The 53,784-nt window shown below is 73.5% G+C and carries 57 protein-coding genes and 2 pseudogenes (1 of these 59 only partly in view); 30 read left to right on the top strand and 29 right to left on the bottom strand.

The features are described 5' to 3' along the window. A protein-coding gene (locus ABD944_RS34280; protein ID WP_345183946.1) for a LutC/YkgG family protein crosses the window boundary here: on the top strand, nt 1-494 show its 3' portion. The gene continues 148 nt to the left of window position 1, outside the view; the window shows 494 of its 642 coding nt (coding positions 149-642); the start codon falls outside the window, past its left edge; it ends in the stop codon at nt 492-494. 6 nt (nt 495-500) lie between these two features. Here the strand turns inward: ABD944_RS34280 and ABD944_RS34275 are convergent, their stop codons facing one another. Beyond that, complete coding sequence (locus ABD944_RS34275; RefSeq protein WP_345183944.1) at nt 501-1,091, bottom strand: TetR/AcrR family transcriptional regulator C-terminal domain-containing protein; 591 nt, start codon at nt 1,089-1,091, stop codon at nt 501-503. Between the two features lie 117 nt (nt 1,092-1,208). Here ABD944_RS34275 and ABD944_RS34270 point away from each other — a divergent pair, with 117 nt between their 5' ends. Together ABD944_RS34270 and ABD944_RS34265 are read left to right on the top strand one after the other, a co-directional pair. Next, nucleotides 1,209-1,625, top strand: coding sequence for a plectin (locus ABD944_RS34270; protein WP_345183942.1), 417 nt, complete (start codon nt 1,209-1,211; stop codon nt 1,623-1,625). A 165-nt stretch (nt 1,626-1,790) separates the two neighbouring features. Then, nucleotides 1,791-2,516 (top strand): maleylpyruvate isomerase N-terminal domain-containing protein, encoded by a 726-nt coding sequence (locus tag ABD944_RS34265; RefSeq protein ID WP_345183940.1) that lies wholly within the window; start codon nt 1,791-1,793, stop codon nt 2,514-2,516. Here ABD944_RS34265 and ABD944_RS34260 read toward each other — a convergent pair. Then, nucleotides 2,464-3,837, bottom strand: a complete 1,374-nt coding sequence (locus ABD944_RS34260) for a nitrate/nitrite transporter (protein ID WP_345183938.1) — start codon at nt 3,835-3,837, stop codon at nt 2,464-2,466. The genes ABD944_RS34265 and ABD944_RS34260 overlap by 53 nt on opposite strands. Before the next feature lie 190 nt (nt 3,838-4,027). Here ABD944_RS34260 and ABD944_RS34255 point away from each other — a divergent pair, with 190 nt between their 5' ends. Further along, nucleotides 4,028-4,276, top strand: a complete 249-nt coding sequence (locus ABD944_RS34255; RefSeq protein WP_345183963.1) for a hypothetical protein — start codon at nt 4,028-4,030, stop codon at nt 4,274-4,276. A 98-nt stretch (nt 4,277-4,374) separates the two neighbouring features. Here the strand turns inward: ABD944_RS34255 and ABD944_RS34250 are convergent, their stop codons facing one another. Next, nucleotides 4,375-4,869 carry an NUDIX domain-containing protein gene (locus ABD944_RS34250; protein ID WP_345183936.1) on the bottom strand — a complete coding sequence of 165 codons (495 nt, stop codon included), beginning with the start codon at nt 4,867-4,869 and terminating at the stop codon, nt 4,375-4,377. Between the two features lie 290 nt (nt 4,870-5,159). Between ABD944_RS34250 and ABD944_RS34245 the strand changes: the two genes are divergently transcribed. The 4 genes from ABD944_RS34245 to ABD944_RS34230 all read left to right on the top strand — a co-directional run bounded on the left by ABD944_RS34245 (nt 5,160) and on the right by ABD944_RS34230 (nt 9,684). Beyond that, complete coding sequence (locus ABD944_RS34245) at nt 5,160-7,268, top strand: molybdopterin oxidoreductase family protein (RefSeq protein WP_345183934.1); 2,109 nt, start codon at nt 5,160-5,162, stop codon at nt 7,266-7,268. A gap of 101 nt (nt 7,269-7,369) precedes the next feature. Further along, on the top strand, nt 7,370-7,762 hold the full coding sequence (gene nirD, locus ABD944_RS34240) for a nitrite reductase small subunit NirD (RefSeq protein WP_345183932.1): 393 nt from the start codon (nt 7,370-7,372) through the stop codon (nt 7,760-7,762). Beyond that, a complete protein-coding gene (locus ABD944_RS34235; protein ID WP_345183930.1) occupies nt 7,746-8,960 on the top strand; it encodes a uroporphyrinogen-III synthase in 1,215 nt (404 codons plus the stop codon). Before nirD ends, ABD944_RS34235 begins: the two co-directional genes overlap by 17 nt. Next, entirely contained in the window at nt 8,953-9,684 is a 732-nt protein-coding gene (locus tag ABD944_RS34230; RefSeq protein ID WP_345183928.1) for a sirohydrochlorin chelatase, read from the top strand. The genes ABD944_RS34235 and ABD944_RS34230 overlap by 8 nt, the downstream gene beginning before the upstream one ends. Here the strand turns inward: ABD944_RS34230 and ABD944_RS34225 are convergent. Next, nucleotides 9,636-10,163, bottom strand: a complete 528-nt coding sequence (locus ABD944_RS34225) for a MarR family winged helix-turn-helix transcriptional regulator (RefSeq protein WP_345183925.1) — start codon at nt 10,161-10,163, stop codon at nt 9,636-9,638. The genes ABD944_RS34230 and ABD944_RS34225 overlap by 49 nt on opposite strands. 116 nt (nt 10,164-10,279) lie before the next feature. On the opposite strand from ABD944_RS34225, the gene ABD944_RS34220 reads away from it, so the two are divergent. The 3 genes from ABD944_RS34220 (at nt 10,280) to ABD944_RS34210 (ending at nt 13,433) form a co-directional block, all read left to right on the top strand. Then, nucleotides 10,280-11,263: an ATP-binding cassette domain-containing protein gene (locus tag ABD944_RS34220; protein WP_345183923.1), complete on the top strand. Its 984-nt coding sequence runs from the start codon at nt 10,280-10,282 to the stop codon at nt 11,261-11,263. 2 nt (nt 11,264-11,265) lie between these two features. Next, the gene (locus tag ABD944_RS34215; protein WP_345183920.1) at nt 11,266-12,153 is read left to right on the top strand and encodes an ABC transporter permease; all 888 of its coding nucleotides are present in this window, start codon (nt 11,266-11,268) and stop codon (nt 12,151-12,153) included. Nucleotides 12,154-12,245: 92 nt separating this feature from the next. Next, the gene (locus ABD944_RS34210) at nt 12,246-13,433 is read left to right on the top strand and encodes an esterase-like activity of phytase family protein (protein WP_345183918.1); all 1,188 of its coding nucleotides are present in this window, start codon (nt 12,246-12,248) and stop codon (nt 13,431-13,433) included. Between the two features lie 79 nt (nt 13,434-13,512). Here ABD944_RS34210 and ABD944_RS34205 read toward each other — a convergent pair whose 3' ends face one another. The 3 genes from ABD944_RS34205 to ABD944_RS34195 form a co-directional block, all read right to left on the bottom strand. Then, nucleotides 13,513-14,868 (bottom strand): RNA polymerase sigma factor, encoded by a 1,356-nt coding sequence (locus ABD944_RS34205; protein WP_345183916.1) that lies wholly within the window; start codon nt 14,866-14,868, stop codon nt 13,513-13,515. Nucleotides 14,869-15,122: 254 nt separating this feature from the next. Continuing rightward, complete coding sequence (locus ABD944_RS34200) at nt 15,123-16,160, bottom strand: cation diffusion facilitator family transporter (RefSeq protein ID WP_345183913.1); 1,038 nt, start codon at nt 16,158-16,160, stop codon at nt 15,123-15,125. A 52-nt stretch (nt 16,161-16,212) separates the two neighbouring features. Beyond that, nucleotides 16,213-17,376, bottom strand: coding sequence for an AMP-binding protein (locus ABD944_RS34195; RefSeq protein WP_345183911.1), 1,164 nt, complete (start codon nt 17,374-17,376; stop codon nt 16,213-16,215). A 112-nt stretch (nt 17,377-17,488) separates the two neighbouring features. On the opposite strand from ABD944_RS34195, the gene ABD944_RS34190 reads away from it, so the two are divergent. Then, entirely contained in the window at nt 17,489-18,388 is a 900-nt protein-coding gene (locus ABD944_RS34190; protein WP_185024445.1) for a 1,4-dihydroxy-2-naphthoyl-CoA synthase, read from the top strand. Here the strand turns inward: ABD944_RS34190 and ABD944_RS34185 are convergent. Beyond that, nucleotides 18,385-19,329 (bottom strand): tyrosine-type recombinase/integrase, encoded by a 945-nt coding sequence (locus tag ABD944_RS34185; protein ID WP_345183906.1) that lies wholly within the window; start codon nt 19,327-19,329, stop codon nt 18,385-18,387. The two genes, ABD944_RS34190 and ABD944_RS34185, sit on opposite strands and share 4 nt — an antisense overlap. A 367-nt stretch (nt 19,330-19,696) precedes the next feature. On the opposite strand from ABD944_RS34185, the gene ABD944_RS34180 reads away from it, so the two are divergent. From ABD944_RS34180 to ABD944_RS34170, 3 genes are all read left to right on the top strand, one after another. Further along, nucleotides 19,697-20,278, top strand: coding sequence for an HD domain-containing protein (locus ABD944_RS34180; protein ID WP_345183904.1), 582 nt, complete (start codon nt 19,697-19,699; stop codon nt 20,276-20,278). Between the two features lie 11 nt (nt 20,279-20,289). After that, entirely contained in the window at nt 20,290-20,739 is a 450-nt protein-coding gene (locus tag ABD944_RS34175) for an NUDIX hydrolase (RefSeq protein ID WP_345183902.1), read from the top strand. Nucleotides 20,740-20,936: 197 nt separating this feature from the next. Beyond that, complete coding sequence (locus ABD944_RS34170) at nt 20,937-21,284, top strand: hypothetical protein (RefSeq protein WP_345183900.1); 348 nt, start codon at nt 20,937-20,939, stop codon at nt 21,282-21,284. Between the two features lie 113 nt (nt 21,285-21,397). Here ABD944_RS34170 and ABD944_RS34165 read toward each other — a convergent pair whose 3' ends face one another. Together ABD944_RS34165 and ABD944_RS34160 are read right to left on the bottom strand one after the other, a co-directional pair. Beyond that, nucleotides 21,398-21,793: a hypothetical protein gene (locus ABD944_RS34165; protein WP_345183898.1), complete on the bottom strand. Its 396-nt coding sequence runs from the start codon at nt 21,791-21,793 to the stop codon at nt 21,398-21,400. A 140-nt stretch (nt 21,794-21,933) separates the two neighbouring features. Next, nucleotides 21,934-22,158, bottom strand: a complete 225-nt coding sequence (locus tag ABD944_RS34160) for a hypothetical protein (RefSeq protein WP_345183896.1) — start codon at nt 22,156-22,158, stop codon at nt 21,934-21,936. A 217-nt stretch (nt 22,159-22,375) separates the two neighbouring features. Here ABD944_RS34160 and ABD944_RS34155 point away from each other — a divergent pair, with 217 nt between their 5' ends. After that, a complete protein-coding gene (locus ABD944_RS34155; RefSeq protein ID WP_345183894.1) occupies nt 22,376-22,693 on the top strand; it encodes a hypothetical protein in 318 nt (105 codons plus the stop codon). Nucleotides 22,694-22,695: 2 nt separating this feature from the next. Next, nucleotides 22,696-23,136: a hypothetical protein gene (locus tag ABD944_RS34150; protein ID WP_345183892.1), complete on the top strand. Its 441-nt coding sequence runs from the start codon at nt 22,696-22,698 to the stop codon at nt 23,134-23,136. A gap of 105 nt (nt 23,137-23,241) precedes the next feature. Here the strand turns inward: ABD944_RS34150 and ABD944_RS34145 are convergent, their stop codons facing one another. The 3 genes from ABD944_RS34145 to ABD944_RS34135 are packed head-to-tail and all read right to left on the bottom strand — an operon-like array spanning nt 23,242 to nt 24,489. After that, nucleotides 23,242-23,637: a hypothetical protein gene (locus tag ABD944_RS34145; RefSeq protein ID WP_345183890.1), complete on the bottom strand. Its 396-nt coding sequence runs from the start codon at nt 23,635-23,637 to the stop codon at nt 23,242-23,244. Beyond that, complete coding sequence (locus tag ABD944_RS34140) at nt 23,619-24,011, bottom strand: hypothetical protein (RefSeq protein ID WP_345183888.1); 393 nt, start codon at nt 24,009-24,011, stop codon at nt 23,619-23,621. The genes ABD944_RS34145 and ABD944_RS34140 overlap by 19 nt, the downstream gene beginning before the upstream one ends. Beyond that, nucleotides 24,001-24,489 (bottom strand): hypothetical protein, encoded by a 489-nt coding sequence (locus tag ABD944_RS34135; protein ID WP_345183886.1) that lies wholly within the window; start codon nt 24,487-24,489, stop codon nt 24,001-24,003. Before ABD944_RS34135 ends, ABD944_RS34140 begins: the two co-directional genes overlap by 11 nt. Nucleotides 24,490-24,827: 338 nt before the next feature. Between ABD944_RS34135 and ABD944_RS34130 the strand changes: the two genes are divergently transcribed. Both ABD944_RS34130 and menD read left to right on the top strand, forming a co-directional pair. Further along, on the top strand, nt 24,828-25,778 hold the full coding sequence (locus ABD944_RS34130; protein WP_345183884.1) for an o-succinylbenzoate synthase: 951 nt from the start codon (nt 24,828-24,830) through the stop codon (nt 25,776-25,778). Continuing rightward, entirely contained in the window at nt 25,775-27,442 is a 1,668-nt protein-coding gene (gene menD, locus ABD944_RS34125) for a 2-succinyl-5-enolpyruvyl-6-hydroxy-3-cyclohexene-1-carboxylic-acid synthase (RefSeq protein ID WP_345183882.1), read from the top strand. Before ABD944_RS34130 ends, menD begins: the two co-directional genes overlap by 4 nt. Before the next feature lie 318 nt (nt 27,443-27,760). Here menD and ABD944_RS34120 read toward each other — a convergent pair whose 3' ends face one another. Continuing rightward, nucleotides 27,761-28,309 (bottom strand): cupin domain-containing protein, encoded by a 549-nt coding sequence (locus tag ABD944_RS34120; protein ID WP_345183880.1) that lies wholly within the window; start codon nt 28,307-28,309, stop codon nt 27,761-27,763. A 107-nt stretch (nt 28,310-28,416) separates the two neighbouring features. Here ABD944_RS34120 and ABD944_RS34115 point away from each other — a divergent pair, with 107 nt between their 5' ends. Continuing rightward, entirely contained in the window at nt 28,417-28,974 is a 558-nt protein-coding gene (locus ABD944_RS34115) for a TetR/AcrR family transcriptional regulator (protein WP_345183878.1), read from the top strand. 60 nt (nt 28,975-29,034) lie between these two features. Here the strand turns inward: ABD944_RS34115 and ABD944_RS34110 are convergent, their stop codons facing one another. Continuing rightward, nucleotides 29,035-29,823, bottom strand: a complete 789-nt coding sequence (locus ABD944_RS34110) for a tyrosine-protein phosphatase (protein ID WP_345183876.1) — start codon at nt 29,821-29,823, stop codon at nt 29,035-29,037. Nucleotides 29,824-30,050: 227 nt separating this feature from the next. Here ABD944_RS34110 and ABD944_RS34105 point away from each other — a divergent pair, with 227 nt between their 5' ends. The 3 genes from ABD944_RS34105 (at nt 30,051) to ABD944_RS34095 (ending at nt 33,169) form a co-directional block, all read left to right on the top strand. Continuing rightward, nucleotides 30,051-31,082 (top strand): fatty acid desaturase family protein, encoded by a 1,032-nt coding sequence (locus ABD944_RS34105; RefSeq protein ID WP_345183874.1) that lies wholly within the window; start codon nt 30,051-30,053, stop codon nt 31,080-31,082. Between the two features lie 21 nt (nt 31,083-31,103). Next, nucleotides 31,104-31,919 carry an Fpg/Nei family DNA glycosylase gene (locus tag ABD944_RS34100; protein ID WP_345183872.1) on the top strand — a complete coding sequence of 272 codons (816 nt, stop codon included), beginning with the start codon at nt 31,104-31,106 and terminating at the stop codon, nt 31,917-31,919. Between the two features lie 74 nt (nt 31,920-31,993). After that, a complete protein-coding gene (locus ABD944_RS34095) occupies nt 31,994-33,169 on the top strand; it encodes a serine hydrolase domain-containing protein (protein WP_345183870.1) in 1,176 nt (391 codons plus the stop codon). Nucleotides 33,170-33,272: 103 nt separating this feature from the next. On the opposite strand, the gene ABD944_RS34090 is transcribed toward ABD944_RS34095, so the two are convergent. From ABD944_RS34090 to ABD944_RS34065, 6 genes are all read right to left on the bottom strand, one after another. Further along, nucleotides 33,273-34,148, bottom strand: coding sequence for a sigma-70 family RNA polymerase sigma factor (locus ABD944_RS34090; RefSeq protein ID WP_345183868.1), 876 nt, complete (start codon nt 34,146-34,148; stop codon nt 33,273-33,275). Further along, a complete protein-coding gene (locus ABD944_RS34085) occupies nt 34,145-34,537 on the bottom strand; it encodes a VOC family protein (RefSeq protein WP_345183866.1) in 393 nt (130 codons plus the stop codon). The genes ABD944_RS34090 and ABD944_RS34085 overlap by 4 nt, the downstream gene beginning before the upstream one ends. A gap of 158 nt (nt 34,538-34,695) precedes the next feature. Beyond that, entirely contained in the window at nt 34,696-35,739 is a 1,044-nt protein-coding gene (locus tag ABD944_RS34080; RefSeq protein WP_345183864.1) for a helix-turn-helix transcriptional regulator, read from the bottom strand. 45 nt (nt 35,740-35,784) lie between these two features. Next, nucleotides 35,785-37,071, bottom strand: a complete 1,287-nt coding sequence (locus ABD944_RS34075; RefSeq protein WP_345183862.1) for an isochorismate synthase — start codon at nt 37,069-37,071, stop codon at nt 35,785-35,787. A 152-nt stretch (nt 37,072-37,223) separates the two neighbouring features. After that, nucleotides 37,224-37,811, bottom strand: a complete 588-nt coding sequence (locus ABD944_RS34070) for a biotin transporter BioY (RefSeq protein ID WP_345183860.1) — start codon at nt 37,809-37,811, stop codon at nt 37,224-37,226. Nucleotides 37,812-37,880: 69 nt separating this feature from the next. Beyond that, nucleotides 37,881-38,630 carry a spermidine synthase family protein gene (locus ABD944_RS34065; RefSeq protein WP_345183855.1) on the bottom strand — a complete coding sequence of 250 codons (750 nt, stop codon included), beginning with the start codon at nt 38,628-38,630 and terminating at the stop codon, nt 37,881-37,883. A gap of 105 nt (nt 38,631-38,735) precedes the next feature. Here ABD944_RS34065 and ABD944_RS34060 point away from each other — a divergent pair, with 105 nt between their 5' ends. Continuing rightward, nucleotides 38,736-39,536, top strand: coding sequence for an SDR family NAD(P)-dependent oxidoreductase (locus tag ABD944_RS34060; protein WP_345183853.1), 801 nt, complete (start codon nt 38,736-38,738; stop codon nt 39,534-39,536). A 128-nt stretch (nt 39,537-39,664) separates the two neighbouring features. Continuing rightward, entirely contained in the window at nt 39,665-40,654 is a 990-nt protein-coding gene (locus ABD944_RS34055; RefSeq protein ID WP_345183851.1) for a S1C family serine protease, read from the top strand. Between the two features lie 262 nt (nt 40,655-40,916). Here the strand turns inward: ABD944_RS34055 and ABD944_RS34050 are convergent, their stop codons facing one another. Both ABD944_RS34050 and ABD944_RS34045 read right to left on the bottom strand, forming a co-directional pair. Continuing rightward, nucleotides 40,917-42,833 carry a hypothetical protein gene (locus ABD944_RS34050; protein ID WP_345183849.1) on the bottom strand — a complete coding sequence of 639 codons (1,917 nt, stop codon included), beginning with the start codon at nt 42,831-42,833 and terminating at the stop codon, nt 40,917-40,919. A gap of 37 nt (nt 42,834-42,870) precedes the next feature. Further along, entirely contained in the window at nt 42,871-43,686 is an 816-nt protein-coding gene (locus tag ABD944_RS34045) for a helix-turn-helix transcriptional regulator (protein ID WP_345183847.1), read from the bottom strand. Nucleotides 43,687-43,757: 71 nt separating this feature from the next. Here ABD944_RS34045 and ABD944_RS34040 point away from each other — a divergent pair, with 71 nt between their 5' ends. Next, entirely contained in the window at nt 43,758-44,474 is a 717-nt protein-coding gene (locus ABD944_RS34040; RefSeq protein WP_345183845.1) for an SDR family oxidoreductase, read from the top strand. A 4-nt stretch (nt 44,475-44,478) separates the two neighbouring features. Here the strand turns inward: ABD944_RS34040 and ABD944_RS34035 are convergent. Then, nucleotides 44,479-44,906, bottom strand: a pseudogene (locus ABD944_RS34035) (hypothetical protein). A 194-nt stretch (nt 44,907-45,100) separates the two neighbouring features. Here ABD944_RS34035 and ABD944_RS34030 point away from each other — a divergent pair. Then, nucleotides 45,101-45,301 (top strand): hypothetical protein, encoded by a 201-nt coding sequence (locus tag ABD944_RS34030; RefSeq protein ID WP_345183843.1) that lies wholly within the window; start codon nt 45,101-45,103, stop codon nt 45,299-45,301. Nucleotides 45,302-45,307: 6 nt separating this feature from the next. Here the strand turns inward: ABD944_RS34030 and ABD944_RS34025 are convergent, their stop codons facing one another. Next, nucleotides 45,308-46,333 (bottom strand): Rv2578c family radical SAM protein, encoded by a 1,026-nt coding sequence (locus tag ABD944_RS34025; RefSeq protein ID WP_345183841.1) that lies wholly within the window; start codon nt 46,331-46,333, stop codon nt 45,308-45,310. A 190-nt stretch (nt 46,334-46,523) separates the two neighbouring features. Here ABD944_RS34025 and ABD944_RS34020 point away from each other — a divergent pair, with 190 nt between their 5' ends. Both ABD944_RS34020 and ABD944_RS34015 read left to right on the top strand, forming a co-directional pair. Then, nucleotides 46,524-48,110 carry a glycoside hydrolase family 10-like protein gene (locus tag ABD944_RS34020; protein WP_345183839.1) on the top strand — a complete coding sequence of 529 codons (1,587 nt, stop codon included), beginning with the start codon at nt 46,524-46,526 and terminating at the stop codon, nt 48,108-48,110. 57 nt (nt 48,111-48,167) lie between these two features. Continuing rightward, complete coding sequence (locus ABD944_RS34015) at nt 48,168-48,368, top strand: DUF3040 domain-containing protein (RefSeq protein WP_345183837.1); 201 nt, start codon at nt 48,168-48,170, stop codon at nt 48,366-48,368. A gap of 123 nt (nt 48,369-48,491) precedes the next feature. On the opposite strand, the gene ABD944_RS34010 is transcribed toward ABD944_RS34015, so the two are convergent. Both ABD944_RS34010 and ABD944_RS34005 read right to left on the bottom strand, forming a co-directional pair. Beyond that, complete coding sequence (locus ABD944_RS34010; protein ID WP_345183835.1) at nt 48,492-49,091, bottom strand: dihydrofolate reductase family protein; 600 nt, start codon at nt 49,089-49,091, stop codon at nt 48,492-48,494. Beyond that, entirely contained in the window at nt 49,088-49,972 is an 885-nt protein-coding gene (locus ABD944_RS34005; protein ID WP_345183833.1) for a metalloregulator ArsR/SmtB family transcription factor, read from the bottom strand. The genes ABD944_RS34010 and ABD944_RS34005 overlap by 4 nt, the downstream gene beginning before the upstream one ends. Nucleotides 49,973-50,504: 532 nt before the next feature. Here ABD944_RS34005 and ABD944_RS34000 point away from each other — a divergent pair. After that, complete coding sequence (locus ABD944_RS34000) at nt 50,505-51,065, top strand: ATP-binding protein (RefSeq protein ID WP_345183831.1); 561 nt, start codon at nt 50,505-50,507, stop codon at nt 51,063-51,065. 33 nt (nt 51,066-51,098) lie between these two features. Here the strand turns inward: ABD944_RS34000 and ABD944_RS33995 are convergent, their stop codons facing one another. Continuing rightward, entirely contained in the window at nt 51,099-52,217 is a 1,119-nt protein-coding gene (locus ABD944_RS33995) for a helix-turn-helix transcriptional regulator (protein WP_345183829.1), read from the bottom strand. Between the two features lie 151 nt (nt 52,218-52,368). After that, nucleotides 52,369-53,784 (bottom strand): annotated as a pseudogene (locus tag ABD944_RS33990) (hypothetical protein); the annotation flags it as partial.

The raw sequence follows: 53,784 nt of genomic DNA, 5'->3' as shown, positions 1-53,784 counted from the left end.
AGCGGGTCGCCGACAACCGCGCGGCGGTCCGGCACGTCGGCGCGGACGAGGCGGGCACGGCCGTGGCGGCCGCGCTGTGGGGGCGTGAGGTCAAGCAGATCGTCGTCCCCGCCGACCTGCCCTTCGGGTGGCTCGCCGAGCTGGACGGCGTGCGGGCCCTGGCCGACGCCCCGGCGGTCGACCTCGAGACCCTCGCCGCGTCGGACGGCGTCGTCACCGGGTGCGCGGTGGCCGTCGCGCAGACGGGCACGGTCGTCCTGGACGGCGGCCGGGCGCAGGGCAGGCGGGCGCTCACCCTCGTCCCCGGCTACCACCTGTGCGTGGTGCACGCCGACCAGATCGTCGGCACGGTCCCGGAGGCGGTCGGGCGGCTCGACCCGGCGCGCCCGCTGACGTGGATCAGCGGGCCGTCCGCCACCTACGGCATCGAGGCGGCGCGGGTCGAGGGCGCCCACGGCCCCCGGCACCTGGAGGTCATCCTCATCGAGGACTGACCGGTTCTAGCGCACGCCGCCGAGGACGACGCCGAGGCCCGCGCGGAAGCGGGCGTCCCAGTCGACCGCGCCGTCCTCGCCGGAGGCGATCCGGGCGGCGGCGCCGTCCTCGGCGGTGCCGCGCACCTCGAGGGCCGCGTGGCCGATCACGTAGCCGAGCAGGGTGTGCGCGGCGACGGCCGCGGCGTCCTCGGCGACGCCGCCGCGGCGCAGCACCTCCCGCAGCGACGCGAGGGTGGCGGCGAGCGCGGCCGGGTTGCGGCGGGTGACGACCAGGGGGAGGACGCCCGCGTGGGCCAGCAGGCGCTCGCGGTAGCCGTCCGCCCACGCCCGCAGCACGTCCTGCCAGCGCCCGGAGGCGGACGTGTCGGCCGGGGCGGCCGCGACGTGCGCGACCAGGCCGTCCAGGAGCTGCTCCTTGCCCCGGGGGAGGTGGTGGTAGATCGCCATCGCCTCGACCTCCAGCGCGTCGCCGAGGCGGCGCATGGTGAGGCGGCCGAGTCCCTGGCCGTCCACGATGCGCAGGGCCGCCTCGATGATCCGCTCGGTGGACAGGGGGGCGCGGTTCTGGGCGTTGATGCTGGGCTGCCTGACCATGAGGACAGACCTTACTGCGTAAAGGACCGAAGCCGGGTGTCCGCCGCCGCAACACGCCGGGACCCCGCGTACGCTTACCTCGATCGAACACTGCACGACCGTCGAGGGAGTACCGCCATGCCGCTGGGCCGCCGGGTGAGCAAGGACGTCGCCGAGCCGTACGAGGCCGACCAGCGGCTGGCCGCCGAGTACGACGACAGGCTCGCGGCGGCGGGCGACGCGGAGCGGGCGCTGCGGGACGCGCAGGCGTCCGGCGCCGCCGAGCCGGAGCTGGGGGAGCTGACGGTCGCGTTCGACCGGGCGATGACGGCCGTGCTCGCCGCCGCCGAGGCGGCCGAGCGGGTCGCGATGGGGCCGAAGGTGTACTCGACGCCGGCGCAGGACGCCAAGACGCGCCGCGCCGCCGAGATCGCCTACCGCAAGGCCAAGGCGCGCCCGGCGGTGCGCCCGTGGACCGACGAGGTCGACCGCCTGCGCACGGCACGCGAGGCGCACCGGCTGAGCTTCAGGACGCGGCCCGCCGCCCGCGTGTGAGCCGCCGCGGGCACGCGGCGACACGGCGTCACCGGGTGGCACGGGCCACCGAACTTTGAGAGTCTGCCCTCTCCGGGGAACGCCGGGGGTGCTCGCGCCGCACGTTCGCGCCTGCGCGTCCCGGCGGGGAGGGCACAGGGTGCTCTGGACGTTGGGGGATGTCACGTGGAGCGCACGCCGCCGGACCGGTGCCGCGTACTGGAGTCCTACCAGGACGGCGTGAAGGCGATCATCGCCCTGGCGGAGACCGTCGCCGACTGGGACGTGCCGACTCCCTGCGCCGACTGGCAGCTGATCGACCTCGCGGGGCACCTGCGGTGCGTCGCGGAGAACTTCCTGGAGTACCTCCAGGACGCGCCCGACAGCCGGCTGGCGAAGCTGTTCGCGCAGGACGCGGCCACGGCGGTGCTGATCAGGCAGCAGGCGCGGCAGAACGCGGCCGAGCTGGCGGTGCTGCCGCCCGAGCCCGGCCCGGAGCGGATCCTGGCGTTCGGGGTGTCGGCGGGGGCGTACGCCGACCTGATGCCCGACATGTGGGACCGGACGCACCTGATCTACCGGGGCACCAAGTACACGGTCGGCGACCACGCGGGCGCGGCGTGCGTGGAGTGGCACCTGCACGCCTGGGACATGGCCCGCGCGATCGGGGCCGACTACCGGCCGCGCGACCCTGACCTGCTGGTGCCGGCGTGGCACTGGGGCGTCCCGCACCTGCCGCTGGAGCCGGGGGACGCGTGGGAGGCGGTGCTGCGCTCCTCGGGCCGCTCGCCGCGGTGGCCGGACCCCGGGGAGGGGCCCGGCCGGGCGCGGCGGCGGCGCTCGGGCCGGCAGTCCGCCGTCAGACGCCCGCCGGCCTCCCCGGGCGGGCCCGCAGGTAGACCAGCCAGGTGAGCGCGCAGCACACGGCGTAGAAGGCGATGAACGCGATGTACGCGCCGTCGCCGGTCCCGTAGGTCAGGAACGACTGCCGGAACGCGATGTTGACCAGGACGCCGCCGAACGCGCCGACGGCGCCCGCGATGCCGATCAGCGCGCCGGACAGGCGGCGGGCCTCGTGCTCGGCGGCGCCCGGGTCCCCGCCGTCCGCGACGCCGGCGTGCGCCTTCGCCCTGAAGATCGCCGGGATCATCTTGTAGGTGGAGCCGTTGCCGAGGCCGCTGAAGGCGAACAGCAGCACGAAGCCGGTGAGGAACAGCCCGAGCGACCCGAGCCGCGAGGCGGTGAGCACGAGGGCCGCCGAGACGGCCATCGCCACGAAGGTCGCGAAGGTGACCTTGGCGCCGCCGAGCCGGTCGGCGAGCCACCCGCCGCCGGGGCGGATCAGCGACCCGAGCGCGGGGCCGAGGAACGTCAGGTAGGCGGCCTTGATCGGCGTGTCGAACTCGGCCGCGAACTGCACCTGCAGGACCTGCCCGAACGCGAAGCCGAACCCGATGAACGACCCGAAGGTGCCGATGTAGAGCACCGACATGATCCAGGTGTGGCCGTCCCGGCAGACGTCGCGCATGGCCCGCCCGTCGTTGCGGGCGTGCGCGAGGTTGTCCATGGCGAGGGCGGCGCCGAGGGCGGCGAGGACGATGAACGGGATGTAGACGCCCGCGACGAGGCCGGGGTGGTCCTTGCCGGCGGTGGCGAGGACGGCCAGCCCGACGAGCTGGACCACGGCGACGCCGAGGTTGCCGCCGCCCGCGTTGATCCCGAGGGCCCAGCCCTTGAGGCGCTGCGGGTAGAACGCGTTGATGTTGGCCATCGAGGACGCGAAGTTGCCGCCGCCGACGCCCGCGACGGCCGCCAGCACCAGCAGCGTGGTGAACGAGACGCCCGGCTCGATGAGGACGGCGGCCAGCACCGCGGGGACGAGCAGGAGCGCGGCGCTGAAGATCGTCCAGTTGCGGCCGCCGAAGCGGGCGACGGCGAGGGTGTAGGGGATGCGCAGCGCCGCCCCGATGAGCGCCGGGACGGCGGTGAGGGTGAACTTGCCGGCCGGGTCGACGCCGTAGGCGGGGCCGAGGAACAGCACCAGCACCGACCACAGCGTCCACACCGAGAACCCGATGTGCTCGGAGAAGATCGAGAACACGAGGTTGCGGCGGGCCGTCCGGGAGCCTCCGGCGGCCCAGAAGGCGGGGTCCTCGGGGCGCCAGTCGTCGATCCACCGGCCCTTCGGCGGACGGGTGCGCTCGGCGCGCGCGGCTTCGGTCGTGGCGGTCATCAGGGGGTCTCCTTGGGTCGCTCGGACGGCCCGACCGTAGGAATCCGGGGTTTCGCCCGTGTGTGACCGGTCATACGGCAGTGATAACTCCGCTGCACAGCGTGTCCCGCCCGCTGTGAGGTGCGGGGTAGACCCGGGCGCGCCCGGGTAGGCACCCAGGGGGAGGCGGCGGGGGAACGGAGACGTGACGATGGGAACCTGCGAGGTCTGCGGGAACGAGTACGCGATGGCGTTCGAGGTGCACGCGCAGGGCCAGGTGCACACGTTCGACTCGTTCGAGTGCGCGGTCACCAAGATGGCGCCGATCTGCGAGCACTGCCAGTGCCGCATCATGGGGCACGGCGTGGACGTGGGCGGGCACTTCTACTGCTGCGCCCACTGCGCCCATGCCGCGGAGCCGGAGCGCGCCCGCACGATCCAGGACGCCGTGTCGGTGTAGAGCGCTACGGAGATAGGCGCGGTGCGGCTCCAGCCGCGATACGGGTGGGGCCGTGTCGCGGTGCGGGCGAGGCACCGGAGCGACCGCCCGGCCCGGGTTCAGGCGCGGGCGGTCCTGAACGCCTGCTCGCGGCCGTCCTCCAGGTAGACGGCGCTGCCGGCGGCCATGGCCCGCAGGCTGGGCTCCATCCGGCGCGACACGTGCGGCGGCGCGAGTTCGGGGACCTTCTCCGGTGCCACGAGGATGTGGTCCGACAGCTCCTCGGCCGGCAGCCGGATCGCCGCGATCTCCTCGCCGGTGATGGTGCCGCCGAACACGAAGACGTTGACCGCGTCGACGCCGTCGTCGCGCGGCGATCCCCAGTCGACGCAGGCCAGGCCGTGCAGCCGGGGGACCAGGCCGAGCTCCTCCTCGCATTCGCGCACGCACGCCGACAGCGGGGACTCGTCGGCCTCGATCACCCCGCCGGGCAGGAACCAGCCCTCGCTGTAGGTGGGCTTGACCAGCAGCACCCGCCCCAGGTCGTCCAGCAGCAGGGCGGCCGCGGCGCCGCGGGCCCGCGGCAGGGAGGCGTAGTAGGCAAGGTCGGGCATGCTCCGAGGTTAAGCGTGATCACCCCGGACCGGTTCCGGCCGTCCCGGGACGGCGGCCGCATCCGTCCGCGAGATCGCCGGAGCACCGCGAATCCGTTCGGCAACCGGGCAAAAGGCAACGAATAGGCCATGACAGGGATCGACAACGCTTGACACGCGTTCGTCAAGGCGTGTCGCGGTTCCGCGGGCCCGACTCCTTGACATCGCCGGGCGCACGGGGTGAACGGCATTTAACGCCGGGGTCACGCGCGGGACTCGCCGGTGAAACCGGGCGCGCCGACTCTCGGCGGATGGCCGAGACCCCCACGCACTGCCCGTACTGCGCCCTGCAGTGCGGCATGACGCTGCACGACGGCGGTCCGGAGCCCCTGCGGGTGACGCCGCGCGACGACGTGCCGGCCAACGGCGGGGGGCTCTGCCAGAAGGGGTGGACGGCGGCCGAGGTGCTCACCGTCCCCGACCGGCTGACCGCGCCGCTGATGCGCCGGGACCGGGACGCGCCGCTGGAGCCGTGCGGCTGGGACGAGGCGCTCGACCGCGTCACCGCGGAGGTCGGGCGGCTGCGCGAGCGGCACGGGCCGGACGCCGTCGCGGTGTTCGGCGGCGGCGGGCTGACCAACGAGAAGGCGTACCAGCTCGGCAAGTTCGCGCGGATCGCGCTCGGCACCTCCCAGATCGACTACAACGGGCGGTTCTGCATGTCGTCGGCGGCCGCCGCGTCCGGGCGGGCGTTCGGCCTGGACCGCGGCCTGCCGGGCCCGGTCACCGACCTCGCGGCGTCCGGCGCGGTCCTGCTCGCGGGCGGCAACCCGGCCGAGACGATGCCGCCGTTCATGCGGCACCTGGCGCGGATGCGCGAGGGCGGCGGCGCCCTCGTCGTCGTGGACCCGCGCCGCACCGCCACCGCCCGCCAGGCCGACCTGCACCTGCAGCCGACGCCCGGCACCGACATCGCGCTCGCCAACGGGCTGCTGCACCTGGCGCTCGCCGAGGGCCTGGCCGACGAGGAGTACATCGCGGCCCGCACCACCGGGTTCGACGCCGTCCGGACGGTCGCCAACGCCTACTGGCCCGACCGCGCCGAGCGCATCACCGGCGTGCCCGTGCCGCTGATGCGCGAGGCCGTCCGGCTGCTGGCCCGGGCCTCCCGCGCCCACGTCCTCACGGCGCGGGGGTCCGAGCAGCACGCGCGCGGCACCGACACCGTCAGTTCCTTCATCAACCTGGCCCTCGCGCTCGGGCTGCCGGGCCGGGAGGGCTCCGGGTACGGGTGCCTGACGGGGCAGGGCAACGGGCAGGGCGGGCGCGAGCACGGCCAGAAGGCCGACCAGCTGCCCGGCTACCGCAGGATCGACGACCCGCAGGCCCGCGCGCACGTCGCCGGGGTCTGGGGCGTCGACCCCGGCGCCCTGCCGGGGCCGGGACGGTCGGCCTACGAGCTGCTGTCGGCGCTCGGCACCGCGGACGGCCCGAAGGCGCTGCTGCTGTTCGGGTCCAACCCCGTCGTGTCGGCGCCCAGCGCCGCGGCCGTGCAGGAGCGGCTCGGCGCGCTCGACCTGCTCGTGGTGGCGGACTTCGTGCCGTCGGAGACCGCGCGGCGCGCCGACGTCGTCCTGCCGACCGCGCAGTGGGCCGAGGAGTCGGGGACGATGACGAACCTGGAGGGCCGGGTGCTGCGGCGGCGCCGCGCCGTCCGCCCGCCGGGCGGCGTGCGCACCGACCTGGAGATCCTCGCCGCGCTCGCCGAGCGGCTCAGGGCGCCGGGGGAGTGGAGCACCGACCCGCGGGCGGTGTTCGGGGAGCTGCGCCGCGCGAGCGCGGGCGGCCCCGCCGACTACTCCGGCATCACCTACGAGCGGATCGAGGCCGAGGGCGGGGTGTTCTGGCCCTGCCCGTCGCCGGACCACCCCGGAACGCCGAGGCCCTACCTGGACCGCTTCCCCACCCCCGACGGGCGGGCGCGGTTCGTCCCCGTCGAGCACCGCGGCGCCGCCGAGGACGTCGACGCCGACTACCCGGTGTACCTGACCACCGGGCGCGTCCTCGCGCAGTACCAGTCGGGCGCGCAGACCCGGCGCGTCCGGCGGCTGGCCGAGGCGGCGCCGGGGCCGTTCGTCGAGCTGCACCCCGACCTGGCCGGGCGCCTCGGCATCGAGGACGGCGCCGGCGTGCGGGTGGAGAGCCGCCGGGGCGCGGCCACCGTGACCGCGCGGCTGACCGGCGCGATCCGCTCCGACACCGTCTTCATCCCGTTCCACTGGGCGGGGGAGGGCCGCGCGAACCTGCTCACCAACCCCGCGCTGGACCCGGTCTCGCGGATGCCGGAGTTCAAGGTGTGCGCCGTCCGGCTGCGGCCCCTGCCCGCCGAGGGGGACGGCGCCGCACCCGGCGCGAGGTGAGCCCCTTTTAACACGGCGGTGACAAAGGGGACCCAACCGCGAAACCGCCCCTTCCGAGTATCGGACCATCGGACAGTTCCCCGCCAGGAGGTTGCCGCGCGATGACCACGACACCCGAAGCGACGATCGTCAGGGAGCGGGCGGGCCGGCCCGCGGCCCGCTGGTTCGACATCTGCTCCTACGTCGGCCTGACCCCCGAGCGGGGCGCCTGCGCGATGGTGGACGGGACGCAGGTGGCGATCTTCCGGACCTTCGACGGCGGCCTGTACGCGCTGTCGAACCTCGACCCGTTCAGCGGCGCCTACGTGATGTCGCGGGGGATCCTCGGCACCAGGGACGAGGCGCCGACCGTCGCGTCCCCCATGTACAAGCAGGTGTTCGACCTGCGGACCGGGGCGTGCCTGGACGACCCGCGGGTGGCGCTGCCGACCTTCCCGGTCCGCCGCTCCGGGGACCGGGTGGAGGTGGCGCTCACCGATGAGCACCGGCAGTGAGCCGCTGGCCGGGTTCGCCGTCGGCGTGACCGCGGCCCGGCGCCACGAGGAGCTCGCGACGCTGCTGGAGCGGCGCGGGGCGAGGGTCGTGCTGGCGCCCGCCATCCGCCTGGTCCCGCTCGCCGACGACGCCGAGCTGCTGGAGGCCACCCGGGCGTGCCTGTCCGGGCCCCTGGACCACGTCGTGGTCACGACCGGGATCGGTTTCCGGGCGTGGCTGGAGGCGGCCGACGGGCACGGCATGCGCGAGGCGCTCATCGGGCGCCTGGCCGAGACCGACATCCTGGCGCGGGGCCCGAAGGCGCGCGGCGCGATCCGGTCCGCGGGCCTGCAGGAGCGCTGGTCGCCGGACTCGGAGGAGTGCGCCGAGGTGATCCGGCACCTGCTGGACCGGGAGCCGGCCGGGGCGCGCGTGGCCGTGCAGCTGTACGGGGAGCGCCAGCCGGAGCTGATCGCGGCCCTGCGCGCTGCCGGCGCCGAGGTGATCGAGATCCCGGTGTACCGCTGGTCGCGGTCCGAGGACTCCACGCAGCTGCGCCGGCTCGTCGGGCAGGCGGTCGCGGGCACCATCGACGCGATCACCTTCACCAGCGCTCCGGCGGTCGCCGCGACGCTCGCGGTCGCCGCCGAGGACGACCTGGAGGAGGCCCTGCTGGAGGCCCTGCGCACCCATGTCGTGGCGGCGTGCGTCGGCCCGGTCACCGCGCAGGCGCTCACCGAGCGCGGCGTCCCGACCGTCCAGCCGGAACGCGCCCGGCTCGGCGCGCTGGTGCGGGCGCTGGTCGCCGACCTGCCGCGGCGGCGGTCGCGGCGGCTGTCGGTGCGGGGCTTCTCGCTGGAGCTGCGCGGGCACGCCGTCGTCCTGGACGGCCAGTTGAGGCCCATCGCGCCCGCGCCCATGGCGATCCTGCGGGCTCTCGCGCGGCGCCCCGGGCACGTGGTGTCGCGGGCGGAGCTGTGCGGGGTGCTGCCGGGCCGGCTGGCCGTCGCGCCCGGCATCAGGGAGGCCTGGGCGCGGGAGGCGCGGCCGCGGGACGCCCGCCCGCAGGCCGACGAGCACGCGGTGGAGATGGCGGTGGCGCGGCTGCGGCGCGGTCTCGGCCGGCCCGGCATCGTCGAGACCGTCGTCAAGCGCGGGTACCGGCTGGCGTGCGACCCGCGGATCGCCGACCGGCTCCCGGCGGGCGCCGGTGGCTGAGGCCGGAGGCGCGCCGCCCGCGCTGCTCGCGGTGGCACACGGCACGAGGGACCCGGCGGGGCCCGCGGTGGTGCGGGCGCTGCTGGACCGGGTCCGGGCGATGCGTCCGGGCCTGCGGGTGGCCGAGGCGTACGGCGAGCTGTCCGAGCCGTCGCTGGAGGAGGCGGCGGAGGGGCTGCGCGGCGTCCCGGTGGTCGTGGTCCCGCTGCTGCTGGCGCGCGGGTACCACGCCCTGGTCGACGTCCCCGGCCGGGCGGGCCGCCTGCTGCCGGGGGCGGTGACGTCCCGGCCGCTCGGCCCGGACGCGCTGCTGGCCGGGGCGCTGGCCGCCCGGCTGGCCGAGGAGGACCGGATCTCGCCGGACCGCCGGGACGCGGTCGTCCTCGGCGCGGCGGGGGACGCCGGCCCGGCGGGCGCCGCCGACGTGCGCGCGGCCGCCCGGCTGCTGGCGCGGCAGCTCGGGCGGCCCGTCCCGCACGGCTTCGTCGCGGCGGGCGGACCGCTGCTGGACGAGGTCGTCGCGGGGCTGCGCAGGCGCGGCGCCCGCCGGACCGCGGTGGCGTCCTACCTGCTGGAGGCCGACCGCTTCCACGACCGGATGCGGGCCTGCGGCGCCGACGCGGTCGCCGCGCCGCTCGGCGCGCACGGCGCGGCCGCCCGGCTGGTCCTGCGCCGCTACGACGAGGCCGTGCTGCCGCTCGCGATCCCGGCGGCGGCCCGCTGACCCGTCCCGTCCCGGCGGGCCGGCTCCTCGTCCGGGGCGGCGAACCGCTCGTCGTGGTGGGCGAGGACCCGCAGCAGCAGCTCCTTGAGCAGGTCGGTCTCGTCGGGCGACAGCGCCTCGAACAGCGCCTCGTCCAGGCGGGCGCGGTCGTCCTGGCACGCGCCGAGGAACAGCCGCCCGTCCTCGGTGGCGTCGAGCGCGTACCGGCGCCGGTCGCCGGGGTCGCGGCGGCGCCGGACGTGGCCGGCCGTCTCCAGCGCGTCGACGATGCCCACGAGGTCGCCGGCGTCCATGCGCAGCCGTTCGGCGACCTGGCGCTGCGACAGCGGCCCGTGCCGCGCCACGCACCCGAGCACCAGCAGGTGGGGCAGCCTCGACCCGTCGGGGAGCATCCGGGCGGCGGTGCGGCGCACCAGCCGCCCCGTCTCGAACAGCAGGTAGGTGGGCGACGCGGACAGGGGATCGGGCCGGTCCTCCACGACTGCTCCCTGGGGGTTCTTGGCCGGTCCTATTTCTCTTGACCTGAGAAATAGGTTATCCCTACCGTTGGGTGGCCCAAAATATGGGTGTTCGCTCCATGCGGAGGGAGGCCCCCATGCCGGACGGGGGACCGGCCGTCGAGGTCGACGGCCTGACCAAGAGGTTCGGTGACGTGGAGGCCGTGCGGGGAATCGACTTCACCGTGCGGCCAGGGGAGATCTTCGGTTTCCTCGGCCCGAACGGCGCGGGCAAGTCCACGACGATCAACATGCTGTGCACGCTGCTGCGCCCGAGCGGCGGCGGCGCGCGGGTCGCCGGGTACGACGTGGTGCGCGAGCGCGACGACGTCCGCCGCAACATCGGGCTGGTGTTCCAGGACCCGACGCTCGACGGCTACCTGTCGGGCGAGCAGAACCTGCGCTTCCACGCCGAGCTGTACGGGGTGCCGCGCTCGGTGACGGCCGACCGCATCCGGCAGGTGCTGGAGATGGTCAACCTGTGGGACCGGCGCGGCGACCTGGTGCAGACCTACTCGGGCGGGATGAAGCGCCGCCTGGAGATCGCGCGCGGCCTGCTGCACTCCCCGCGGGTGCTGTTCCTGGACGAGCCGACCGTCGGCCTGGACCCCCAGACCCGGGCGTCGATCTGGGAGTACATCCGGCACCTGCAGGCCGCCGAGGAGATCACGATCTTCATGACGACGCACTACATGGACGAGGCCGAGTACTGCGGGCGCATCGCGATCATGGACTCGGGGCGGATCGTGGCGCTGGACACCCCCGAGGCGCTCAAGGCCGGCGTCGGCGAGGACCGGGTCCGCATCCAGACCGCCGACGACGAGGCCGCGATCGCCGCGCTGAAGGACCGGTTCGGGCTGGAGGCCGTCATGTCGGAGGGCGCGGTGGCGTTCTCGGTGGCCTCCGGCGAGGCGTTCGTCCCGCGGCTGTTCGCCGAGCTGGGCGTGCCGATCAGGTCGGTGAACGTGGCGCGGCCGTCCCTGGACGACGTGTTCATGTCGTTCACCGGCACCACCATCCGCGACGCCGAGGCCTCGGCGACCGACGGGATGCGCGTCGCGATGCGCGCGATGAGGAGGTGACGATGGCGAGCACGGCCGAGAGGGCGGCGGGCGCCGAGGTCGTCCGGGTCAGGGTGCCCGAGCGCGGCCTGCGGCAGGACCTGCGCGCCGTGAAGATCGTCCTGCACCGGGAGCTGATCCGGTTCTGGCGCGACAAGCTGCGGATGGTGTCCGGGCTCGTCCAGCCGGTGCTGTGGCTGCTGGTCATGGGCACCGGGCTGTCCAACCTCATGGCCCGAAGCGGCGGCCCCGCGGGGTCGGTCGACCTGAAGACGTTCATCTTCCCCGGCGTGTGCGCGATGTCGGTGATGTTCACCGCGATGTTCTCCGCCGGGTCGATCGTGTGGGACCGCGAGTTCGGGTTCCTGCGCGAGATGCTCGTCGCACCGGTCAGCCGCGCCGCGATCGTCGTCGGCAAGTGCGTCGGCGGCGCCCTGGTGGCGACCGTGCAGGGCGCGGTGATCGTGTCGCTGGCGGGCCTCGCCGGGGTCCCCTACGACCCGGGCCTGCTGCTGGAGCTGCTCGGGCTGATGTTCGTCGGGGCGTTCGCGCTCACCGGGTTCGGCGTCATGATGGCCGCGCGGATCAACAGCATGCAGTCGTTCTTCGGCCTCATGCAGATGGCGATGATGCCGATGATGTTCCTGTCCGGGGCCCTGTACCCGCTGAACGGGCTCCCGGCGTGGCTGACCGTGCTGACCCGGTTCAACCCGCTCACCTACGCCGTCGACCCGCTGCGGCACGCGGTGTTCTCCCACCTGGACGTCTCGCCGCAGCTGCTGCGGACGTTCGACCCGGGCGTCACCTGGGGCGGCTGGGTGGTCCCGATCTGGCTGGAGATCGTCCTCGTCCTCGGCATGGGCCTGGGGCTGATGGGCGTGGCCATCCTGGAGTTCCGCCGCGCCGACTGAGGAAACGCCGCCGTCACCCGCCGTGATGAAGGATACTGGCCGCGTGCGCGACGCAGCGCACTCGGTCGGACGCGAAGGGTGACGGCGGCAACGTGAACGGGTACAGGACGATATGGCGCGGGGCGGCGGCGACGGCCGCGGTACTGGCGGCGGTGGCGGGCGCCGCGACCGTGGACGGACCGGTCCGCGCGCAGGCCGCGGACGGGGCCCGGCCCGCGGCCGCGGCGCAGGAGTTGCGGATCACGCGTTTCCTGGGGGAGCGGCGGCTTCCCCACATGGCGAAGTTCAAGGGCACCACGGTCGGCGGGCTGTCGGGCATCGACCGCGACCCGCGCACCGGGACCTGGTACCTGGTCTCCGACGACCGGTGGCGCTACGACCCGGCCCGGTTCTACACCGGCCGCCTGGACATCGACCCCGCCACCGGCGCGTTCACCGGGGTCCGGCTCACCGGGGTGTCCACGCTGCGGGGCCCGGACGGCCGCCCCTACCCCGGATTCGGCAAGCCGGGGTCGGTCGACCCGGAGACGATCCGCTTCGACCCGCGGTCCCGGCGCGTCCTGTGGGGCAACGAGGGCGACCGTCCGGACGAGGCGCACGAGGGCATCCCCCTGGCACCGATGTCGCTGCGGTGGGCCGGACGCGACGGCCGGTACGCCGGTGAGCTGGCCCTTCCGCGGTCGCTGCGGCTGACCGCCGAGCACCGGGGCCCGCGCCGCAACGCCGGCTTCGAGGCGCTGACGTTCACCCCGCACGGCGTCGCGGCGATGGCCGAGGGCCCCCGGTACGAGGACGGGGAGCCGCCGACCGTGCGGCACGGCGCCATGTCCCGCCTCACCCTGTGGGACCGGGCCGGGCGAGTGACGGCCCAGTACGCCTACCCCGTCGACCGCCTCCCGGTCGCGCCGAGGCCGCCCACCGGCGCCGCCGACAGCGGCGTCTCGGAGATCCTCGCCGCCGGGGACCGCCGGTTCCTGGCGCTGGAGCGCTCCTGGCTGGAAGGCGTCGGATACAAGGTCCGGCTGTACGAGTTCGACGTGCGGGGCGCCACGGACGTGCTGCGCCGCGACCGGCTCGACCAGGGCGGGCGGTTCCGTCCGGCGCGCAAGCGCCTCGTCGCCGACCTCGGCCGCTACGCCGATCCCGCGCAGAACCTGGAGGCGCTGGCGTGGGGGCCGCGCCTGAGGTCGGGGGAGTGCACGCTGGTGGCCGGCTCCGACGACAACTTCGACCAGCGCGAGGCCACGCAGTTCCTGGCGTTCGCCGTCCGGGGCTGCTGACCGCCGCCGCGCGACGCGCGAGGGCCCGCGGGACCGTGACGGTCCCGCGGGCCCTTCGCGTGCCGTGCCCGGCGGGTGGTCAGACGGCGAAGTCCAGCAGCGGGCGGGCGTTGCTGGGGTGCCGCAGCTTGGACAGCGACTCCTTCTCCAGCTGCCGGATCCGCTCGCGGGTCAGGCCGAGGGCCTTGCCGATCTCGTCCAGGGTGCGCGGCGTCCCGTCGTACAGCCCGAACCGCATCGCCATGATCTTGGCTTCGCGGGGGGACAGGATGTCGAGGGTGCGGCGCAGCTGGTCGGCCATGAGCTGGCGGTCCACCAGCTCAGACGCCTCGGGGCTGTCGGTGTCCTCGATGAGGTCGCCGATGCGGGTCTCGCCGTCCTCGCCGATGGTGGAGTCCAGGCTGATCGGCTGCCGGCTGGTGCGCAGCAGCTCGCGGACCTGCTCGGGGCTCTTGTCCAGCTCGGCGGCCAGCTCCTCGGGGGTGGGCTCGCGGCCGAGGCGCTGGTGCATGTCGCGCTCGACGCGGCTCAGCTTGCTGAGCATCTCCAGGACGTGGACGGGCAGCCGGATCGTGCGGGCCGAGTCGGCGAAGCCGCGCTGGATCGCCTGGCGGATCCACCACATCGCGTAGGTGGAGAACTTGTAGCCCTTGGAGTAGTCGAACTTCTCCACGGCGCGGATCAGGCCGAGGTTGCCCTCCTGGACGACGTCCAGCAGCGACAGGCCGCGGTCGGAGTACTTCTTGGCGACCGACACCACGAGCCGGAGGTTGGCCTCCAGCATGTGGGCCTTGGCGCGGCGGCCGTCGGCGGCGACCCATTCCAGGTCGGCGCGCATGGCGGGGGAGAGGTCCTCGGCCTCCAGCTTGTGCTCGGCGTACAGGCCGGCCTCGATGCGCTTGGCGAGGTCGACCTCCTGCTCGGCGGTGAGGAGCTGGCGGCGGCCGATGGCCTTGAGGTAGGTGTGGACGGAGTCGCCCATCGTGGTCGACTGGTCGTCCAGGTCCGCGGAGGTCTCCTCGGCCTCGACCTCGGTGACGTCGAACCCCTCGTCGACGGAGGCGTCGCGCTGGCCGCCGGGCCGCGGCGCCGCGCCGGCGGCCTTCGCGGTGGTCTTGGCGGCGCCCCTGCGGGCGGTGCGCTTCCTGGCGGCGCCCGCGGCGCCGGAGGTGTCCTGGGCGGTCTCCCCGCCGGCGTGGTCGGCGGCCGCGGCCCTCTTGCGGACGGCGTCGGGCTCGCCCGCCAGGCTGATGCCGGCCTCGGACAGCTCGCGCAGGATGGAGCGGCCCTGGGCCGGGCTGATCCCGGCGGTCTCGAAGGCCCCCCTCACCTCGTCGAGCGAGAGGCGCCCGTGGGCGCGGCCACGCTTGAGGAGGTCGTTGAGCGCGGGGCTCGGCGACTCCGTGAGCGGGGTCTCGACGGCGCTTCGCGGCATGGGGACACCCCCCTCCCTTCGGTGTGTGAGTGCGGCGCGGATTGTGTTCGCTCGTGGCGCACGCACTTAACGGAACGTCGCAGGACGGGCCTGTTGTTCCCGGCTTCGTCGCCGGGCGGCGCTCCGCGGGGGATCGTGGAGGAGCGATCCAGACGGTCGTGGTGCCCACGGCCAGCGGTTTCACACCGCCCGAACCGATCCGGTTCTACCTTACTTCGTAAAGGCCCCAGGTCGTGGCGACGTGAGATAGGCCACTACGCTCCCGAATCCTTGGGCCGCAATGTCCGACCATAACGCGCGATGACCCGTTCGCGCAGCTCAGGGTCGTCGCGGGGGACCGGTTCGAGGAACACCTCGTCGATCTCCTCGTGCGCGCCGCGCAGCTCGCGGGCCATCCGGACGCAGGCGCGCTCGACCTCGGCGGCGGTGAGGGAGTCGCGGAAGTCGAGGCGGGCGCAGACCAGCACGCGGTCGGCGCCGAAGGTCACGGTGACGATGTCCACGACCCACTCCACCTCGTACGCCCGGCCGAGGCGCGCGCGGACGTCGGCGACGATCCGGGGGTCGGCCTGCGAGCCGATCAGCAGGTTCAGGTTGATCCGGCCGAGCACGAGCGCGACGGCGGTCAGCAGGACGCCGATGAGCAGGGAGCCCACACCGTCCCAGGTCGCCGACCCGGTGAGCTGGTGCAGGCCCAGGCCGCCGAACGCGATGAGCAGCCCGATGAGGGCCGCCGAGTCCTCCAGCAGGACGCTGATCGAGGTGGGCTCGTCGGTGCGGCGGATGTAGGCGCGCAGCGGCAGGTCCTCCGCCCGCGCCGCGGCCCGGACCTGCCGGACCGCCTGCTGCCACGAGACCGCCTCCAGCACGAACGCCACCGCGAGCACGGCGTACCCGACGATCGTGCCGGACTCGCCGGCCGCCCGGTGCCCGATGAGCGTCTCGATCCCCTGGTAGTAGGAGAACAGCGCGCCCATCCCGAAGATCGCGACGGCGACGAGCAGGGTCCAGATGTAGCGCTCCTTGCCGTAGCCGAGCGGGTGGCGGCGGTCGGCGGGGCGCCCGCTGCGGCGAAGCCCCACCAGCAGCAGCACCTCGTTGAAGGTGTCGGCGATCGAGTGGGCGGCCTCCGCCGCCATCGACGCCGACCCGGTGATCAGTGCGGCGACGATCTTGGCGACGGCGATGCCGAGGTTGGCGGCGAACGCGAGGACGACGGTCAGGAGGCTCTCGTCCTGGGCGCCGCCGTCGTTCCGGCCCTCGGTCCGCTGCTGCCCGCTCTGTGCCGCCATGATCCGTCCTCTGCCCCGGCGGTCACCGTGCCATGCGCGGCGCGGCCCTCCGTCAGGGCGCGCAGGCGCGGAGCCGGGCCCGGTCGGGCTTCCCGGACGCCAGCAGCGGGATCGCCTCCACCAGCTCCAGCTCGCGCGGCGCCGCGTACGCGGGCATCGTCTCGCGCACGAGCGCGCGCAGCTCGGTCAGCTCCGGAAGGCCGGGCCCGGCGGGGACGACGACGGCGGTGACCCGCTCGCCCCACTCGGGATCGGGGCGGCCGACCACGACGACGTCGCGGATCTTCGGGTGCCGCGACAGCACGGTGGCGATCTCGCCCGCGACGACCTTCTCCCCGCCGGTGTTGATCACGTCGTCGACGCGGCCGCGGACGCGCAGCCGGCCGTCCTCGATCGCGCCGAGGTCCTGGGTGAGGAACCAGTCGCCGTCCCTGGCCGCGGCGGTCAGCTCGGGCCGCAGCCGGTAGCCGGTGAACAGCGAGGGGCCGGCGAGGCGGATCCGGCCGTCGTCGCCGAGCGCGACGCGCATGCCGTCCAGGGGCGTGCCGTCGTAGACGCAGCCGCCGCAGGTCTCGCTCATCCCGTAGGTGGTGAACACGCGCCCGCCCCGGCCGCGGGCCTCGGCCAGCAGGCCGGGCGAGGCGGCGGCGCCACCGAGCACGATGGCGCCGAGCCGCGACAGGTCGGCGCCGGCGTCCAGGAGCCGGCGCAGCTGCGTGGGGACGAGCGAGACGTGGAGACCCTCGGCCGCCGCGACGGCGGCGGCGTCGAAGCGGGGGGCGATGACGGGGTCGGTGCCGGCGACGAGGGAGCGGACGAGGACCTGGACGCCGGAGATGTGGCTGGTGGGCAGGCAGCACAGCCACCGGTCGCCGGGCCCGGCCTCGATGCGGGCGAGGGTGCCGGCGGCGGAATGGCGCAGCGCGCCGGCCGTCAGCTCGACGAACTTGGGGGCGCCGGTGGAGCCGGACGTGGCGATGAGCACCGCCGTGCCGGCATCGACGGGCGGGTGCCCGCCGCCGGGGGAGTGCGGGACGGTGCCGCCGTCGGTCTCGATCGCGTCCGGGGCCAGCGCGTCCAGGAGGCCGCGCAGCGCGGGCTCGGGCAGGTCCGGGGGCAGGGGGCAGATCGCGGGGCCGCCGTCGAGGGCACGGGCGAGGGCGTCCAGCAGGCGGGGGCCGGGCGGCAGAACGACGGCGTGCAGCGGGCGATCCATGATCTCATCAGCGTAGACGACCCCGCTGAACGCGTTCAAACGCGGGGCCGGTTGAATGGTGCCCGAGCGCCGCGCCCCGGCCGCGGCGCGGTCGCCCGACGGAGAGGAAGACATGGTCTCGGAGCTGTTCGACGCGGACGCCTGGAGAGAGGTCGAGGGGTTCGGCTTCACCGACATCACCTACCACCGGGCCGTCGACCACGGGACGGTGCGGGTGGCGTTCAACCGCCCGGAGGTGCGCAACGCGTTCCGTCCCCACACGGTGGACGAGCTGTACCGCGCGCTGGACCACGCGCGGATGTCCAGCGACATCGGCTGCGTGCTGCTGACGGGCAACGGGCCGTCGCCGAGGGACGGCGGCTGGGCGTTCTGCTCGGGCGGCGACCAGCGGATCCGCGGCAGGGACGGCTACAGGTACGCCGAGGGCGAGACGTCGGACACGATCGACCCGGCGCGGGCGGGGCGGCTGCACATCCTGGAGGTGCAGCGGCTGATCAGGTTCATGGGCAAGGTCGTCATCTGCGTGGTGCCGGGCTGGGCGGCCGGGGGCGGGCACAGCCTGCACGTGGTGTGCGACCTGACCCTGGCCAGCCGGGAGCACGCGCGGTTCAAGCAGACCGACGCGGACGTGGCGAGCTTCGACGGCGGGTTCGGGTCGGCGTACCTGGCGCGGCAGGTGGGCCAGAAGTTCGCGCGGGAGATCTTCTTCCTGGGCGACGCGTACGACGCCGAGGCCGCGCACCGGATGGGCATGGTGAACGCCGTCGTCCCGCACGCCGAGCTGGAGGCGACGGCGCTGGAGTGGGCGCGGAAGGTCAACGGCAAGAGCCCGACGGCGCAGCGGATGCTGAAGTACGCCTTCAACCTCGTCGACGACGGTCTCGTGGGGCAGCAGGTGTTCGCCGGGGAGGCGACGCGGCTGGCCTACGGCACCGACGAGGCCGCCGAGGGACGGGACTCCTTCCTGGAGAAGCGCGATCCCGATTGGTCGCGTTTCCCGTGGTACTACTAGGACTCGGGGCGCGATCTTTTGGGGACGTGGGGCGCGGCATCCGTGAAGCTCTGACCTGCTGATTCGAGCGGTTGAGCGGTGTCACGCCCCCGCCCTGCGCGGGAGGGGAGCCCGGAAGTGCTCGCTGAGCCTGCCGCGGCGGCCCTCGGGACCATCGCTGCGCCGCCCTCCACCGCCTCCCTCGCCACGTCCGGCAACACGCTCGTGTAGGTGTCCGCGGTCAACGAGATAGAGGAATGCCGCAGCTGTGCCTGCACCAGCTTCATGTCCGCGCCGCCAGCGAGCATCAGCGTCGCCGTGCCGTCCCGGAGATCATGCAGCCGGATCGGTGGGAGCCCGGCCGTGAACGCGATGGCCTGGAACTCTGCGGACGCGTGGTCGGGGTGCAGCCGCTCACCGTTCTCACGGGTGAAAACCTTCCCCGACTGGACCCACGCGAGGCGCTCTTCGCGCTGCTGCGCCCGCAGCACCTGCCCGGTCGCGGTGTCGAACGGGATGGTGTCCTTGCTGCCGTCGCTCTTGAGGTCGGCTTCCTCAACCCCGGCGTAGGTGATGTGCACGATCTGGATGTACAGCGACAGTTCCCGGGCGTCGAGGTCGACGTCGGCCCATTCCAGCCCGCACGTCTCACCGCGCCGGAGCACCGCGAACGTCATCAGGTGGTAGGGGGCGTACAGCCGGTACTCGGCGGCGGCGGCGAGGAACCCGCCGGTCTGCTCGGGTGTCCACACCATCGCCCGGGACGGGCGTGGCAGCGATCGCCACAGCTTGAACGCTCGCGTCGAGCGACTCTCGGGCGGCTCGCCAGCCTCCTCAAGGGCGGCGGTGTAGGTGTCGAACCAGCCGCTGACCCGCTCGGGCGTCCACACGACCGCCTTGGGGCGGCGACCGCCGCCCATGCGGATGAGCTTCGCGACGTTCACGGTGACGAGTGGCGGCATCTGACAGAGCGACGCGGAGGGTCGCGTGGATCTGCGCCCGGGGCGAGGCGCCCACAGGCCGGCGCGGCGGCGGCAGTTCCGCGATCTCAGCGAGCGCACGGTCGCGGGCTGCGGTGTCGCGGACCTAACGCGCCTCCCACACCTTCTGCCGCAGCGCCCGCCGCCGCTCCCGCTCCGCCTCGATGCGCCGCGTCGTCTCTCATCCAGCGCCGACCCACACTGTTGATGCAGGACCCCGAACTAGCGGACCAGGCCCGCGCACAGTCAGCAGAGCTCTTGGACCTCGACGTGCCCAACCAGAGCAGGCGCGAACCAGAGAACATCAACTACGCGGCGCGCATGGCCGCGAACCCCTCAAGGAGAACCCATGTCTGACGCCCGCGAGATCGTGCCTTTCCTGCACGAAGCCGGCCACCTGAAGAGGTCTGCCCGGCAGGGGTGGTGGATCGCCGGTGTGAAGAACCCGGAGACGGTCGCCGAGCACAGCTTCCGCACCGCGGTCATCGGCTACGTCATCGGCGCTGTGGAAGGCGCCGACGCTGAGAGAGTCGCCACCCTCTGCCTGTTCCACGACTTCCCAGAGACCCGGCAGGGCGACGTTCCGTCCACGGGGAAGCGATACGTGTCGATGGCGCCCGACACAGATGTGATCCGGGACCAGACTGCCCAGCTGCCGCAACATCTCGCGGACCGAATCCGAGCCCTGACCGGAGAGTTCGAAGAGCAGGCGACTCCGGAGGCGCGGTGCGCGAAGGACGCCGACAAGCTGGAATGCCTGCTTCAGGCCCGCGAATATCAGGCCCAGGGGTACGCGGATGTGCAGCCGTGGGTGGACACGATGGTCGACGCCATGAGGACCCCGACCGGGAAGGCTCTTGCAAGCGCTGCGCTCGAGGTGGCACCGAGTTCCTGGTGGTACGACATCGTCGCGAACTACGGTCGCAAATAGGTGGGTATCCCGTGAACGACGGACGGTCCTACCCGTCCGACTTGCCGCGCCATTCAGTGAGCGCGGGCGGCGCGGTCGTTCGCGACGACGGACGTTTCCTCGTGATCAAGAGACGAGACAACGGGGCTTGGGTACAGCCGGGCGGCGTCGTGGAACTCGCAGAGGACCCGCGCGAAACGGTCGTCCGGGAAGTCTTGGAGGAGACCGGGGTCCGTGTAGAGGCCGGCGAACTGACCGGCGTCTACAAGAACATGAAGCGCGGAGTGGTGTCGCTCGTCTTCCGCTGTCGGGTGGTGGGGGGAGAGGCGCACCCGACGGACGAAGCGGTCGAGGTTGCATGGCTGACCACCGACGACGTCCGGGCGCTGATGGCTGAGCCGTTCGCCGTGCGGCTCCTGGACTCGGTCGCTGGCGGTGCCCCGGCCGTCCGGACCCATGACGGACACGACCTACTCGATTAGCCACACGACTAATCGCTGACGGCCCGTGCCCAAGAGCATGGGCCGTTGTGCTTGCTTGCACGTTGCGCGTTTACCGCGCAACTCCCGTAATCGTCTTAGTTATTCCGTCGGGGCCGTAATGATTACGCGGCACACCGCTTCTGCGAGGGCCGGTGTGTCGGCACAGCATTTACGCGATCTATGGACTGGCTTGAGAAATGACAAAGCCCGCCGGGCCGGGCCGTAAGTCGAAGACTGACATCACCCTCGAGGCCGGCAGGCTCTCGTTCCCGGACCTGTGTCGCGCGTACCTGTCGTTTCGCGACGTCATCGGGGTGAGGCACAGCAAGCGGTGGGCCGAGGTCGTGCCGGTGACCGGACAAACCGTCCGGAGCCGACTCCAGAACGCGCGCAGGCGCCACCCGAAGTTTCAGGCGAGCACCGGCCGCGCCTTCTGGAGCGGGGCGTGGCCGCGCAATCTGAAGACCGACGCTGCGCCGAGCGCAGGCCAGAACGTCTGGGATCTGCGAGAGACGCTGGAGTCGCTGGCCGAGAGCCGCAGCTGACAGGGGGAGGAACGGCATGGATGCGCCGGACTGGATCGCGCTGAAACCAAGGAAGGGGCCCGGCGTGCCGGGCCCCTTCAAGTGGTGCCCGGCAGGCCGGACACCTCAGGTGGTCACCGCCGCCTTTCAGCGGCGATGCGGTTGGCGATCATGGTGCTGATGCCGATGGTGAGCAGTACAACGCCGAAATCGACGATGTAGTAGTAGAGGATGCGGTCGTTGATGGTCTCCAGAAAGGTGACCATCAAGCCGAAGCCCCCGCACAGGGCCAGGATGGAGACCGCGGAGTCACGACCCATGCGACCTCCGGCCAGCCCCCCGATGATGCCGCCGGCCAAACCGGCGATGCTCCCGGTGAGGATGGGGTACCAGGCACCGGGGACGGTGAAGGCGGCGGTCGGGTCTGCGGCCCAGACGCCGAGGGTCAAGGCCGCGACGAGGACTCCGAAGATCGCCCCGCCGGTGCCGAAGGCAGCGGTGGTGAGTGCCGTGCGAGCGCGCTTGTGCATGGTCTCTCCTTTGGTGACGTCCCATCGCGATGACGGGAAACAGTAGAGACCGTCCTCTGTTTAGGTGCAGCGGCAAGTCAGTGGCGAGGTCAGAATGTGCTGTTGCCGCTGCCTCAACAACGGTAATTTCCAACGCTGGTTTAGCTGTACCCCTTTAGGTCCCGACCCTTTTTCTGCCATGCTTTGCCGTCGGCTCTCTGCCTCGAGTAGCGCATATCCCCGTTATCGGCTGGGATCTCGTCATCCTGAAGGCCGTCGTAGGCGGCGTTACAGCGTTTCGCGTCGATCTTTGCGCCCTGGGCGGCGAGGAGCATGGCGCCGATGATGATCGGGGGGATGGGGTTCACGGAGAGCGTTGTGCCCATGTGTGATGGCTGTGTCACGGGGGCGGCCGGTTGCAGCATGCGGGTTGACGGGGGACGTGTCGGGTCGGTCGCTGGTTCACCCCCGCCGGGCAGAGGGCCCGATCCGGCCACGTTCCCTTCCTGCGGCGAGGAGCGGCTGAGCGGATCAGCGGAGTGCCCCTAGGTTGTCGGAGCAGGCCCTTAGAACGGACATGTAACCGTTGAGTGGAGGTCGCTGATGAAACCGGTCGAGGTCACTCCTCCTGGCGTGCCAGCGAAGGACGACCCGCAGGTCAAGACGGCGATGGGGGTGTGGGACGGGCTGACTGCGGAGGAGCAGCGGGAAGTGTTCCGGTCGCTGTTCAGGGTTGTTGCCGCGTACGGCCACTCGAAGGATATTGACCACCTGACGCGGTTTGCGGAGAGTGTTGACCGGATGGTTCGTCTGGAGTCAACCACCGATCTGCGTCAGCGGATCCGCGACCAGCGGGCGGCGGTCCCCGAGCCGGCCGACCCCGCCGCCGTCGAGAATCTGTTGAGGCGCCTGGAGGGGTAGCGATGCGCCCGCTGCGGCTCACCAAGACGACGTGGAAAGTCGTGGCCGAGTGGGCGGGAAGCCAGACCCCGGAGAAGCAGCGTCTGGCCGCGAAGTTCCTGCGGGCGCTGCTGGACGGGTCGTGGGTGGCGGAGTTCGATAACACCCCGACGAGCCCTGAGGTTGTGACGGTGTTGCTGGATTCGCCTCGGGTCCCGGCGTACATGACGATCTTCGAGGCTGATGGTGTCGAGTTCGGTGAGGTCTTCGCGATCGAGGACGATCCGCAGGCCGGGGAGTATTTCGATACCGGTGAGCGGCTGGGGGTGGACCCGGAGCCGGAGGCGGGCCTTGACGGTGATGGGCGGCGGCCCCCGCCGGACCCGCCAGAGTTGTATCCGGAGCCTGGTGAGGGGCCGGAGGAGTTCGCTCAGAGGGTGCAGGAGTTTCGCCGCTCGAGCTGAGTGGCCGTTGGCTGTCGCAGGTGTCGCTGACGATCGTCTGGGCTCAGGGTGGGCGTATCTGCCCGCCTTCTGCGGAAGGCGCGCCGCGCCCCCACACCAGCTGGCTCACTGGCTACCCGTGGTCTCGTCGGGCTTCCTCGCTCCGGGGACGCCCGGGGCTGGAGCCTGCTTGCCGCCTGAGGCCGGCGCCGCGGCGGGGACGTGGTGTGCGATTGCCCCGACAGCGGACAGGAGGACCATCAGCGGCAGGACGAGCGCGCCCCACCCTGCGGCGTGGATGACCCAGGTGTCGGGGTCTTGCCAGCCGGTGGAGGTGCTGGTGAGGACGAGGCCTGCGGTGATGGATGCTGCCGCGAGATAGGCCAGGGTGCCGCCTGCGAGTTGGTTGACGCGCCGCTGCTGCCGCTTGTCGAGCTTGTCTTTCTGGCTGCGCGAGGACCGTCGGGTGCGTACAGCAAGCACGACTCCGGCAGCGATGAACACTAAGCCGGTGGCGACCATCGACGCGCCAGGAGGTTGAAGGCGTCGCCGTTCAGTGTCCGGTAGAAGCTGACGGCGGACATGGTGATCATCACTGCGGTGAGGGCGAGCGCGAAGTAGATGAGTGCGGTCAGGAATGTGAGTGCTTCCTGGGCGTACTTGCCAAAGGAGACCAGAACCCAGGACAGTGCGACACACAGCGCGATGATGGCTGTCCCGAGGATCCCGCCGATGATCGTGTGGGCGGTGCGGGCGCGTAGGCAGACCTGGTCGCCTGAGATCCCTCCGGATAGGTAGGCGAGGGCGATGAACGCGAAGAACGCGGTGAGGAGGGTCCGGTATAGCCGCGACCGCCGGGTAGGTTCCGGGCCTGGCCAGCGTCGGTCAGGGAGCAATAGGGAGCCGTGGATTGGGGTGGCAGGGGTGGACGCCGACGGACGGTATTGGGTGGGCCTGGCGGCCGGGCGTCGATGCCGACGCACGCCGCCACGTCGCCGGAGCTCCAGGGGAGATGGGCATAGGCACTAGCGAGAGTCCCTCACCCTGCTCGAAGATCTTCGGCCGGTCCATGGGCCACTTGGGGTGGAACTTCGCGGTGCTGCGGACCTCATGCGCCAGCGCCTTCCAGCCGATCCCGTACCCGGCGCGCAGCCCGACCAGGAACCTGGCCGCGATGGCGCCGTCCAGCAGCGGCGCCAGCACCTGCGCGAAGTCGGCGGCGGTGGTGACCTTCGCCGAGTCCGGGCCCTCCACGAGCTCGCCCGCCCCGGGCTCCGAAGTGGTGAGCCGGGATCGCCGGTAGCAGCCGCTCTTCGAGAGCGCCAGCGGGTCCGTGCGCGTCAGGTCGGGCCGCACCTGCCACAGGTACTCCACGTCCCGCTCATGCGGCGCCGCAGCCGGGTCACGGAGGATTAGGCCCCACTCCCAGGCCTCGGAATGAGGGATTGGGCACAGCGCGTGAGCGCGCGGCGCTCGATGCGTGGATGGGGGAGGGGAGCCCGAGGGGAGCCAGGGAGAGCGGGACTGCCCTCGTTCAGGGCGGATCCGTTGACACCGTTCAGCACGGCAAGACGGCCGTATCGGGCGGGAACAGGCGGGGCCATCATCAGCCATCACCATCCGATACGTTTTCGGTGGTACTACTAGGGGTTCGAGTGCACGGTGTGATCCGGAAATGCCGTGATTCGACGGGCAGGTCAGGGGGTCGGCGAGTGCGGGTGTACTCCATCCCGATGCGGACGCGGTTCCGCGGCGTGACGCGGCGGGAGGGCGCTCTGCTGCGGGGCCCCGCCGGCTGGGGGGAGTTCTCGCCGTTCGCTGAGTACGGTCCGGCCGAGTGCGCCCGCTGGCTGGCCGCCGCCCGGGAGGCCGCGTGGGAGGTCTGGCCCGCGCCCGTCCGCGACCGGATCCCGGTGAACGCGACGATCCCGGCGGTCGGCCCGGAGCGGGCCTTCGAGATGACGCGCGAGTCCGGCTGCCGCACCGCGAAGGTGAAGGTCGCCGAGCGCGGCCAGAGCGACGCCGACGATCTGGCCCGGGTGGAGGCCGTCCGCGCGGCGATCGGACCGCGGGGCAGGGTCCGGATCGACGCGAACGGCAGCTGGGACGTCGATCACGCCGCCCGGATGATCCGGTCGCTGGACCGGTGGGAGCTGGAGTACGCCGAGCAGCCCTGCGCGACGCTGGAGGAGCTGGCGGCGGTGCGGTTCCGCGTGGACGTGCCGATCGCGGCCGACGAGTCGATCCGCCGCGCCGAGGACCCGCTGAAGGTGCGCGCGGCGGGCGCCGCCGACGTGGCGGTGCTGAAGGTGCAGCCGCTCGGCGGGGTCGCGGCGTCGCTGCGGGTCGCGGAGGCGTGCGGGCTGCCGGTGGTGGTGTCGAGCGCGGTGGAGACGTCGGTGGGGCTGGCGGCGGGGGTGGCGCTGGCCGCCGCGCTGCCGGAGCTGCCCTACGCGTGCGGGCTGGGGACGCTGCCGCTGCTGGAGGGCGACGTCGTGCGCGACCCGCTGCGTCCGGTCGCGGGGGAGATCGAGGTGCGCCGGCCGGCGGTGGACGAGGAGGCGCTGCGCCGCTGGGAGGCGCCCGACGGGGCGTGGCGGAGCCGGGCGCTGGCCGCGCAGGCCCATCTGGACGGCCCGGCGGTGGTGGAGGTGGCGCCGTGAACCCGGCGACCGCGCTGGCGAGCGTCCTGGTCGACGAGTTTCAGCGGTGCGGAATGACCGACGTGGTGCTGGCGCCGGGCTCGCGGTCGGCGCCGCTGGCGCTGGCGCTGCACGCCGCCGAGGAGGCGGGCGGTCTCCGGCTGCACGTGCGGATCGACGAGCGTTCGGCGTCGTTCCTCGGGCTGGGCATGGCGAAGCGGTCGGGGCGCCCGGTCGCGCTGGTGTGCACGTCGGGCACGGCGGCGGCGAACTTCCATCCGGCGGTGGTGGAGGCGCACGAGTCGGGCGTCCCGCTCATCGTGATCACGGCGGACCGGCCGCCGGAGCTGCGCGCCACGGGTGCGAACCAGACGATCGACCAGGTGAAGCTGTACGGGACGGCGGTGCGGTGGAGCGCCGAGATCGGCGTCCCGGAGAACCGTCCGGGCATGGTGGCGTACTGGCGGTCGCTGGTGAGCCGCGCGTGGGGGCTGGCGCAGGCGCCCGTCCCGGGGCCGGTTCACCTGAACGCGGCGTTCCGCGAGCCGCTGATCCCCGACGGCGACGAGACGTGGTGCGAGCCCCTGGACGGGGACGCGACCGGCGCGTGGACGAAGGTGCGCCCGGCGACGCCCGGGTCGGTGCTGCACGTCCCGCCAACGCGGCGCGGTGTCCTGGTGGTCGGGGACGGTGCGGTGAACGTCAAGCGGTACGTGGCGGCGGCGTCGATGGCCGGCTGGCCGGTGCTCGCCGAGCCGAACGGCAACGCCCGCTACGGCGACCACGCGCTGTCGTCGCACCATTTCCTGCTGGGCGTCCCGGAGTTCGTGGAGCGGCACCGTCCCGAGGTGGTGGTGACGCTGGGCAAGCCGGGCCTGTCGCGCCCGCTGCTGTCGCTGCTGCGCCGCGCGGAGGAGCACATCGTCCTGGCACCCGACCTGGCGCACTGGCCCGACCCCGTGCGGTCGGCGACGCAGGTGGCGCCCGAGGTCGAGATCCCGGTGGTGTCGGGCGACGACACGTGGCTGAAGTCGTGGCGGTCCGCCGACCGGGCCGCGGCCGAAGCGGTGGACGCCGTCCTTGACGCCCTCCCGGAGGTGAGCGAGCCGCGGCTGGCCCGCGACATGGTCGCGGCGCTGCCGGGCGGGTCGCTGCTGTTCACGGCGGCGAGCATGCCGATCCGCGACCTGGACCAGGTGATGCGGCCACGGCGCGGTATCCGGATCATGGCCAACCGGGGCGCCAGCGGCATCGACGGGCTGGTGTCGACGGCGATGGGCGCGGCGCTGGTGCACAGCGGCCGCTCCTACGCCCTGCTCGGCGACCTGGCGTTCCTGCACGACCAGAACGGCCTGATCCTGGGGCCGCGGGAGCGGCGCCCCGACCTGGCGATCGTGGTCGTGAACAACCAGGGCGGCGGGATCTTCTCGCTGCTTCCGCAGGCGGCGCTGCGCGGCCCGTTCGAGCGGGTCTTCGGGACGCCGCACCAGGTGGACCTGGAGGCGGTCGCCGCCGCGCACGGCGTCCCGTACCGGCGGCTCGCCGCGGCCGCTGACCTGCCGAAGGCGCTGGCGGGGGAGGGGCTGCGGATCATCGAGGCCCGCACCGACAGGGAAGCGAACGCGGCCCTGCACGCCGACCTCCGCCAGGCCGCCCACGCGGCCGTCCGCGACATCCTCGCCTGACCGAGAGCCCACCCGCACGAAGGACCGACACCCGTCTGCAATACTTTAACCTTCAAATTACATTGTAAAGGCGTTGGGCTGGACGAGCAATCACTCGTCCAGCCCAAAAAACCACCACGACAACAGGACTGCGCTTGCTGTCGGCTCCACGTCCCACAAGCCCATACGTCATGCAAGGGCAGGCCGCGCGGGCTCGTGTCTGACGCTCCGCAGCAATGCCAGACGCAGCTGGACGAACTCGAATCGCCGACCCGCGGCGCGGTCGAGTCGACGTGGCCGGTCATCGTCCGCGCGCCGCGGTGGCCCCGGCTGGTCGTCCTACGCCTCGCGGATGCGGTCCGCGCCGATGGCGACTCCGACGATCGTGCAAGGTTCGGTGCCGCGGTTGTGCCAGGCGTGCCGGGTGCCGTTCTGGACGAGCACGTCGCCCGCCCGCAATACGGTCTGCTCGCCGTCGTCGAGTTCCAGTGTGGCCTCGCCCGAGACGACCAGGACGTAGTCGATGCTGTCGGTGGTGTGCATTCCCGGGGTGCCGGGCTCGTTCGCGGCCAGAGCGCCCGGCATCCGCCGCTCCAGCTCTTCCAGGGCCGCGGCCGTGTCGACGCCCGGAGCCGGGGCCGGCTCGCCCGGCGGAACCGTGTTGATCATGAAGCGGGATCCGTTCCGGGGCGGGTACCACGCCTCGGCGGGGCGGGGTGCGCCGTCGTCGGGGAAGGCGGGCCGTTCGTCCCGGCCCCACAGCCGGAAGAAAGCGCAGCCGGGCATCAGCTCTGAGGTGATGGGCTCGACATCGCGGTCGTCCACCACGCGGGCTCTGCCCTGGGCGTCGTGTCCGGTGACCACGCGGCGGATCGTCGGAGGTTCCAACTGATCATCCTTAGTACGGTGGCGTATGGATACGGGTGCGTATCCATACGCCACCGTATCCAGCGTCCGCCGACCGGTCAATACGCTGGCGTATCCTGTGTTCCGTGGTGAACGAGTCGACCCGGCTGTCCGCCGAGGACTGGGCGCGGGCCGCGCTGAAGGCGATCGCGGGCGGCGGCCTCGCCGCGGTGGCGGTCGAACCGCTGGCGCGGACGCTCGGTGTGACCAAGGGCAGTTTCTACGCGCACTACCGGAATCGGGACGAGCTGATCGCGGCGGCCCTCGCGGAGTGGGTGCGAACCCACGGCGAAGGCGGGCTCGCCGAATTCGCCGCGATCGCTGATCCGGTGCGGCGCCTGGGCGAGCTGCTCACCATCGTCGTGGAGTCCGTCCAGCCGCTGGCGCCGTCGGTGCACCTGAGCCTGCTCGGCGATCGCAACGACCCGCGGGTCAGGGACGCGGTCGGGCAGGTGAACCAGGCCCGGCTGGAACTTCTCGCCCGTACCTACCGCGAGCTCGGGCTGCCGCCGGACCGGGCGACCTCCCGGGCGCGGGTCGCCTACGCTGCCATCCTCGGCCTGCTGCATCTGGCGCAGACCGATCCGGACGCCCCGCGCTCCGCCGCGCTCGCCGACGAGGCGACCGCCATCTTCCTGCCGTCATGACGGTGCGCGCCGGCTGAGGCCGCGGGCGGTCCGAGGGGCGACGCTCCCGGAGCCCCCGGGTCAGCCGAGGAGGCGCTCCCGCAGGGTGTCGGTGTCCTCGTCGGTCCAGCCGTGCCCGGAGAGCCAGCCGAGGGTTCCGCCGTGCTCCTCGTCGATCCGGGCGAGGAACTTCTCCATGATGGCCGCGTGGGGCTGGTGGGTGTCGGCCGGACGGGAGTCGAGGTCGGCCGCGTAGGTGTCGCTGCCGCGCAGCCGGCCCAGGACCGCTTCGAGGCGGTCGCCGGTCTGGGCGTAGTCGGCGACGATCGCCTCGCGGGTGACGCCGACGACGTCGAGGGCGAGGGCGCAGACGACTCCGGTGCGGTCCTTGCCTGCGGCGCAGTGGACCAGCGCGGCTCCGTCGGTGCGGGTCATGACGCGCAGGGCGGCGACGACGGAGTCGCCGCGGTCGGCGAGGTAGCCGAGGTAGTGGCCGGTGGAGCGGTCCTGTTCGGGGCCGTCGGAGGGGCGCTCCTGCCAGGGCAGGGCCTTGTCGACGTCGGCGGCGACGTCGGTGTGGCGGCCGCCCTCGGCGAACAGTGAGAGCTGGTGGATCGTCACCGACGGCACGCGGGTGAGGGGGCCGGGTCCTTCGAGGCGCACTTCGGCGTCGCTGCGCAGGTCGATGACGTTCTTGAGCGCGTAGTCGTCGAGGAGGATCCGGACGTCGGCGACCGAGAGGTCCTGGAGGTTGTCGGAGCGCAGGACGCGCCCGAGCCGGGTGGCGCGGCCGTCGGCGGTGGGGAGGCCGCCGAGGTCGCGGGCGTTGACGGCACCGTCCAGGTCGATCCACCGAGAGTCATCTTCCATGACTTGTGACCCTATATGGCGGCACCCTCCGCGCTTGGGGGCAGGGGCCCGCTGTGCCGGGTGATCAACTTGGCGGATGAGGGAGCCGGGCGGTACCGGGACCTGGGAGCCAGACGGTGAATGGCTCCGCAGCGGGGCGACCGGGCGGTCTCGCTCTCCATAGCTTTCGAGGAGTCTTCTTCCATGCGTTCAGCGTGACGTTCCACCCCCTGGTGAATGGAGTCTCTATGCCCGCGACCCTGTCCGCTCCGTCCCGGCCTGCCGAACGGTCGGCCGGCAGTGATTTCGCGCCGCTGGCGCGGCGCGTCCGCAGCAGTGGGCTGCTGGATCGGCGGCGCGGTTACTATGCGCGGGCGATCGGGTTGAACCTGGCGGCGACGGCAGCGGTGTGGGGGGCGGTCGCGTGGGCGGGGGCCGGGTGGTGGACGGTCCTGCTGGGGATTCCTCTGGCCGTGCTGTCGGCGCGGGCGGCGTTCCTCGGGCATGACGCGGGGCACCGGCAGATCGCGCGGAGCGCTCGGGCGAACCGGTGGCTGGGGCTGCTGCTGGGGAACCTTCTGCTGGGGATGGGGCACGGGTGGTGGAACGACAAGCACAACCGGCATCACGCGAATCCGAACCATGTCGACAAGGACCCCGATGTGGGGGAGGGCGTGCTGGCGTGGACCAGTGAGCAGGCGGAGGGCAAGCGGGGTGTTCTGCGGTGGGTGGCGCGGCACCAGGCCGCGTTGTTCTTTCCGCTGCTGACGCTGGAGGGCGTGAACCTGAAGCTGGGCAGCCTGCTGTTCCTGCGTGGGCGTTCGCGGCGGGACCAGGTCCTGGAGGGCGGGCTGCTGCTGGTCCATGCGGTGGGGTATCTGGGGCTGGCGTTCGCGTTGCTTCCGGTGGGTCAGGCGCTGGCGCTGGTCGCGATTCAGCACGCGGTGTTCGGGGTGCACCTGGGTGCGGTGTTCGCGCCGAACCACAAGGGGATGGCGATGCCTGGGCCGGGGGAGCGGTGGGGGCATCTGCGCCGGCAGGTGCTGACGTCGCGGAACGTGCGGGGCGGTCTGGTGACGGACTGGCTGATGGGGGGTCTGAACTACCAGATCGAGCATCACCTGTTCCCGGGCGTTCCGCGGTGCAGTCTGCGTCGGTTGCAGCCGCTGGTGCGTGAGCACTGCGCGGCGGTGGGGTTGCCGTACGCGGAGACGGGGCTGGTGGAGTCGTACCGGCTGGCGCTGGGGCACATGCGTGAGGTCGGGGAGCCGCTGCGCTAGGGCGGGGCTATGCTCCGGGCCATGCCCGAGGGACACACGATTCACCGTCTGGCCGTCGAACATCAGCGGATGTTCGGCGGCCTCGCCGTTGCCGCGACGAGTCCGCAGGGGCGGTTCGCCGAGGGGGCGCGGTGGTTGGACGGGCGGGTGCTGTCCGAGGCGGACGCGCATGGCAAGCATCTGCTGCTGGGGTTCGACGATGACCGGATCCTGCATGTGCATCTCGGCATCTACGGCAAGTACGCGTTCGGGGAGGGGCCGGCGCCGGCTCCGGTCGGGATGGTGCGGCTGCGGCTGGAGGGCCGCGGGCACTATGCGGATCTGAGGGGTCCTAATACCTGCGAGCTACTCGAGCCGGGTGAGGTGAAGCTGCTGCGTGATCGGCTGGGGCCGGATCCGTTGCGGGGGGACGCCGATCCGGAGGCGGCGTGGCGGCGGATCAGCCGGGCGCGGACGCCGATCGCGGTGCTGCTGATGGATCAGTCGGTGGTGGCGGGGCCGGGGAACATCTACCGGGCGGAGGTGCTGTTCCGGCAGGGGATCGATCCGCGGCTGCCGGGGCGGCGGTTGAGCGCGCGGCGGTGGGCGGCGCTGTGGGACGACCTGGTGGGGTTGATGGCGGCGGGGGTGCGTGCGGGGCGGATCGACACGGTGCGGCCGGAGCATACGCCGGAGGCGATGGGGCGTGCGCCGCGGGTGGACGGTCATGGCGGGGAGGTGTACGTGTACCGGCGGGCGGGGCTGCCGTGCCTGGTGTGCGGGACGGCGGTGGCGTCGGGGGAGGTGGCGGGGCGGAACCTGTTCTGGTGTCCGGGGTGCCAGCCGCCGGTGGGGTGAGGGGGACAGCCCCCCTTTTGATCTTGGGGCGTGCCTGATCGTGCGTGGTGGGGTGGCGGTTCTAGCGTTCGGGCATGGTTTCGACTCTGCGTAAGCGCATCGCTGTGGCGCTGGGTGTGGCGGCGTTGCTCGCCGCCGATGTGGCTCCGGCGGTGGCGCGTCCGGTGGGTTCTGTGGAGGGGTTGCGTCGCGATACCGAGGCGATCCGCGCTCTTGGTGTCAGTGGTGTGCAGGCCCGGGTGGTCGCGGCTGACGGCCGGCAGTCGGTCGCCGTCAGCGGGACCGCTGATCTGGGTACGGGCCGTCCTGTCTCTTCTGAGGGCTTCTTCCGTATGGCGAGCACGTCCAAGACGCTGGTCGCCGTGGTGGTTCTCCAGTTGGAGGCCGAGGGGCGGCTCTCTTTGGACGACAGCGTGGAGCGCTGGCTGCCGGGGGTGGTGCGGGGGAACGGGAACGACGGCGGCCGGATCACGGTTCGGCAGTTGCTTCAGCACACCAGCGGGATCCACGACGATCTGCCGGGGTACAGCACGCCGGGGGAGTACTACCGGCAGCGCTATGACGTCCATGAGCCTGAGGAGCTGGTGGCGCGGGCGGTGGCTCATGCGCCGGACTTCGCGCCGGGGGAGGGCTGGGCGTATTCCAACACCGGTTATGTGCTGTTGGACATGGTCGTCGAGAGGGTGACCGGGCGGCGCGCCCATGAGGAGATCGGGGACCGTGTCCTGCGTCCGGCCGGGCTCGACCGGACGCGGTGGCTGGGGACGTCGCCGTCGTTGCCCCGGCCGCATGCCAGGGCGTACCAGTTCTTCGGTCCCGGTGCGCGGGTGGATGTCACCGATCAGGTGACGGTGGACTACGGGAACCTTTCGTGGGTGACGACGACTCGGGATGAGAACCGTCTGTTCCGTGCGCTGCTTTCGGGTCGTCTGCTGCCGGCGCGGCAGTTGGCGGAGATGAGGCGGACCGTTCCGGTGAGTGCGGAGGTCGAGCGGATGTGGCCGGGCGGCCGGTACGGGCTCGGTCTGGTCGAGCGTCCTTTGAGTTGCGGCGGGACGTACTGGGGCCATGAGGGTGGGGACGGCGGTTACATCACGCTCAACGGTGTGACCGGTGACGGGAGGCGGAGCGCGGTGGTGTCGATGTCGGAGGCGCGGGGGGACTCGCTGGAGCACGTCCTGGAGCAGGAGGGCGCGGCCAGTGCTCTGATCGACCGTGCGCTGTGCGCCGGGGGTTCTGGCGCTTCGTGAGCGTGGCGCGGGGGTCGGGCGCGGTGAGCTTGCGGACGCGTCGGCGGAAGTTGGTCGGCCCGGGATGATTCGCACATGCCGGGCCGACTCTGGCGACGCCGCCTCAGGCCGGGGCGGTCAGGCTGATCGAGGCGAGTTTGGCCGGGTCGACGACGATGTGGATGCCGGTGATCCGGCCTTCGGTGACGGTGAAGGCGATGACGGAGAGGGGCGTTCCGTCGGCGCGCCACGACATGTGGCCGGGGATTCCGTTGACCAGGACGGGCCGGTGGCGGGCGGCTTCGCCGGAGAACATGCGGACGCCGGCGGCGACCTCGGTGGCGCCGAGGGTGACCACGATGCCGCCGGGGGTGTCGACGGTCAGTTCCACGTCCGGGTCCAGGACGCGCAGGAGCGCCTCGAAGTCGCCGGTGACGGCGGCGGCGCGGAACGCGCGGACGGCCTCTCGGTGCTCGCGGCCGGGACCGGCCGGCCGGTCCGTGGCCTGGACCTTCCGGCGGGCGCGGCTGGCGATCATCTTGGTGGCGTCGGCGGTCTTGCCCAGGATCTGGGCGATGTCGCGGAACGGGACGGCGAACATGTCGTGCAGGACGAACGCCAGGCGCTCGCTCGGGGTGAGCGAGTCGAGCACGACGAGCAGGGCGAGGCCGACCGAATCGGCCAGCACGGCCTGCTCGTCCGGCGCGGGGTCGTCCGCGGGCGTCACCACGAGGTCCGCGTACTGCTGCCCGTAGGCGGCTTCGGGGTGGGCTTGGCGTGATCTGAGGACGTCCAGGCTGATCCGGCCGACCACGGTGGTCAGCCAACCCGCGAGGTTGGCGATGGTCGCCTCGTCTTGGCGGACGAGGCGCATCCAGGCTTCCTGGACGACGTCCTCGGCGTCGGCGTGCGAGCCCAGCACGCGGTAGGCGACGGCGCGCAGCCGATCGCGCTGGGCTTCGAACGCTTCGGTCACGAGGCCGGACGGGTGGGCGGTCACGGCTTTCGCCGCTGACGCAGGGAGATTCGGTTGCCGTCCGGGTCCACTGCCTCGACGCGGATGCCGAACGGGTAGTCCACGGGTTCGGGGTCTGTGAAGGTGACGCCGCGCCGGCGCAGGATCTCGAAGTCCTGGCGCAGGTCGTCGGATTCGAGGATCAGCGGGCCGGGTGCGGCGTGCCGGCCGGCTTCACCCGGCCGTCCGGCGGCCGCCGCGTGCGACCACAGGATGATCTGCACGGGGTTGTCGGGGACGCCGACAGTGAGGAAGCGTCCGTCGGCGCCCGGGAAGTCGATCCGCTTCTGCAGGCCGAGCCCGTCGGTGTAGAACCTCAGCGCGCGGTCCTGATCGGTGACGTAGACCGTCACGTACATGATGTCGGTCAGCATCCTGTCCTCGTTTCGCTCGTCGGTGGGGCGGCCGTTCGTGTTCGGCCGTCACACCCATGACGAGTGCCGGCGGGAGGAGGTAACAGGGTGAGGGTGGTCGGTCTGGCCGTCGTTTGCCGCGCTCGGCCTTCTCGTGGGTTTTCGTGTCGGGTGGTGGGTCAGGTCTGGTCGGGGGTGTAGCGGGCGGCGAGGGTGCGGGCGGTGGCGGCGATCATGGCGCGGAGGTGCGGGGGGTCGATGACCTCGACGTCGGCGCCGAGTTTGAGGAATTCGACGTGGGCGTGGCGGACGGATTCGATGGGGAGGGTGGCGTGGACCCAGCCGTCGGGGCCGGGCGGGGTGGCGGTGTCGAGGGCGGCGCGGGCCATGGTGGGCGGGAGGAGGATCGGGGCGCGGGTGAAGCCGTCGGGGGAGAGTTTGACGGTGGCGTGTTCGCGGTAGGCGTCGGCTTCGAAGCGTTCGGCGTAGGCGGCCCAGAAGGCGGCGAGGTCGAATCCGTGGGGGCGGTCGAAGTGGTCGGGGAGTGTGCGCAGGGTCAGGACGCGTGAGATGCGGTAGGTGCGGGGTTCGCGCGCGGTGTCGCCGGGTGTCTCGGCGGTGTCTGTGTCTGTGCTGGTGTGGGGTGGGTCGTCGGGGGCGGGGCGGGCGATGAGGTACCAGGTGCCGGCCTTGAGGACGACGCCGAGGGGTTCCAGGCGGCGGGTGACCTGCTGGGGTCGGCGCCAGCGGCGGTAGAGCACCTCGATGCGGCGCTGGTTCCAGACGGCGTCGGCGGTGGCGTGCAGGTGGGGGACGTCGTCGGGGGTGCGGAACCAGCCGGGGGCGTCGAGGTGGAAGCGTTCGCGGATGCGGGAGGCGCGGGTGCGCAGGTCGGGTGGGAGGGCGGCCATGAGTTTGAGTTCGGCGGCGAGGACGTCGCCGAGGCCGAGCTGGGAGGCGGGGCCGGGGAGGCCGGACAGGGTGAGGGATTCGGCTTCGGTGGCGGTGAGGCCGGTGAGGCGGGTGCGGTAGCCGTTGAGGAGGCGGTAGCCGCCGGCGGGTCCGCGGTCGGCGTAGACGGGGACGCCGGCGGCGCTGAGGGATTCGACGTCGCGGTAGACGGTGCGGACGGACACTTCCAGCTCGGCGGCCAGTTCCCGGGCGGTCATGCGTTCCCTGGTCTGCAGGAGCAGGAGGAGGGACAGCAGCCGGCTCGCGCGCATGGGTCCAGTGTGCCGGTGCCGTGGCTGTGCTGGGGCGCTGCCGGGTCAGCCCTGCAGGGCGTACTGCATGGGGCGGAACTTGGCGCGGGCTTCGGCGAGTTCGGCGTCGGGGTCGGAGTCGGCGACGATGCCGCAGCCGGCGAACAGGCGGGCGCGGGTGCCGTCGATCTCTGCGCAGCGCAGGGCGATGCCCCATTCGCCGTCGCCGCGGGCGTCGACCCAGCCGACGGGGCCGGCGTAGCGGCCGCGGTCCATGCCCTCGAGTTCGCGGATGAGGTCCATGGCGGTGTCGGTGGGGGTGCCGCAGACGGCGGGGGTGGGGTGCAGGGCGGCGACGACGTCGAGGACGGAGCGGTCGGCGGCCAGGCGTCCGCGCAGGGGGGAGGCGAGGTGCAGGACGTTGGGGAGGGTGAGGAGTTCGGGTTCGTCGGGGACGGTGAGGTGGGCGCAGAGGGGGGTGAGGGCGTCGCGGACCATCTCGGCGGCGTAGCGGTGCTCTTCGCGGTCCTTGGCGGAGGTGAAGAGGCGGGCGGCGCGGGCCTGGTCGTCGGCGGGGGTGGCGCCGCGGGCGGTGGTGCCGGCGAGGACGAGGGACTCGATGTCGCCGCCGGTGCGGCGGATGAGGAGTTCGGGGGTGGCGCCGACCATGCCGGCGCAGGAGAAGGTGTAGCAGCCGGGGTAGCGGGCGGCGAGGCGCTGGAGCAGGACGCGGGCGTCGATGGGGGTGTCGGCGCGGACGGTGAGGTCGCGGGCGAGGACGACTTTGCCGAGGTGGCCGGTGTTGTCGGCGGGGCGGGGCGGGGGCGGGGCGCCGGTACGGAGGTGGCCGCGGCGGATGCGGTCGACGGCGGTGGCGACGGCGTGCTTCCAGGCGTGTTCGGGGAGGGCGCCGTCGCTCCAGCGCAGGCCGGTGGGGGCCTGGGGCGGGTTGGCGAGGGTGAGGGGGTCGGTGTCGTCGCCGATGGTGGTGAGCCAGGCGTGGCCGTCGCGGCGGCCGAGGATGCGGCGGGGGATGATGAGGGTGGAGTCGGGGGATTTGGGGTCGAAGCCGAAGGTGCCGAAGGCGACGGGTCCGGAGCCGGGGGCGTTGACGGTGTCGTCGACGGCGGCGGCGCCGAACAGGTCGCGGAGCATGCGGGCGGCGGCGTCGAAGCGGTCGTGGCCGCCGGGGAGGGTGAGGCGGGCGGCTTCGCCCCAGCCGACGATTCCCTCGCCGTGGCGGATCCAGGCGAGCGCGGAGGGGTGCGGAAGCCGCGCGACGAGGTCGCCCGGGTCGGGGATCGGGACGGTGCGGACGGTGAGTCGGTCCGGTGCTGTCACGGCGAGCTTCACGTGAGCCACTGTACGCCAGATTTGAACCTGTTCAAACGGGCGGGGTGGCGGTGGGGGGTGAGGTGTGCGCCACACGGGCCTGGTCGTGCGTATGCCCGTCGGTCCCGTCCCCATGCGCGGGGACGGGACGCGGCGGCGCGGCCGGGCCGGGGTCAGCGGCGGGCGGCGCCGGTGAGCTTCCAGGCGGCGGGCAGCAGTCCGGCGGCCAGCAGGACCTTCAGCGCGTCGCCGGCCAGGAACGGGGTGACGCCCAGGTCGAGGGCCTTGGCGAGGTCGACGTGCAGGGCGGCCATCAGGTAGGGGACGCCGGCGGCGTACATGATGGCGGTTCCGGTGAGCATGGTGCCGATGGTGCGCAGCGGGGTGCGGTCGCCGCCGAGCTGGGCGAGGCGTCCGACGACGGCGGCGGCGGCGACGAAACCGATGACGTAGCCGAGGGTGGGGAATCCGGCGCCGGAGGTGCCGTCGGTGAACCAGGGGACGCCGGCCATTCCGGCGAGCAGGTAGACCAGCATGCCCAGGCCGGCGCGGCCGAAGCCGAGGGCGGCGCCGGTGAGCAGCACCGCGAAGGTCTGTCCGGTCACCGGCACGGGGGTGCCGGGCAGCGGGACCGCGATCTGCGCGGCGAGGCCGACGAAGGCGGCGGCGCCGATGACGAGCGCGGCGTCGCGGGCCAGCGAGCCGGGCAGCAGGTCGCCCAGGACGGCGGGACGCCGCCGGGCAGCGTGGGCAGTAGCCACAGATCCTCCCAAAACGGTTGTGTCAGGCCGAAACCTAGCGAACTGCTTTTCCGGAGTGGACGCCGCGGCCTACAGAAACGAGCGCCCCCGCTTTGTCGCCGCCTCCCGGCCGAGGTCGCCGCGCGGCTCGCCCGCGAGGTAGACCATGTCGGGCTCGCCGCGCGGCACCGGGACGGGCCTGGCCTCCACGGACCCGAACCGGTCCCGCAGCAGCGCCTCGAACGCGGGCGCGGCGCCCGCGCTCCACACCGCGAGCACGCCGCGCGGCGTCAGCAGCGCCGCGAGGGCGTCCAGGCCGGTGGCCGCGTACAGGCGGGCGTTGCCCGGGGTGACGGTCCAGTCGGGACCGTTGTCGATGTCCAGGCACACCGCATCGAAGGGGCCCGTGCCGGGGGCGGCGACGTAGTCGAGCAGGTCGGCGCGTTCGACGGTGACGCGGGGGTCGTCCAGGGCGCCCCGGGACCAGGGCCGCAGCGCGGTGGCGTGCCAGGCGATGACGGCGGGCTCGCGCTCGACGACGGTGACGTGCTCCACGCCGTCGCCGGTGAGGGCCTCGACGAGGGAGAACCCGACGCCGAGGCCGCCGATGAGGACCCGCGCCGGCCCGCCGGGGCGCCGCACGGCCGCGTCGAGGGCGGCGCGGACCAGCAGCCGCTCGGACTCGCCGTTGCGGGTGTCCATCAGGAACACGCCGTTGCTGATGATCTCGTAGTGGCCGCCCGCCCGGCGCAGCACCAGTTCGCCGCCCAGGCCGGCGGCGCGCTCGACCACCTCGGCCGGCGCCGCCGTTTCCGCGCGTGTGTCCGAAGCCGATCCCATGATCGCACCCTAGCCGCCGCGGGCCCCGGCCCGGACGGGTTCCCGCAGCCGGGCCGGGGCCGGCGGGGCTGGGCGGGGGCGGCGCCGTCGGCTACGGTGCCGGGCATGCCCGACATCGAACCGCCCGGCGGGCTGCTGCCGGACCGCAGGATCCTGGTCGTCGGCGCGGGGACGCGCCCCAGCGACGACCCCGCCGCGCCGGTCGGCAACGGCCGCGCGATCGCGGTCACCGCCGCGCGGGAGGGCGCGGCGGTCGCGTGCGCCGACGTCGACGGGCACGCCGCCGGGCAGACCGCCGCGATGATCGAGGCCGAGGGGGGCCGGGCCCGCGTGGTGACGGCGGACGTGACCGACCCGGCGGCCTGCGACCGCGTGGTGTTCCAGGCCGCGGAGGCCCTCGGCGGCCTGGACGGGGTGGTGTTCAACGCGGGGATCGGCATCGGGTACGGGCTGGCGGGCACGGCGCTGGCCGACTGGGACCGCGTCCTGCACGTCAACCTGCGGGCGCCGTTCCTGGTCGGCAAGGCCGCGATGCCGGCGCTGGACGCGGGCGGGGCGATGGTGTTCATCGGGTCGCTGGCCGGGACCAAGCCGGGCTCGCGGTCGCCGTCCTACGACGCCTCCAAGGCGGGCCTGACCGGGCTGGTGCGCCACATCGCCGCCGAGGGCGCGCCCCGCGGCGTGCGCGCCAACGTGGTGGCGCCGGGCCTGATCGACACCGTGATGGGCCGCGACGCCTCCGCCGGGAACGCCGGCCGCGGCCGGGTCGCGGAGCTGATCCCGATGCGGCGGCAGGGCACCGCGTGGGAGGTCGCCGACGCCGCGGTGTTCCTGCTGTCGGACCGCGCGTCCTACGTCACCGGGCAGGTCCTGCACGTCGACGGCGGCCTGTCCACCCTGCGCTGACCCCCGGGCCCGGAAGGAACGCCACCGGCAACCCCCCGGGGGAAGCAGAGGACCCCGGCGGACGGGGCCGGGAACACACCTCCCTCTCACACCGTTACCGTGTAACGATGTAATCATCGGGAGGTGCGATGATCCCCCATGACAGCGATCCCCGCGCGGACCGGCCCGCCGGGGACGAGCCGCCGCTGGACGCCTACTCGCGCGTCGTGACCGCCGTCGCCCGCGACCTGACCCCGCGCGTGGCGGCCCTGCGCGTCCGGCACCGCCGCGGCGAGGGCGCCGGGTCGGCCGTGGTGTTCACCGGCGACGGGTTCCTGCTCACCAACGCCCACGTCGTCGGCGCCGCGACCGGCGGGCACGCCGCGTTCTCCGGCGGGGCCGAAGGCCCGTTCACCGTCGTCGGCACCGACCCCCTGTCGGACCTGGCCGTGGTCCGCGCCGAGGGGCCCGTCCCCGACCCGGTCACCCTCGGCGACGCCGACGCCCTGGCCGTCGGGCAGCTCGTCGTCGCCGTCGGCAACCCCCTCGGCCTGGCCGGATCCGTCACCGCCGGCGTCGTGTCCGCCCTCGGCCGGTCCCTGCCGGCCTCCCAGCGCACCCGCACCGGCACCGCCGTCCGCGTCATCGAGGACGTCATCCAGACCGACGCCGCCCTCAACCCCGGCAACTCCGGCGGCGCGCTCGCCGACGCCCACGGCCGCGTCGTCGGCGTCAACACCGCCGTCGCCGGGATCGGCCTCGGCCTGGCCGTCCCCGTCAACGCCACCACCCGCCGCATCATCGACGCCCTCATCCGCGACGGCCGCGTGCGCCGCCGCGTCCTCGACCTGGCCGCCGCGCCCGTCCCCGTGCCCGCCGACCTGCGCGCGCGCACCGGCCGCATCGAGGCGCTGCGCGGAGCCGAGGTCGGGCCCGCCGGGCCCGCCGACCGGGCCGGGCTGCGCAGCGGCGACCTGGTCCTGACCGCCGGCGGCGCGCCGGTCACCGACGCCCAGTCCCTGCAGCGGCTCATGTTCGCCGAGGCGATCGGCCGGCCCCTGCCGATCACGGTGCTGCGCAACGGCGCCATGGTCGACGTCATCGCCGAACCCGTCGAGCTCGACGCCGAGCACGCCTGACCCCTGAGCCGCCGCCTGGGCCGCGGAACGTCGCGTCGTGATCACGGCGGATCATGGCGGGCACAGGTCGATGCCCGCCGCCTCGCCCGCCGAGGTCAGCACCGCGCCCTCGTCGACGAACAGCCGTTCCCACCGACGTCGACCGGCGCGGGCCCACCCCGCTGTTCGACACCGGCATGACCCCGTACGGCGAGAACCAATCGCGCACCAGCCGACGCTTGGAACTTCCGGCCTTCCGGCGACATGACTCGCCGTAGGCGGCTCAGGCGCGCGATAGCCGCTCGGTGAGCAGGGCACGCAGCTCCAGGTCCTCGCTGATGGCGGTGACGCCACCCCAGTAACTATGGCGGCGGTCGTCGGCCAGGACGTCCCTCATGATGGCGAGATGGCCGCCTGGCAGACGGTCGACGCCTGCGAGGGCCCGGGCGGCGGCCGACGCGACGGGGAGCGGGCGGCCTTCGAGGAGTTCGGCGATGGGCCGGATCAGGATGTGGGCGCCCTCGCCCGGATCGCCGGTGATCTTGACGAGGGCGTAGGCGGCCTCGTGGGCCGTCCAGTGGTCGAGGGCCTTGGCCAGCAGCCGCAGCGTCGGAACGTGGGCGGTGGCGTGCGGGCCGAGGTCGCCGAGGCGGCGGGAGACGTGGTGGTCCTCGCCGAGGCGGGGGCCGAGGATCCGCAGGGCCGGCTCGGGATCGCCGGTCACCCGGAAGTACGCCCAAGCGATCTCGATGCACATCCGCCGTTCACCCGTGCCGATTAGCCGTTCCAGTTCGGGGGCGGCTTGAGCGGCTTGGGGGCCGATCGCGCCGAGCACTCCAGCGGCCCGGCCCCACTCGTCGCGCTCGAGGAGCGCGGTCAGCTCCGGGACGACCCGTACGACCTCGAAGGCTCGCGTGGCGGCCCACTCCGCGAGGATCTCCAGCAGTGACCGCCGGAGGTCGCCGACGCAGTCCGGGCGCAGGTTCGGGGCGATCGCGGGGATCAGGGAGCCGGCCCAGGGTGCGCACGGCGTCAGCAGCTCCGCGAGCGAGGGCGCGCTCGGCCAGAAGCCGAGCTTCCCGGCGCGCTGTCCGTGCAGCGTGAAGCCGGTCTCCCGCCGGGCGAGCAGACCAAGGAGGCCGGGGACGGCGCGGTCGTCACCGGACCAGGCCAGGCCCCAGAGCGCGACGTCCGCCGAGGGCCCGTCCAGATGGGCGGCCATGAGGTCGGTGTCGTGGGCGTCCTGGCGACGGGCGTGCGCGGCGAGGATCGCCAGGACAGGAGCAGGATCGTCCAAGGTGTCCACGCAACCGCGCAGAGCAGCGAGCAGGCCGGGCGCGCGCGTGCGGACGAGAGCTCCGCTCGCCGCGCTGACGGCCGCGATGCGCAGGCGCTGTTCGGGGTGAGCGAGCAGGGCGGCACAGATCGCTTCGGTGCTCCGCCGGTCGAGGTTGCGCAGCACGTTCGCGGTCGCATGGGCGGGGTCGCTTGAGGCGAGGTTGCTGTGAGGGAGCGGGACCGGCTCGGCGGTGACCCCAGCGATGATCGGGGCGGTGAGAACCGGGCGGCCGGGGAGCGCCTCGGCCAGCGCGAGGGTCGCGTAGAGCGCGTGGTGGGTGTCTGCGCCGTCCGCCTGGTCACGCAGAAAGACGAGGATCTCAGGCAAGACGGACGCCGAGAGGCGCTCCGCGAGGTCGCCGAGGGCGAGGAGCGTATCGGTCCGGACGGAGGCGTCGGGGTCGGGCCACCCCGCGGCGAGCGCCCGGGCGACCTCGTCGGGGTCCACAGTGTCTTCGCAGAGCGCCCAGATCGCACCCGTCCGGACCGCCGGGTCCTGATCGCCGAGCAGGGCGAGAAGGGCGGGGCGCGCACGCATCCACATCCGAGGCCAGTCGGCGGCCACGCGGCGGGCCGGCACCGCCGCGGCCGTCCCTGCAAGGCGCGCGACGATCTCCAGCACCTCTGGACGGCAGCGTACGCGCGGCGACTCGACGGCCTCCATGAGGAACGGCAGGATCGCCGGGGCGGCCGTGCAGACGAAGCCACCCTGGTGGTACAGCTCGTCGAGGAGCTCGTCGGCTGCCTCGAAGGCCTCGCCGTCGACCAAGAGAGAGCGCAGGAGGGCGGGCACGTCGCAGCGGCCCGAGTAACCGTAGGTGAGTTCCCCCCACGGGATGTCGTCAACGCCCTCAAAGATCACGTAATGACGATATTGGGCGCAGGCCCAGTGTTTCGTTTCAGATCGCCTGCGCGGCCATCCTGCGCAGGGCCCGCACGGCAGGTGATCCGGGGTCGGCCGTCATCAGGACAACCTCCTGGTCATCCTCGGGCACGAGCAGGACGTCGCAGTTCAACCGCAGCGCACCGGCCTCTGGATGGTCCAGGGTCTTGGCGCGATGCCCGGGGGCGTGGACCGGACGCGCCTCCCAGATCTGCCGGAACTCCTCACTGCCGGCGTGCAGCTCGGCCAGCAGCGCGGCCAGCTGCGGGTCATGCGGGTAGCGGTCCGCGGCCCGGCGCAACCGCGCCACCACGATGTGCCCGAATTCCTCGGCGCTGGAGCTCTCGTACGTCCGCCCCTGGCCCAGGAAGCGGCGTCGGGCCAGGTTCGTCGTCCCGCCTCCAAGGTCGGCGCCGAGCAGTGCCCGGGCCAGGGGGTTCCAGGCGACAACGTCGTACGCCGCGCCAGTGACGATGGCACCGGTCTCCGGCAGCCGCTCCAGCATCCGGGACATGTGCGGGCGCACCCGCCGCACTACGCTGATGCCGGGCGGCGCGCTCGAACCCGCCAGGCGGAACAGATGGCTGCGCTCGGCCGGCGTGAGCCGCAGCGCGCGGGCCAGCGCGTCCAGGATCCGGGCCGATGGCCGCGGCCCCCGGGCCTGCTCCAGCCGCGTGTAGTAGTCGACCGACATGTGGGCGAGCTCCGCCACCTCTTCGCGGCGCAGACCCGGTGTGCGGCGGTCGGTGCCCGTCGCCGCCAGGCCGATCTCGTGCGGACGCAGGGCCGCCCGGCGGTCCCGCAGGTAGTGGGCCAGCTCCTGCCGCGCCATGTCGCCTCCTCCCACTGCCTGGTACAGGCTGTCCCTGGCAGGGCACCCACGACCAGGGAAGTGTGGTCGCCATGAATGAACGCACAGCTCTGGTCACCGGTGCCAACAAGGGCATCGGCAAGCATATCGCCCGGCTGCTCGCTGCCGAGGGCCTCACCGTGTACGTGGGCTCCCGTGACCCCGGGCGCGGGCAACGGGCCGTCGAGGAGATCGGAGCCGGGGCCCGTCTGCTGGTCCTCGACGTGACAGACCCCGACGGCGTCGCACAGGCCGCGGCTCGGATGGACCGCTTGGACGTGCTGGTCAACAACGCCGGCATCTCGCCGTCACTCGCCCCGCCGACCGACACCGGCGTCGAGGAGTACCGGCGCACATACGAGACCAATGTGTTCGGGGTAGTGGCGGTGACCAATGCCTTCCTGCCCGCCCTGCGCCGGTCCCCGAGCCCGCGCATAGTCAACATCTCCAGTGGCACTGCGTCGCTGACCTGGAGCACCACCCCCAACCCCCAGTTCACCCCGGGAAGCGGCGGCGGCGGCGCCTACCGGTCGTCCAAGGCCGCCCTCAATGCCCTCACCGTCCTCTACGCCCAGACGCTGGCTGAGGACGGCTTCAAGGTCAACGCGCTCGCCCCCGGCCTGCGGACCACTGATCTCAACCCCCGGGCCGCCGCTGCCGGCGGCGACCCGGCCGAGGCCGCGCAGGGTGCCCTCCGCCTGGCCCTGCTGCCGGACGACGGCCCCACCGGTGGCTTCTTCTCCTGGGACGGAACGCCCGTGCCCTGGTGATCAGTCATGGGCGGCGTCGAGGACGGGTGTCCCATCGGTGTGTGGTCCATGCCTGCCGGATCAGACTGCGCACGGTGATGATCGTGCCGGCGAGGTCGAAGAAGGCGTCGATGACGGTGGTGCGCCGCTCGTAGCAGCGGGCGAGCCGGCAGAAGGCGTTCTGCCAGGCGTGGGTGCGTTCGGCATGCCACCTCTGACTGGCCTGGATGGGCGCCTTCACCCCGTTGTGCGCCGTACCCGTCCGTCATGCCCGAGCGTTTCAGGCCCTGTTTGCCACGGTCGACCGGTGAGCGAGTCGAAGATGATCCGGTCACTGATGCGCCGGCGGTGGCAGCCGAGTGGATGGTCCGGATGGAACTGCGGCCGCTTGGGCAGCAGAGCCACGAATTGGTCCCAGAGCGGTTCGGTGAGCCATGACGGCAACGCGGGCACAGGTCTCCTCAGTGGTCACAGAGCGTCGCAACTCCGTGATCATCGGGACCTGCGCCCGTTCTGTTGTCGGGGTCCCCAAGCGCGCCTATCCGCGCGACCTCTAAGCTCCCCCCGAGCCCCGCCCCGCGGCCGCCGCCACCGGCCCTGCCCGGCTCTCGTCCAGCAGGTACGACGCCGGCGCCACCACCGTGTCCGTGACCTCCAGCGCCTCCAGCCCGTGCCGCACCGCCACCGCGAAATCGGCGTCCGCCGCGCTGGGCGCCCGCCTGCACGCCCTGCCCACCGCCTACCGCAGCGAGCGCGGCGGCGACTACACCGACGACCTCACCCTGCGCCCCCACCTGGCCCCCGGCCGCACCGACCTCGCCGTCCACCGCCGCCCGTCCCCGGCGTAGTCGGCGTCACAGGAGAGTCAGCTGCTCCGGGCGGGATCGCGCGGCAGGAGGAGGCGGAGGGGCGGGGGAGCGGCGGTGCGCCGCGCGGCCGCCGACGCCGTACTCGGCGGCCAGGTCGCGGACCCGCCGCGCAATCCGCTCCTGGTACTCGCGCGGCGCGTAGGCGCCGCCGCGGTACAGGCGCGCGTACGGCACGACGAGCCCGGGATGGTGCTCGCGCAGCCAGGACAGGAACCACTCGCGGGCCCCGGGGCGCAGGTGCAGCGTGATCGCCGACACCGACGTGGCGCCCGCGTCGGCGATCTGCCGGACCGCCGCCTCCAGCTGGGCGGGGGAGTCCGACAGGTAGGGCAGGACCGGGCCCATCAGCACCCCGCAGCCGATGCCCGCCTCGTTCAGCGCCGCGCACACCTCCAGCCGCCGGCGCGGCGGCGGCGCGCCCGGCTCCACCGCCCGCCCCAGGTCACGGTCGAGCGACCCGACCGACACCGCCGCGCCGACCCGCGTGCGGGCCGCCGCCTCCACCAGCAGCGGCAGGTCGCGCAGGATCAGCGAGCCCTTGGTCAGGATCGAGAACGGGTTGGCCGCCTCCGCCAGTGCCGTGATGATCCCCGGCATCAGCCGGTAGCGGCCCTCGGCCCGCTGATAGCAGTCGACGTTGGTGCCCATCGCGATGTGCTCGCCCCGCCACCGCGGCGCCGCCAGCTCCGCCCGGACCCGCTCGGCGGCGTTCACCTTCACCACGATCCGCGAGTCGAAGTCCGCACCCGCATCAAAATCCAGATACTCGTGACTTTTCCGGGCAAAACAGTAAGAACACGCGTGGGTGCAGCCCCGGTAGGGGTTGACCGTCCAGCGGAACGGGACGCGGGACGCCTCGGGGACCTTGTTGACGACCGTCCGGGCGCGCACCTCGTAGAAGGTCATGCCGCGGAACTCCGGGGTGTCGAACGTGCGCGCCACCGCGCCGCGCTCGATCAGCGGCGGCGCCGGCCCGTCGTCCCCGTCCAGCCGGAGGTGATCCCAGCGCACCCCCCACCTCCTCGAACACGTGAGCGAAGCCACGTCCCGCCAGTATGGAACGCGTGTTCGAAGATCGCAACGCGAGGATCAGGCGAAACGGGACGGTGAGGGATCACACGGGCGGCCGCGTTTCGTGCATGGCATCCCGGCGCGTGCGTAACAATGGGCCGCTATGGCATGGCGATCGAGGACCCGGCAAGTGGCGGCGGCGCTGGCGGCGGGCGCGTCGGCGAGCGCGCTCACCGCCTGCGGCATCACCGCCTTCGGCGGCGCGACCGGACGCGAGGACGGGGCCGTCCCCCCGGGAGCCAAGGCCGAGTGCCCGGCCGTCCCCGCCCCCGACGGCGCCGCCGGACGCCAGCTGCGCGGCATGTGGATCGCCAGCGTCGGCAACATCGACTGGCCCCGGGACCCCCGCGCCTCCGCCGCCGACCAGCGCGGGCAGTTCACGCGCCTCCTCGACACCGCCGCCGCGATGAACATGAACGCGGTGTTCGTCCAGATCCGCCCCAACTCCGACGCGTTCTACGACTCCCCCTACGAGCCGTGGTCGCAGTGGCTCACCGGCACCCAGGGCAAGGACCCCGGCTACGACGTCCTGGCCTTCATGATCAAGGAGGCCCACGCCCGCGACCTGGAGTTCCACGCCTGGTTCAACCCCTACCGCGTCTCCCGCCACGACGACCTGAAGAAGCTGTCGCCCAAGAGCCCCGCCCGCAAGCACCCCGACTGGGTCCGCAAGTACGGCAAGGGCCTGTGGTACGACCCCGGCCTGCCCCAGGTCCGCGAACTGGCCACCAACGCCGTCATGGACGTCGTCACCAAGTACGACATCGACGCCGTCCACTTCGACGACTACTTCTACCCCTATCCCGAGGACGGCGACTTCCCCGACGACGCCGCCTTCAAGGCCTACGGCGCCGGCATGAAGCGCGCCGACTGGCGCCGCCGCAACGTCGACACCCTCGTGGAGTCGCTGTCGGGCCGCATCCACGCCGCCAAACCCTGGGTCCGGTTCGGCATCAGCCCGTTCGGCGTGTGGCGCAACAAGAGCAGCGACCCCGACGGGTCGCCGACCGCCGCGCTGCAGAGCTACGACGACATCTACGCCGACACCCGCAAATGGATCAAACGCGGCTGGCTCGACTATGTCACCCCCCAGCTGTACTGGCCCATCGGCGACGCCCGCGCCGACTACGCCGAGCTCGCCCCCTGGTGGGCCCGCCAGGTCAAGGGCACCGGCGTCCAGTTGACCATCGGGCAGGCCGCCTACCGCGTCGGCGAGGACGCCGCCTGGCGCAAGCCCGACGAACTGTCGCGCCACCTCACCCTGAACGCCAAGTACCCGCAGATCAACGGCGACGTGTTCTTCAGCGCCTCCGACATCGCCGCCAACCGGCGCGGATCCGCCGCCCGCGTCCGCGCCGACCACTACACCCGCCCCGCCGTCCCGCCTGTCCCCGCCCGGCGCGGCGGGCAGGCGCCCCCGCCCGTCCAGGGCACCGCCGCCGCCCCCGCCACCGGCAAGGACGGCAAGGGCGTGAAGGTCACCTGGCGCGCCTCGCAGGGCGCCACCTCGTACGCCGTCTACCGCGTCGAGGGCGCCAAGCCCGGCTGCGCGCCCGTCGACCCCCGCCGGCTCATCGCCGCCGTCCGCGGCGGCGGCATCATCGACCCCACCGCCAAGCCCGGACGCTCCTACACCTACTCCGTCACCGCCCTGGACCGCCTCCACCACGAGAGCCGCCCCGGACGCGGCGCAACGGCCACCGCCCCCGAGGGATAATGATCATGCTCCGTGGGGAGGAATCTCACACCTGACCACCCCCCGGAGGTATGAAGCATGGCGCTGTCGATGGAGGAGCAGCGGATCCTCAGCCAGATCGAGGTCCGCCTGAAGGAGGACGACCCGCGGCTGGCCCAGCGCCTCGCCCGCCTCGGCACCCCCCGCGCCCGCCGCGCACGCACGATCGTCCTCGCCGCGGCCGCCGTCATCATCGTCCTGGCCGCGGTCGCCGCCGGAATCGCCGCGGCGATCCTCTAGAGGCAGCCCGCCCGCCCCGGGCCCCGGCTCCCCGGCGGCCCCGCGGGAAAGGCCCTTCGCGCCCGCGCGGTGGCCGCGGAGGCGGCACGAGCGCGCCTCCGCGGCCACCGCGGCACGGCCGCGTCAGCGGACGCGGTCGTAGATCACGGCCATCTCGCCCAGCTCACCGGTCTCCTGGCGGCTCAGCGCCCACCCGGTCGACGGCAGGCCGTCCTCGAACAGCCGCCCCCCGCCCCCGGCGATCTCGGGCAGGATCAGCAGGTACAGCCGGTCGACGAGGTCGGCGGCCAGCAGCGGCTTGATGACGCTGGCGCTGCTGTTGACCAGGATGTCGCCCCCGCCCTCGGCTCGCAGCCCCGCGACGACGTCCGCGGCGGGCGCGTTCACCACGCGGGTCCGTTCCCACGGCGCCTCGGTCAAGGTGGTGGACAGCACCACCTTCTCGGTGTCGACCAGCCACTTGGCGTATCCGCGGTCACGCGGATCGGCGCCCGCGTCCCCGGCGACCGCCGGCCAGAAACCCATGAAGCCCTCGGCGTTGACCCTGCCCAGCAGCGCCGTCGTGGCGCCCTCGTGGATCCGGGTGAGGTGGTCCCGGGCCACCTCGCTGGTCACATACGGGACGAACAAGCCGAAGTCGCTGGGGCCGCCGGGGCCGTGGTAGCGCCCGTCGAGGGTCAGGGCCAGATTCGCTGTCACCCTGCGGTCGGTGGTGCCGGTCATCTCATGCTCCTTGAGTCATCGTCATGGTCGGTGTCGTACTCGGTGTCGTGCCCTGTGCCCTGCGAAGATTCCGCGGCGAGGACCGCCGCGAGCTTGTCCAGGCTCTGCCCGAAGCCGATCTCGATGCCCGCGACGAAGTCCGCGGACTCGACCGTGCTGCCGGTGATCCGCACCCGGGCGTCCAGGCCGGTGCCGGCGCCCTCGGGGCGCAGGTCGAGATCGACGTGGGCGGTGAAGGCCGGCTCCCCGTCCGGCAGCACCGGGGAGGACCGGTAGGACAGGCGCTCGCCCGGGCGCACCTCGTCGACCACGCCCTCGGCGCGCCCGGCGACCGCGTCCGACCCGCCGGCGTCCTCGGCGTCGCGGTATTCCAGGACGACCCTGCCGCCCGGCCGCGCCTCGAACACGAGCGCGGACACCCGCAGGTCCTGCGGCGCCCACCACCCCGCCAGCAGCGACGGCTCGGTGAGGTGCCGCCAGACCGCCTCGGGACCCCGCGGCAGCGACCGGGCGAAGGCGAACGTGCGGCCGTCGGCCCACCCCGCCTCCCGCGCGGCGAGCCGCTCCGCCACGAGGCCGGCCCCGTAGCGGTCGAAGGTCTCGTGCGCGCCGCCGAGCCGGTCGGCGTCGTCGGCGAGGCGGCCGAGCGCCGCCGCCAGGTCCCGCAGGGGACCGGGCCGCAGCGCGTAGACGCGGCGCTGGCCGGCCCGCTGCGAGGTGACGACGCCGGCGCGCTCCAGCGTCTGCAGATGCTTGGTCGTCTGCGGCTGGCGCGCGCCGGCGAGCTGCGCCAGGACGCCGACCGGCCGCGGCCGCTCGGCCAGCAGGGCCACGAGCCGCCACCGGACCGGGTCGGCCAGGGCGTTGAGGATCTCCTCCATGGCGCAATTATTCCCCGTGACGAATATTCCTGTCAAGGAATAATTTGGGGTGTGAGAGGACGAGGGCGATGAAGGGTGAGAGTGGGCGCCCAGCGGAGACGGCCCGCACGGAGGGGCCAAGGAGGGGCGAACGCCAAGGCCCCGGCGGGATCAACCCGCCGGGGCCTTGGCGTCAAGCCGGTGTGGTGGTCGCCTCACGGCGAAAGGCACAACGAAGCTCCAGCCCGGACCGCATGGGACCGGCGGTATTCCCCGAAGGCATCAGGTAGAGCCCGGGGGACACATGCCACACCGACGCCCCCACTCTAGCGGCTCCGCGCCAGTGCCTCCTCCACCGCCACCCCGCACGTGAACTTCACCTCACCCCGCGGTGAGGGTCGCCTGCGCCCGTGCACCGCCCCGCCGGGAGAAGCGTCCACGAATATGAGTCGATGCGGGGAAACGCGGGGAGACCGGCGGATCGCCGCGCGGGGCCCGCACCGACCGCACACGAACGGGCGGCCAGGCCCGGCACAGACGAGGGGACGGGGCAGTGCGCACCACGGGGACGGGGATCACCAGGCCTGCGGGCGGGGACACCAGAAACGACATTAGAAACGACATTAGAAACGACCCCGGAAGCGACACCGAGAACGGCGATGGCGACGGCGGCGCGGAGGCGGCCTGGGATCTGGCCGCCGGCCCCAGCGCCCCGGCGCAGGCCCGCGCGCTCACCCGCCGGTCACTGCGCCGCTGGCGCGTCACCGGCCCCGACGACGTCGACGACGTCGTCCTCATCGTGGACGAGCTCGTCGCCAACGCCGTCGTGCACGGCGCCGGGCCCGTCCGCCTGGCGCTGCGCCTGGAGGCCGCGCCAGCCGGGGTCCGCCTCACCGGCGAGGTCCGCGACGCCGACCCCCGCGCGCCCGGCGTGCCCGCCGGGCCGCCCCCCGTCCTGGACTGGGCCGAGGCCGGCCGCGGCCTGCTCCTGGTCGCCTCCCTCGCCACCGAGTTCGGCACCCGGCCCGCGCCGCCGGGCAAGACCGTCTGGTTCACCCGCGACCTGGACCCCATCGACGCCCCCGCCCTCACCCCTCGGCACCCGGCCCGCTGACACCCCGGCCCGCTGACACCGGCCGGGCAGGGGTCAGGCCTGCAGGGGGCAGCGGTCCACCACCCACACGTCCTCGTCCTCGTCCTCCGGCGGCAGCGGCGGCTCGTCGGCCAGCCGGTCCAGATGCCACTCGATGTGGGCGAGCGGGCCCCGCCAGCCCGCCAGCAGGTCGGCCAGCGGGCGCGGCGGCCCCGGCGGCCCGTAGGGGCGCGGGTCGGGCAGCTCGGCCTCCCACAGCGCGTCGTCGCAGTCGGCCGCCCAGTGCGCCACCGCCTCCAGCACCTGCTGCAGATCGCGCGCCAGATCGCCCAGCGACCGCAGCGCCATCGCGTCCTGGATCATCCGCTCCCGCGCGTCGTAGGGCAGGTCCCGCCCGAACGCCGGCGGGAACGGCGGCGGGCGGCCCTCCAGCACCGGCTCGCGGCCCGTCGCCGCCGACCGGATCGCGGCCGCCTGCCACCGCGTCCACTCCGCCAGATGCCCCAGCACCCCCCGCAGCGCCACACCGACATCGCCGCCGCCGCGGACCTGCGCGGCCGCGTCCCGCAGCCGCGACCGCACGAACTCCAGCCGGTCCAGCGTCCACGCCCGCGCCCGCGCCGCGCCCGCCGGGCCCCGCGGCCCCGCCTCGGCCGCGGGGCGCGGCAAGGGCACCCGCAGCGCCGCCAGCAGGTCGTCCAGGTCCCGGACCTCGGCGCCGCGCCCCGACAGCACCGCCGCCCCGATCCGGTCGAGCCGGAACATCCGCGGCCCGTCGCGCATGCGGCACCACCCCACCAGGTACTCCCCGTAGGGGGCCACGACCAGGCCGTGGGCCTCCACGTCGCGGAAGCTGCGCGCCCCCGCCCGGTCGGTGTAGGCCAGCCGGACGACGCGGCGGGCGCGGACCGCCTCGGCGAGCGTGTCGTGCACCGGGCCCATCAGCGACCCGACCTCGCTCAGCGGCTCGCGCGCGCCGGGGGCGGGCAGCGCGTACCCGCGGCCCTTGCGGGCCAGCACCGGCAGCCCGCCGTGCCTCAGCAGCTCCAGGTCGCGGCGGATGGTCCGTTCACTGACCCCCAGCCGCGCCGACAGCACCGCCGGATCCAGCGGGTCGGGCGAGGCCGCCCGCAGCTCCGCGACGAGCGCCAGCAGCCGGTCTACGCGGTCCACGCCCCCATCGTGACCCCGCCCGCCCGCGAAACACCCTCCCGCAGGGGCTTAAAACCCTTACCAGCGCGGGGTTTCGGCCCCGCGCCGGATCCCGCGACACGTCGCGGTGCGTCGCGGGGCGCGCCCCGCCGGGCACACCGCCCGGCGCGGGTCAGCGGCCCGACAGCTCCACCGCCAGGCCCTGGAAGTCGGCCGCCGTCAGCGACAGCGCGCTGCCGATCGCCTGCGTGGCCTCCGCGCTGCCCAGATGCCGCGTCGCGGCGCGGTCCAGGTAGGCCTCCACGAGCCGCGCACCGGTCAGCCGGCCCCGCGGGCGCAGCGAACCCACCTCGCGGTTCACCACCGCCCACGCGTCCGACCCCAGGCGCAGGCTGCGCTCCTCGGCCAGCAGCCGCACCAGCGCCGCGCGCGCCTGCGCGCCCGACAGGTCCGGCAGCCGCACCGCCCGCAGGTCGGTCACCAGCTCCGGCGACGCCGCCGACAGCTCCCCGACGCGGTCGGGCTCGCAGGTGCCCAGCAGGGCCGTGTCGTTCACGCCCTCCAGCCGCGTCCGGTACAGCACGGATGCGTAGGCGGGGCCCTGCGACTCGTCCAGGATCAGCCCGTCCAGGCCGTCCAGCAGCAGGACGTGGCCCGCGTGCTCCTCCAGCGCGGCGCGCAGCCCGTCGGGGCCGTGCTCGCGCAGGTCCTCGGCGTGGACGGAGTGGACCTCGCCGCTGGAGGCCTCCACCTCCGCCAGCGCGCGGGCCGTCATCCGCGCCAGCCGCCGCTGCCCGCTGGAGGGCGCGCCGATCAGCAGCAGCGCCGGCGCCGACGCGCTCGACACGTCCTGCCCGCGCAGCCGCCGCGCCCACTTGCCGCGCCGCCGCACCTCGGTGATGACGCGCTCGATGTCGTCGGCGCCGCACAGGAACCGGATCCCGTAGGCCTCGGCGACCTGCGGGACCGGCTCGGGCGCGGGCGCCGGCGGCGGCGGGGGCGGCGGCTCGGGCACCGGCGCGGGGGGCGGGGGCAGGTCCGCGTGCGGCGCGGGGGGCGGGACGGGGGAGGGCTGGGCGGGGCCCGGCGGCGCGTCCGATCCGGGCCAGGCCGGGCCCGGATCGAGCTGGGTGCGGAAGGCGTCGGTGTCCAGCTGCGTCTCGTAGGGTTCCGACGGCCACACCGGCTCCGGGACAGGCTCCCGCTCCGGCGGCGGCTCGGGGGCCTGCTCCCGCGCCGGGGCGGGCGACGGGGGAGGCGGGGGAGGCGCGATCCGCGGCGGCGGCGCGTCCGACCCGAACGGGTCCGACCCGAACGGGTCCGACCCGAACGGGTCCGGGGCGGGCGGCGGGGCGGGCGGCGGCGGGGCGGACTCGTGGACGCGCTGCTCGCCGTGGGGCTGCTCGGGCAGGCCGTGCTCGTTATGGGAGCCCTGCTCCGGCGCCGACCCGGGCGGGGGCGGCGGCACGTACTGGAAGGGCGGTTCCAGCGAGGACGGCCCGGGCGGCTCGGGCGCGGCGGGCGGGGGGACCGGCGGCCTCGGCGATGCCGCGGAACGTCGCGCCCTTCGTGCCGTGCTCGGCGAACT

The organism is Actinomadura verrucosospora (assembly GCF_039540335.1).
Classification (GTDB): Bacteria; Actinomycetota; Actinomycetes; order Streptosporangiales; family Streptosporangiaceae; genus Spirillospora; species Spirillospora verrucosospora.
The sequence above is the reverse complement of the archived record's forward strand: the minus strand, read 5'-3'. Positions and strand labels throughout refer to the sequence as shown.

Bases quoted from the DNA above. Each gene is read 5' to 3' on its own strand.
- ABD944_RS34100 (WP_345183872.1), top strand. From the start codon at position 31,104: ATGCCCGAGGGACACACGATTCACCGTCTGGCCGTCGAACATCAGCGG.
- ABD944_RS34235 (WP_345183930.1), top strand. From the start codon at position 7,746: ATGAGCACCGGCAGTGAGCCGCTGGCCGGGTTCGCCGTCGGCGTGACC.
- ABD944_RS34160 (WP_345183896.1), bottom strand. From the start codon at position 22,158: ATGGGCACAACGCTCTCCGTGAACCCCATCCCCCCGATCATCATCGGC.
- ABD944_RS34005 (WP_345183833.1), bottom strand. From the start codon at position 49,972: ATGGAGGAGATCCTCAACGCCCTGGCCGACCCGGTCCGGTGGCGGCTC.
- ABD944_RS34205 (WP_345183916.1), bottom strand. From the start codon at position 14,868: ATGCCGCGAAGCGCCGTCGAGACCCCGCTCACGGAGTCGCCGAGCCCC.
- ABD944_RS34190 (WP_185024445.1), top strand. From the start codon at position 17,489: ATGGTCTCGGAGCTGTTCGACGCGGACGCCTGGAGAGAGGTCGAGGGG.
- ABD944_RS34105 (WP_345183874.1), top strand. From the start codon at position 30,051: ATGCCCGCGACCCTGTCCGCTCCGTCCCGGCCTGCCGAACGGTCGGCC.
- nirD (WP_345183932.1), top strand. From the start codon at position 7,370: ATGACCACGACACCCGAAGCGACGATCGTCAGGGAGCGGGCGGGCCGG.
- ABD944_RS34080 (WP_345183864.1), bottom strand. From the start codon at position 35,739: ATGCGCGCGAGCCGGCTGCTGTCCCTCCTCCTGCTCCTGCAGACCAGG.
- ABD944_RS34095 (WP_345183870.1), top strand. From the start codon at position 31,994: ATGGTTTCGACTCTGCGTAAGCGCATCGCTGTGGCGCTGGGTGTGGCG.
- ABD944_RS34145 (WP_345183890.1), bottom strand. From the start codon at position 23,637: ATGGTCGCCACCGGCTTAGTGTTCATCGCTGCCGGAGTCGTGCTTGCT.
- ABD944_RS34260 (WP_345183938.1), bottom strand. From the start codon at position 3,837: ATGACCGCCACGACCGAAGCCGCGCGCGCCGAGCGCACCCGTCCGCCG.
- ABD944_RS34220 (WP_345183923.1), top strand. From the start codon at position 10,280: ATGCCGGACGGGGGACCGGCCGTCGAGGTCGACGGCCTGACCAAGAGG.
- ABD944_RS34045 (WP_345183847.1), bottom strand. From the start codon at position 43,686: ATGGCGCGGCAGGAGCTGGCCCACTACCTGCGGGACCGCCGGGCGGCC.
- ABD944_RS34110 (WP_345183876.1), bottom strand. From the start codon at position 29,823: ATGGAAGATGACTCTCGGTGGATCGACCTGGACGGTGCCGTCAACGCC.
- ABD944_RS34215 (WP_345183920.1), top strand. From the start codon at position 11,266: ATGGCGAGCACGGCCGAGAGGGCGGCGGGCGCCGAGGTCGTCCGGGTC.
- ABD944_RS34275 (WP_345183944.1), bottom strand. From the start codon at position 1,091: ATGGTCAGGCAGCCCAGCATCAACGCCCAGAACCGCGCCCCCCTGTCC.
- ABD944_RS34150 (WP_345183892.1), top strand. From the start codon at position 22,696: ATGCGCCCGCTGCGGCTCACCAAGACGACGTGGAAAGTCGTGGCCGAG.
- ABD944_RS34185 (WP_345183906.1), bottom strand. From the start codon at position 19,329: ATGCCGCCACTCGTCACCGTGAACGTCGCGAAGCTCATCCGCATGGGC.
- ABD944_RS34040 (WP_345183845.1), top strand. From the start codon at position 43,758: ATGAATGAACGCACAGCTCTGGTCACCGGTGCCAACAAGGGCATCGGC.
- ABD944_RS34195 (WP_345183911.1), bottom strand. From the start codon at position 17,376: ATGGATCGCCCGCTGCACGCCGTCGTTCTGCCGCCCGGCCCCCGCCTG.
- ABD944_RS34155 (WP_345183894.1), top strand. From the start codon at position 22,376: ATGAAACCGGTCGAGGTCACTCCTCCTGGCGTGCCAGCGAAGGACGAC.
- ABD944_RS34060 (WP_345183853.1), top strand. From the start codon at position 38,736: ATGCCCGACATCGAACCGCCCGGCGGGCTGCTGCCGGACCGCAGGATC.
- ABD944_RS34065 (WP_345183855.1), bottom strand. From the start codon at position 38,630: ATGGGATCGGCTTCGGACACACGCGCGGAAACGGCGGCGCCGGCCGAG.
- ABD944_RS34255 (WP_345183963.1), top strand. From the start codon at position 4,028: ATGGGAACCTGCGAGGTCTGCGGGAACGAGTACGCGATGGCGTTCGAG.
- ABD944_RS34010 (WP_345183835.1), bottom strand. From the start codon at position 49,091: ATGACCGGCACCACCGACCGCAGGGTGACAGCGAATCTGGCCCTGACC.
- ABD944_RS34055 (WP_345183851.1), top strand. From the start codon at position 39,665: ATGATCCCCCATGACAGCGATCCCCGCGCGGACCGGCCCGCCGGGGAC.
- ABD944_RS34270 (WP_345183942.1), top strand. From the start codon at position 1,209: ATGCCGCTGGGCCGCCGGGTGAGCAAGGACGTCGCCGAGCCGTACGAG.
- ABD944_RS34085 (WP_345183866.1), bottom strand. From the start codon at position 34,537: ATGCTGACCGACATCATGTACGTGACGGTCTACGTCACCGATCAGGAC.
- ABD944_RS34250 (WP_345183936.1), bottom strand. From the start codon at position 4,869: ATGCCCGACCTTGCCTACTACGCCTCCCTGCCGCGGGCCCGCGGCGCC.
- ABD944_RS34015 (WP_345183837.1), top strand. From the start codon at position 48,168: ATGGCGCTGTCGATGGAGGAGCAGCGGATCCTCAGCCAGATCGAGGTC.
- ABD944_RS34165 (WP_345183898.1), bottom strand. From the start codon at position 21,793: ATGCACAAGCGCGCTCGCACGGCACTCACCACCGCTGCCTTCGGCACC.
- ABD944_RS34245 (WP_345183934.1), top strand. From the start codon at position 5,160: ATGGCCGAGACCCCCACGCACTGCCCGTACTGCGCCCTGCAGTGCGGC.
- ABD944_RS34180 (WP_345183904.1), top strand. From the start codon at position 19,697: ATGTCTGACGCCCGCGAGATCGTGCCTTTCCTGCACGAAGCCGGCCAC.
- ABD944_RS34170 (WP_345183900.1), top strand. From the start codon at position 20,937: ATGACAAAGCCCGCCGGGCCGGGCCGTAAGTCGAAGACTGACATCACC.
- ABD944_RS34200 (WP_345183913.1), bottom strand. From the start codon at position 16,160: ATGGCGGCACAGAGCGGGCAGCAGCGGACCGAGGGCCGGAACGACGGC.